Source organism: Rhodopirellula halodulae, assembly GCF_020966775.1.
In the GTDB taxonomy this organism is placed as follows: domain Bacteria; phylum Planctomycetota; class Planctomycetia; order Pirellulales; family Pirellulaceae; genus Rhodopirellula; species Rhodopirellula halodulae.
In genome coordinates, this window is record NZ_JAJKFV010000029.1 from 747,057 (window position 1) to 804,727 (window position 57,671).

Genomic DNA, 57,671 nt, shown 5'->3' on the forward strand with positions numbered 1-57,671 from the left:
CAGTAAAGCGGCGATCCAATCGAAGGCCAGTGCTCGGGAATCAAAAGCCCAAGAGTCGAAAGCACGCGAGCGGATCACTCGAGTGGTCGAAGGTTGGTACTTGGTCGACCCATTGCTGTTTGCCGCTTGGACGCTGCATGAGGTGATTGCGAAACCAGAAGTCGCAACCATTCGGGTTGCTCATGGGCGGGTGGAGTTCAATCCCGAGTTCGTTCGGTCGCTGAAGCAAGGCGAGTTGGCCGAAGTGCTTCGTTTTGAAGCGATGCGGATCCTACTGGGGCATCCCTACGCACGTCGGCAACCGAAGACGGAGCTGTCTTACGCCGCCAGCAATCTGACCGTGCAAGAATGCCTTCGCAGCAAGCTTCCAATGCCACGTCCGCGAGAAACGTTCGGCGATGAGTCGCACGACCACCAGTATTTTGAATACTACTACCGGCAACTGGTGCAGCGTGAATCGGATGAGGAGCCGGAACGTGACGACGAGAAGCCAAGCGATTCGGATTTAGACGAGTCCGGGGTGAGCGAAGCTCAGGCAGGTCCGTCCAACGATTCGTCGGACGCGGAGGAAGATGATTCCGCCGGATCGGACGTGATTGACGGGGGAGCGGAGGCTGGCGAGTCCGACCAGGGTGAGGATTCCAGCGGTGAAGGCTCTTCCGCGGCGACTGGCCCGGATGACTCGTCGGCAAAGGAAGACGATTCGGATGCCGCCGGTGATCAGCCCACTCGCAATGACTTGGAAGCGTATATCGATCCGGCACAAACCGGAACGCAAAACGCTGACCAATGGGATTCCGATGATCTGCTGCACGAGGAGATCAAAGCGACCGTCGCGGAGGCGGCGGAGAACGGCGGATGGGGAACGTTGCCGGGATATGCTCAAGAACAGTTGCGGGCGACGTTGCGGCCGCCATTGGATTATCGGGCTGTGCTTCGACAGTTCCGGCAAAGTGTTCTGTCGGTTGACCGGAAACTGACGCGGATGCGTCCCAGCCGACGCTATGGGTTCGCTCAGATGGGAAGTCGCTATGACTTCACAACCAGTCTGCTGTTTGCGGTGGATGTATCTGGTTCGATGAGTCGTCGCGACTTGGAAAATGGTTTCTCGATCGTCAATCGTTTCTTTCAGTACGGCATCCGTTCGGTGGATGTGATCTGGTTCGATACCGAGGTGCGCTGTCAGCCCATGACCTTTCGTGCCGCACGTCGCGACGTGCAGGTCACGGGACGCGGCGGAACGGATCTGAATTGCGTCACCGCGTTCTTGAACGAGCACCGAAGCTATGACGGAGTGGTGGTGTTCACCGATGGAGACTCTCCCGTGCTGCGAAAGTCGTCGAATACACGCACTCGAGTGCTGTGGTTGTTCAACACGCAAGCCGCATTTCGTCGCTCGGCGTCGGCTCTGCGTCCGATCGGCAAGACGGCGTTCCTCAAGCCGTCACGAATGATCGGTCCGTCGTCGCGTTGATTGATCGTCAGCTTTCGCAGAGCGGCAAGATCGGGCTGGCGGAATTGACCAGGTCGTCGATGGTCACACCGCGAAAGGCTTCTTCCGTGGCGGCGTAAACGCGATCCAATTCCGCGTGCAGCGGGCAGAGTTCCGTGTGGGATTTCAAACCCAGCGGACACGACTTGATTCGTTCCACGGGTGCGACGGTGTTGACCACATCCAAAATGGTCAGCGTGTCTGTCGCGACGCACAGTTCGTAACCACCGCCGGGGCCCGGGCGTGATTGAACCAATCCCGCCGCTGCGAGGTCCTGCAGAACTCGCGTCAGGTAGCGTCTGGGGACTTTGGTTTGTTCCGCCAAGTGGTCCGCCGACGCCGGTTTTCCTGGTTGGCTGCCCATGCAGGCGACGGCACGGAGAGCGTATTCGGCGGTTTTTGAAAGCATATTTATCGAGATTAGTTAAAATCTGCATATTGAAGTGCAGATATTGATTCTGTACAGTTAGGTATACAAAGAAAAGTTTAGGCAGGAACTCTCACCCGAGCAAACCGCTGATGATATCTCGCCACCACATCGATCCTGAGCCAATGCCGTTTTTGATTGCGCCGGCCTGGGTTTGCACCGTTTTCGCGGCAGCATTGTTCTTGTTGCCAGCGACCGTTTGGGCGCAGGCTGATTTTGAGCGACCACCGATCGATTATCTGAATGCGGAAGTCCACGACCCGGTGGCGAAATTGGCTCAGCGAATCGAAGAAGGGACGCTGGAGCTGGAATCCGATCCGGAGTTTGGCTATCTGCCGTCGGTTTTGAATGCGTTGGACATTCCACTGAGTTCACAGACGTTGGTGTTTTCGAAAACCAGTTTGCAACTGCATCGGATTTCGCCGCGGAGGCCCCGTGCGTTGTATTTCAACGACGATGTCTACGTTGGTTATTGCCAAAACGGAGACGTGTTGGAATTCGCGTCGACGGATCCGAAACAGGGAGCAATCTTCTACACCTTGTCGCAAGACGATGGGCAAGAGCCCAAGTTTGTTCGCGATCGTGGAGGATGTCTCTCCTGTCACGCTTCATCACGAACGCAAAACGTGCCTGGATTCTTGGTGCGAAGTGTTTTCGCCGATGCGGCGGGGCGTCCCAAGCTGGGCAGTGGAACCTTCACCACCGATCACACCAGCCAGTTCGAAGAGCGATGGGGAGGTTGGTATGTCACTGGCAATCATGGATCCATGCGGCACATGGGCAATGTAATTTGCTCTGGCGAGCCGCATGAGTTCGATCGTGAGAGCGGGGCGAACCAGACCGGGTTGGATTCTTACTTCCGCACGTCCTCCTATCTCACGCCGCACAGCGACATCGTGGCGTTGATGGTGTTGGAGCATCAGACGCAGATGCACAACGCTTTGACCGCTGCGAATTTCGAGACTCGGCAAGCACTGCATCAGTCGTTTCAGATGAATGAGTTGCTTGAGCGACCCAAGGATTTCATCAGCGAGAGCGCGAATCGGCGAATCGATTCGTCCGCTGATCGAGTGCTTCGCTATCTACTGATGTGCGACGAATTCCCGCTGACCGATGCGGTCGCGGGAACGTCCGGTTTCGCGGAAGGCTTCCAAGCGATGGGGCCGAAGGATGACCAGCAACGTTCGCTCCGGGAATTGGATCTGGAAACGAGACTGTTCCGTTATCCGTGCAGCTATCTGATCTATTCGGATAGCTTTCACGGATTGCCAGAGGAGGTTCGCAAACGCGTTCTAGAGAAGCTCCATTCGATTTTGAGTGGCGAGGATCAATCGGAGACTTACCAGCATCTGACCAGTGTCATGCGGCAGGACATTTTGCAGATCCTTCGAGCCACCCATCCGGACTTTCAGTCGTCCAGCGAGTGAAGTCCATCATCATCGAACGAAAAAAGCCCGTTGAGCAAATAGCTCAACGGGCTTTTGTTTTGGTGCCGTCACTGGCGAAGTGACCCCTACGGGACTCGAACCCGTGTTACCGCCGTGAAAGGGCGATGTCCTAGACCGCTAGACGAAGGGGCCGGTCGGTTTGCCAACAAAGCTGGCGTGCCAACGAGGCGAGTATCAAACCAAGATCGGGTTTGGGCGTCAAGGGTGCCCGACGTTTGTTTTATGTTGCAATCACAAAAAACTTACGAGAAGGTCTGTGCAACCTTTCGGGACGTCCAAGGTGGCGAAGTGACGCTTAAGAAACGTCATTCGAATCAGCCGGCGCGCTGGCGTCGGCGGCCTGATTGTTCCGCTGGATCGCGTCGTAAACTTCACGACGATGAACGGGCACCTCGCGAGGAGCTTCCACACCCAGGCGGACTTTGTCTCCACGGATTTCCACCACAACGATTTTGATATCGTTATTGATGACAATGCTTTCGTTTTTCTTACGCGAGAGTACCAACATGGCTCATTCCTTTTTGCGGCCGCCTGCCTTCTGGGTACATCTGCCTAATCAACAACGAGTAGTGGACAGATGTGGAAGGGAGTACGGACAGAGATCCTTGGTCCATCAACTCTAGGACAAAAACCTGCACGGTCAAGGAAATCCGGGTTGACAAACGCTGAAAAATCTTGCACCCGTCACTTTGCGGAGGGGTGCGAGACGGTGAAATTGTTTGATTTGCTAGCAAATACAGTGTGTCGCGTTCTCGATACGATTCCAACTCAATTCGCGAATTTCTCCACGATGACCTCTACTTTTTCTTTCCAGGCTTACGTCTATTCCCCAGAACGAGGGGCCTTTTCGGTCTCGATGGAATCCTTTGCCGAGCAATTGCAGCATTTACAAGGACTGTTTTTCGAGTGGGATGGTTCGTTTACCTGGGCGAATCAAAAACAGGGCTGGCAGATTGATGGGACGGTCTACGACAACGGGGACACCATCCAATACGTGGATCTGCACGGCCGCGGTTCATCTGACGAAGGGCGAATTCAACTGATTCAGCAATTGAAAGCCTTGTTCGCGGCGCTCGAGCCCAATGGCTCCGTTTCACTGATGCGGTTACCCGAACGCGAATGGCAAGATTTACAAACCTTTGAGAAAGAAGTTCACCCGAAGGCAGTTGGCTGATCGTTTCGACATCAGATCTTCGCGGTCCTCGCGATCATTGTTTGATTGGCATGTCTTGTTCTGCAAGGCAAAACGCTTGGTTTTGAACGTGATGCGGTGGTTCGACCTGAAACAATCGAAACGATTTTTCAGATTTTGAGAGTTTTGGCGCGGTGGTTGCATTAAGGCCCCATCAGACGCCAAGGCCTCCAACGGAGGCAGGAAGAATGGCACCGGCGTCATCGTGGTGCCAGCACAACCTCACCATCATGTTTCAGGAAGAAATGCCATGTTGACCGAAACCATGCCCGCCGTTGAAAACGTCTCGATGGTCTCAGCCGTATCGCAAAATGAGACTTTGCCGTCCGATGCGGAGATCACTCGTCGCGTGATGAAGATTCGCAGCAGCTGGAGTGTTGCTGAGCGTCTGCGTCGTCGCCGCGAAGCTAATACCCGGTTCGCCGATCTGTTGGATGCGTTGACCACCGAGCACACCGCAGCTTGATTCGAGAGTGCAAAAACACGCTTCGGAGTCGCCGCGATTTCCTGGTTTCGAACCGAATCAGGAACTCACTGGTGGGCTCGCCCAAGGTTTGCAAATTAGTCGATCGTCTTTTCGACAGGCCTGCATTGACCTTGGGGTGATCCATCGTTCATTGCGATGGAATCAAACAATGGTTTGATCGAGAGTGGTGCGACGAGGGCACCGGACCCACTCTCGACGATCGTCTGGGCAATGATCTAGCCATTCGTTTGCTTTTCTCTTTCTAAATCCAAATATCGACCGCTTGTACGCCGCGTCTCTTTGACCGAGGCGAATGCTTTTCGGTGGGCGAATTTTCAGCGGTCTCGTCGATGGTGCTTTGAACTGCATCGTTGACCGCTAGAATGTCATCTTCTCTTTCTCAAGGATGACATTGGATGATCCAATTCTCTGGTTTGTGTCGTTGTGCCGGTTTCCCAAGTGCGTTGCTGTGCAGCCTGACGCTCATTGCTTTGTTGCTTTTTCCCGGTTGCACGCGGCAACCCGAGCCGGGCTCTGAAACGGCCGCAGCGGATGATGCATCCTCCTCGACGTCTGAACCGACGGGCGATGGCTCATCGAGTCAGTCATCGGCCATGCAATCGCTCGACGGCGACACGTCAACGCTGATTGCCGATGGCGGAAACGCCCAGAGGTCGGGCGATGATGGATCTGGCAATGGAGAAACTGGTCGTTCTTCGATCGAAATGAATGCGAGTGGATCGCCAGCAGCCACTGACCCAGCGGAGCAGTCCGTCCAACCTCCGCTTCGCGTTGCCGATTCCGTCGGATCTCAACAAAAGCAGTTGGCTCGTGACATGTCTCCGACCCAGTTGAAGACGTTCCTTTCTGAGGCCGACGTTGAATTGCGAATGATCAATAACGGGCAATCCGGAATCGAGGACCCTGCGAAGGCGTTTCAGCAATTGAAGTGGATTGTGACGTTGAAAGAAGAGGCCTCTCGCAGGTTGATCGAGCATGCCGACTCCAGTGAGAAGGATCGCGCCATCGGTCGACGCGGTGAGTTGCAGTCCTTGTCGCACCTCGCATCCCTAGGTGATTTGAAGGCGGCGGAGCAGTTGCAGAAACTGGCGGAAGAATGGAAGGATGACGAGGACGCGGAGGTGCGATCGGACAGCCGCCTCGTGTTGATTGGTTTCGCGATTGAAGAAGTTCGCAACGGAAAGACTGACGCCGCCAACAAGGTCGTTTCGCAGATCGAAACCCTTGCACAATCCAGCGCGGATCCCGATGCTGCCGCGTTGATGGTGATGGGGCAAGCCAAAGACGCTCTGATGCAATTCGAACACCTCGATGAAGCGTCACGCGTTCGCGAATTGATCTTGGAGGTCTTCGTTGATACCGAAGATCAAACTTTCGCGGACATGGCCCGACAGGTTGCGGGACCGAGTATGCAAATGAGCCAAGCGATGCAGCGCGTGCAAAGCATGATGCAGCAAGTCATCGAAGAAGCCAACGAAGGCGTTGCTTCCGGACAATCGAAAGTCGCAGCGGCGGATTGGAAGCAAGCGATTGAAACGGTTGCGAAAGAGCAGCCTGATTTGTTGACCACTCAGTTCTTGGCGGGCACCAGCTTGGAAGCGGAAACGGTCGGACGCGAAGACTTGGCGACTGCCACTTACGAAGTTCTGGAAGAACAGTTTGCATCGCTTCAGGATGATCGAGGACGGGAAGCGAGAACGGCAATTCAAGCTCGCGAAAATCGTCGTTCTGTCATCGGTGAGGCGTTCGATCCTGAGCTTTCGAGCACCCAAGGCGACGATCTCTCGATGGCGGATTATCGAGGAAAGGTTGTCTTGGTGCCGTTTTGGTCCGCTGCCTATCCAGATTCATTGATGGTGGTGGACGGGCTGAAATCAATCGTGCGTCAGTATCCCGATCAAGTCGCGATTGTCGGAGTGAACCTAGACGAGCAGTCGACAGATGTTCCGGCGTTTGAAGCTCGGCAGAAAATTGACTTTCCAAGTTTTCGAAGTGTTTCCGACCGAAATGCGAAAATCGCGAATCCGACTGCCTACCGTTTTGGCGTTGTTTCACTGCTATTTGTGGCCGTGATTGACCAGGAAGGCAAAGTGGCGGCGATCGAATTTTCTGGCCGAGATTTGACGCTGATTGTCGAAAACTTGTTGCAGTGAATTAAGCTGGTTGGACCGGCAAGCTTCACGTGGCGGAAGAGCATTCAAAGCCATGTGCCGGTTTCTCCTCGTCACTGTCTGCTAGGTTGCGACCATGCAATTCATCGAACTCACCGGCAAATCGTTGTTGGATGTCATCAACGAAGGCGAAATCGACATGGGGCAATTGCACGAAGCTGGCGTCAACGGCGACTCCATTTTGCGGATCAACAAGTTCGGTGAAATTGAGCTTCGAACCCAACACGAGTGGGTGATGGTGGGCGGTTTGCTCGGCAACTTCGAAGACCGTCTTCGCAGGATCACCCGGCTCGATTGGCTTTGATCCAATCATCGCTGTTCAGCAGAGGCGATCATCCATCATTCACTGTCGCGGCCAAGTTGTCTGCGAATTTCTTTCAGGCGTGTGCTGAGTTCCGATTCGTACCCACGGTCGACGGGCTCGTAGTAGCGACGATCCACGCCCAAGTAGTCGAGCTCAGCCACGCCTTCTTCGGTGTTGTGTGCGGACTTGTATCCGTCACCGTGACCGAGGGCCTCGGCACCGGTGTAGTGGCCGCAGCGAAGCATTTTGGGTACCGGAATGACCTGGCGTTCTCGCACGTCGCGACGCGCTGCACTGATGGCTTTGGTGGCGGAGTTGCTCTTCGGTGCCAGGCTGAGGTAAGCGACGGTTTGGCTGAGCGTGAGTTGTGCTTCAGGCAATCCGATCATCTCACACGCCTGCATGGCACTGACCGCGATCACCAATGATTGAGGATCCGCGTTGCCGATGTCTTCGCTGGCCAGGATCACCAATCGCCGACAGAGAAAACGAATGTCTTCTCCACCTTCTAGCATTCGAGCCAGCCAATACAACGAGGCATCGACATCGCTTCCACGGATGCTTTTGATCAGCGCACTGGCGAGGTCGTAATGGTCATCTCCGGTTGCGTCGTAACCCGAGATGGTGCTTGTCATGCACTCGGCGATGTCATCGCGTGTGATCGTTGCATCGGCCGAAGCGTGGCTTTGAACAGCGACCTCCAATGCGGTCAATGCTTTGCGAGCGTCCCCGTCGGCCGCCGCGGCCAGGTATTCAATCGCATCTTCGTCCACCTGTACCCGACGATCGCCGAGACCTCGGTCGCGGTCCGTGAGTGCACGGCGGAGGAGTTGCTGCATGTCTTCCGACGAGACCGGTTCGAGCCCAAACAATTGGCTGCGACTGATCAGTGCCGCGTTGACTGCGAAATAGGGATTGCTGGTCGTGGCTCCGATCAGCGAGATGATACCCGACTCAACATCGGCCAGCAGAGCGTCTTGTTGTGATTTGTTGAATCGGTGAATCTCATCGATGAACAGCAGCGGACGTTTGCCTCCCGTGGAAACGGTATCGCGTGCCTTGCTCAGGACTTCGCGAACGTCTTTTACTCCGCTGCTGATCGCGTTGAGTGTGACCAGCTCGCTGCCCTGCTCCGATGCGATCAAGTGAGCAAGCGTTGTCTTGCCGGTGCCCGGAGGTCCATGCAGCAAGATCGATCCGACTCGGCCCGCGGCGATCAATCGACGAAGTAGTTTCCCTTCGCCTACGATGTGGTGCTGACCGACGAATTCAGCCAACGTTTGCGGCCGCATTCGAGCCGCCAGTGGTTGAGCGGCGAACAGGTGGTCGGCTTCTTGATCAGCAAACAAGTCCATGGTCGACATGACAGTTTCAGGGGATCAGCCAAGCACCAAGCGGCTGACAAAACGAGCGAGAAAAACAATGGTGGGAGCAGCCGTGGCAGGAGCCGTCACGTTGGCGATTGTCGCACGAGTGGCGACGCTCGTCGATGATTGGGGACGTGACTGGACCAACAATCATGCCGAGTGGGAGGAGTCCGCCAAGGACCCAGCCATGCGTCCGCTGGAGTTATCGCAACCGGTCTCGCAGGTGCGTCAGCGAATCGAAGAATGGTTGGATGAGGAGTCCGCCTGGCAGTTGGAATCTGTCGAGGAGGGGGCCGACTCGCAATTGATGCACCTGACTCGTCGCACGGCGATCATGCGGTTCGTGGATGACATTCACGTTCGATTGACGGAAGTGACGAACGCGGATGGTTCGGTCATCACGCGAGTGGACGCCGAGAGCCAATCACGCGTGGGAAAAGGGGACCTCGGTCAGAACCCACGCAACCTCAAACACTTTCGAGAAGCGTTTGAGGGAATGGATTGATCCGCCGGGAATATGTCGCTGATTCGCGTCGGCTCAGCGAGCCACAAATTCGCGGAAAGCGGCGTTGAGCTTTTGCGTCATCGGACCGGGCTTGCCGTCACCGATGACTCGGCCGTCGAGTTTGACCGCTGGGATCACTTCAGCGGCACTTCCGGTGAGGAAGCATTCGTCGGCCACAAAGATGTCATGGCGTGTCATGGCTTCTTCGGCGACTTCGATTCCGTTTTCGCGAGCCAGATCGATCACCGTGTTGCGGGTGATGCCTTCTAATATGCCGGCATCGATCGGTGGGGTGATCAGGCGACCGCCTCGCACGATGAAGATGTTGTCTCCGGTGCACTCGGCAACTTCGCCTTTGGTGTTCAACATCACGGCTTCGATGCATCCGGCCCGGATGGCTTCGATCTTGGCCATGATGTTGTTGAGGTAGTTCAGTGACTTCACCCGGGGGCTGAGTGCCGCGGGGTGATTGCGAATCGTCGATGCGGTGATCAGTTCCAAGCCTTCGGTGTAGAACTTCTCGGGGTACAGCGAGATCGTGTCCGCGATGATGATGACTTGTGGGTCTTCGCAAGCAAACGGATTGAGGCCCAGTTGGTTGCCGCCACGCGTGACGACCAATCGGATGTATCCTTCGGTCAGGCCGTTCTTGGCAACTGTTTCCACGACGTCTTTGGTCAGTTTGTCGATGTCGATCGGAATCTCAAGCATGATCGCGCGAGCACTCTCGTAGAGTCGCGTCATGTGATCTGCGAGAGCGAACACTTTGCCGGAGTAGATTCGCATGCCTTCGAACACACCGTCGCCATACAACAGTCCGTGGTCGTAGACGCTGATTTTGGCGTCTTCGCGAGAGAAGTATTCACCGTTGATGTAGATGGCTTGGGGCATGCCCGTGACTCAGTGTTGAAAAGGTTCGATGGATTGGGTTGGGCGACGACTCAGTCGACCGATGCGTTGGTGACCGCTCCGACCACGTCCGCATCAAAGTAATTGATGGACATCCCGGCATCGACCACGATCGATTGGGCCGTGATGCCGCTGCTGCGAGGCGACAGCAGGAATGTTGCGGTGGAGGCGACTTCGGTGGTGCTGACGGCCTTGCCGCGAGGGATGACTTGTTCGGCATACAGGTACGAATCGACGTAGCCCGGAATGCCGGCCGAAGCACTTGTCTTCAGCAGACCCGCAGCGACCGCGTTGAAACGGACTTGGCTGAAGCGGCTGAAGGATTTGGTCAGGAACGCCAGCGACGATTCCAACGCGGCTTTGATCGGTGCCATGAAACCGTAGCTTTCGCTGGCCATCCGAGTGGTGCTGATACCGATGGTGACCACGCTCGCGTCGCTCGCAAAGCGATCTTTCAATGCATTGCAAACCGCAACCAGGGAATAAGCCGAGATATCGATGGCCTGCAAAAATTGTCGACGTGTCGTTTCGTGAAACGGTCGCATGCCTTCGCTGTAGTCGGCGAACGCGATGGAGTGTACCAGTCCCGCCAGCTCGACATCGTCTTTGCCAAGTTCCGCGGCGAGCGCGTCGATGTCCTCTTGGCGTTCGACATCGCACACGATCAATCGTCGATTGGCCAGGAGCTTGCCCAGGCTTTCTCGGCGAGTTTCGCTGCGGACCGCGTAGATCACTTCGCCACCGGCTTGTTCGATCTGTTTGGCGATTGCGAAGGCGACGGATTTTTTGTTGGCCACGCCCATGACCAGGAACGTCTTGCCGGCGATTCCTAGAAAGTCAAGCGGAGCAGAAGAGTCGCTGCTCATGATGCCGCGTCCGAATTGGCGGGCGTGGGTTGAGTGATGCTGCAAGCGAACTCAAGCCGGGTGGTGACTTTGCCGTTGAGCAGCATTTTGCCAGTTAGGAAGAACGCATTGGCCAGTCGCTCTTTCAGCGTCACATGAATGTCCACCGTATCGCCGGGATGCACCATGTTTTTGAACTTCACGCTGTCCATACGAGTCGCCACCGGAACGAACTCACCCACTTCCGGTGTGTGCTCGGCAAGCAAGATCGCACCGGCCTGCAGACAACATTCGCACTGAATCACCCCGGGAACGATGGGGTGGTTCGGGAAATGCCCCTGCACGAAGAAGTCGTCGGACGAAAACGTTTTTCTCGCGTGCAACGTGTCGTTCGTCATCTCGACCACTTCGTCCAGCAACCGCATGGGCGAACGATGCGGAATCTTGGCTTCGATTTCAGCGGGACCGAAGGCGGACGATTCTGTCGACTCGGCGTCGGATTGGTTGGGTGTGTTCATCCCCGTATCAAACGCCATTTTTGGGGCGATCGTCAAGGCCGCGGAAAAGGGTTTCGTCACGAGAGAAACCGTGTTTTGCACCCTTCAAGTGCGGTTGTGACGCCGCCGGGTTCGCGCCGCGGGGTGCCGCTCACTCTGAATGTCGCGGAATTCGAATGTGTCAGGTCCAGGAAAGACGCTCACGGAGTCTCTCTGGTACGTTCTGCAGCCAGCGATTTCGTGTCGTTTCATCGTACAAGGCGACCGCGGCGATCAGGATTGCCAGGCAGAATGCGGCGGCGGGAGATGTCAGAAGCGTCAACGGCAGCAGCGACAAAACCAGCATCGTCAGGTCGGCTCGATAGCCACAGCCAATCATGGCCAACCAAACCCCGGTCATGACAACCCCGTGTGAGCACATCGTTGCGATCACCGCGCCTTGCAAACCGTAGATCGGCAGCAACCAAGCGTTCAGGAGTAAGTTGCTGGTCAACCCGGCCGCCATCGCGACGGGCACCCACTTGCCCTTTTCGACCGTCCACAAGTAGTTCTGTCCAACAGTCACCAATGCCGCCCAAGTGCAGAAGCACAACGCCATCGGCATCAAGGTCAGTCCGTCCGTGTATCGGCCTTGCAGCAAGACCCCAAAGATCCAAGGCCCCAGCAGAATTGCGACGGCGCTGCCGGCAGTGAAGATGATGGAAACGATCAGCAGTGCGTCTCGCAAGCGATCTTGGACAGCGCGAATGCGTTTGGCTTCCCAATCGGCTGAAAGGTACGGCAGCATCACGCCACCAATCATCGTTCCCAAACTGAGAAGCAGCATTGGGATGATTCGTCCGGAGTGATACTGTCCCACGGCGGCCTGACCGGCCAATTCAGCGGACACCGTTTCCGTCGCGGGAATGAAGTGCAAGATCATGTAGCGATCAGATAGCTCGAAGAGATTGCCGATCAGATTCATCAACCATAACGCTGTCGCATACGGAGCCAGACGCCGGATCATGTCCCACACGCCAAAAGATTGCGGGGTTTCTGGTTCAGTAGAGGTGATCTCTAGGTCCGTGATGTCTTGTGCCGACGACCAACTTCGGGCGAGCGACCAACCGCCCGGGATGCATGCCAGCAAGCAAGAAGCGGCGAACATCCACACAACGCCGGTGAAGTCACCACCCGAAAGCAACCAGGCGACGCTCAGTAGGGTGAAGCCGACGCCTTGCATGAATTGCATGCAGGAAACCATTCGCACTTGGCGAAGGGATCCGTTCAGATCGCTGACAAAGTTGTACAGGATCATTCCGACCACGGCTCCCGCGACTCCGTAGATCAGGCTGTTGTCTTGCGGTTGCAAGAAAACAATCCACCCAAACCACTGCGGGATCGCCAACATGGTCATGACGAAAATGCTGGTGCAGGCGAGTGTGCCGATCGCAATGCGGCGGACAAAGGTGGTCAGGGACCTTCGGCGTCGGAAGTGTTCGGTGAATCGCGGCAGGACGCCAGGGATGCCGAGCAGCATCACGGGGGTGATCAGCGTGATGAACCCGAATGCCATGGACCATCGGCCCACATCGGTGTCGTCCATCAAGCGACAAAAGGCCATCCCGCGAATGAATCCGATGCCGCGACCCAGAACGGTCATCGCCAGCATCACCACCATTCCGATTGCCAAAGAGTCGACTCGAAATGCTTTGCTCGGGGACGCGGATTCGGTGGTGGAGTTGGCGGTCGACATCGAAAACGCGTGAAAGTGTCGGAGGCGAAGATCCCGTGGTTGCTGGAGTTTGGCTCGCAGATAGGCACCATTCTGTTCACCTCGCTGTGCCCTAGCCAAACAGTGGCTTTCTGTCCGGTTCGAGTTCCGATTCTTCCGGTTCGATCGGTTTTTTGTCGAAAATGATTGACCGAATCGCTGTGTGTGCTATCGTGATAGCACACAGGTTCGGAGGGTGTCCGGTTCGCCGAACTTTGCCACGGGAGACGCGAATGTTCTTTTCCATTGATGCTGCCAGCGACGTTCCGATCTACGAGCAGATCGTGCGTCAGGTCAAACTCGCCGTCGCGGACGGCACGTTGGTGGGTGGCCAAATGCTGCCCAGCGTGCGTCAGCTTTCTCGCGACATCGCACTGAATCCCAACACGATTGCTCGTGCCTACCGCGAACTCCAGACGCAGGAAATCCTGAAACCTCTGCGCGGGCGTGGGATGGTGGTGCGTCGGGATGCCATCGAGGCCTGCACGTCGGCGCGTGATGACCTTGTGGGCGAAGGCGTGCGTCGTGCGCTCGCCGACGCAATTGCGGGCGGGATGTCGCCTGATCAATTGCGTGAACTCTTCGAAACCGAGCTTGCTCGTTTAAGCCGGTCGGCCGCTGAGGCCAACTCTTCATCGACGGATCACGAGATCGTCGCTTCGTCCTCCAACAACGAGTCGAGCCATGAGTGAAGTCAACGCCATGCGGCGAGAAACCATCGAATCCGATCAGTACCGGGACGAGGTCTCTCATTCGACAGACAGAGGAGGAGTCGAAGGAAACGCAAGCCACACGCACGACATCATTCGCGTGGACCGCGTGAGCAAACGCTTCGGGAACAAGGTTGCGTTGCACGGCGTCAGTTTGAACGTCCCTGCCGGAAAGGTGTTCGCCTTGTTGGGGGAAAACGGGGCGGGCAAGACCACTCTGATTCGTATCCTGACGGGCTTTCAAAAGCCTGATGATGGCTCCGCATCAATCCTTGGCCACGATTGCGGAAACAACTCAGAGGAAATCCGCAGGCGAATCGGATACGTCAGCGATGCCCCGGCTCTCTATGAATGGATGACTCCGCCGGAGATTGGATGGTTTGTCAGTGCTTTCTATGACGAAGGTTTCATTCCTCGGTATCGAGAATTGATCGAGGAATTTCAGGTTCCTGCGGGGACCAAGATCAAATCCATGAGCAAAGGACAGCGTGCCAAAGTCGCTCTCGCATTGGCAACCGCCCACGACCCGGAGTTATTGATTTTGGATGAGCCCACCAGCGGATTGGACCCGATGGTACGGCGACAGTTCTTGGAGTCCATGGTCGATCGCGCGGCGGAAGGACGAACGGTTTTGCTTTCCAGCCACCACATCAATGAAGTGGAGCGCGTGGCCGATATGGTCGCGATTGTCCATGGCGGTCAAGTGAAGCTGGTTCAGTCCATGGCTGACTTGAAAGAACACACGCGGATCGTGACCGCGACGATGGATGACGCGCATGTGGAATCGCCTGATCTTCCCGGGCGAGTGTTGAGCGAAACCAGCAACGGCCGCCAAAGACGATGGGTAATCACAGATTGGCAGCAGGTCGGTGATTTGCATTGGGATGAGAGCGACGGTGTGCGTCAATTCCATGTCAGTGTCCCAACGCTCGAAGAAGTCTTCATCGCCGTGTGCGGTCAGCCGATCAGCGATGAACGTTCCGCATCCAGTCTTCGTCCGGAGGTGAACCATGGCCACAGCATTGGATGATTACTCGCGAGTTGCTTTGCGTCCAACTGGATCGCGAATGTCGCATTTGATCTGGAAAGATTTTCAGATGTTGAAGCCGCTGGCGATCGCGGCGGCGATTGGAATTCTCGCGTTGTACGGTTTGGCAGTGCTGCGTTCGTCGGTCGATCCGGTTGCGGATCCCGATTTGATCACGCTGTCGGTGTTATGGGTGCTGGTTCCCAATTTGGTGGCTTTGGGTGTGCCGCCGATGTCGCTGGGGACAGAAAACGAAGAGCGAACCTTGGATTGGTTGAGGACGCTGCCGGTGAAGTGGTGGCAAGTTTTGCTGTCGAAGATGCTGGTGGGATTCGCTGCTTGGTTTTTCGCTTTGTTGTTGGCGACAGCGTGTTTTGTTCTGTCGTACGTGGTCTTGCGCGGCGGATGGAGTTGGCAACGTGTTTCCACGATAAACGGGATGGAATCGTTGATCGAATTGCTCGCTTACAGCGTCGGGTTATTGCTATGCGGTTGGGTCGCGGCGTTGTTGGTACGCAATCCCATCGGGTCGGTGTTGTTGGTGTTGCCCTTCATCCTGGGAGTGACACTGCTATGGAATGCGTTGGTCGCTGAGTTGATTGACACGCCATTTCGAAACGGCAGCACGTTTCTCGAAGCCGATGCGTCGCAGCGAGCTCTGTTGCTCGGTTTGGCCGTTGTTTTCACTGGAGTGCTGTCCGCCGCCGTTGTTGGTTTGGCCAGGCGACGATTGGCAGGCACCAGCGATGCGAAATGGCAAGCACCGATCATTGCGCAGGCGTATCAACCCACCGTGGTTCAGGTCGCTTGGCACGGGAAACCCAGCCGAATGAGGGCTCTTTTGTGGCAGCAACTTCGACAAACTCGCATGGTGCTCGGGGCCGCGTTAATCTTGCTTCTTGGAACCATTCTGTTGTCGATCGCCGATCCGCGGTCGAACTTTATGGAGCCACTCTTCGCGTTGGCTTGGCCAATGATGTTGCTCGTGCTGGGTGTCGCAACCTTTCATGGCGACCGCCGTGGATGCCGGCAAGGGTTTTTTGCGGATCGAGGATGGCCTGCGACTCTGATTTGGCTGACGCGTTTGATTCCCACCGGAAGCATGGCTCTTGTGTTGGCGTTGGCATTGCCATTTGTCAGTTCATCCCGATGGCATTTTGGACCGCCTCACTTTCAAGCGTATGGGACGCAGGCGTTTGTCTGGGCGATCCTTGTACAGTGCATGCTGTTTGTTCTAGGTGTGTTGACTGGGCAGTGGGGACGTCGTCCATCGTTGGCTTTCTTTGGGGCTCCAGTCGTTGCACTGCTGTGGATGCTGCCGGCCTTTGGGCTGTTTGGTCTCTACCAGGGGTACGTCAGCCTTTTGTGGATCGCGGCGGCAATACTGCTTTTCGCGACTTGGCGTTTGACACCCTTTGTGATGCAAGGTGCTTCGTCGGTCGCGGTTTGGGGGCGGGGGCTTGCCTATTGCCTTCTGGCGTTGGGAGTGATGTGCGGTTGCATCTTTTGGCATCGCTGGTGGACAACTCCCGCCGAGATGCCGCGTTGGCGAAACGAAATGTTGGGGTATCAAATCGAGCCCATTTCGTTTGACGATTATCAGTCGGCGTACATGACGTTGCCGGGCACGCGGAATGTTCGTCTGCAATGCGATGTTTACCCGCTCGAACAGATGGATGCTCCCCTCAAGAAGAACATGTTGAGTTCGGAGTTTCCGCGAGTTGGTCCAACGGAGGCGTCTGCGATCAAATACACGGTACGGTTGCAGCCAAATCAATATTGGGCAAACCGTGTGATCAACTATGGCTACGAGAGTTCGGCCGAGCGTTTTCGGAAACTGGACACGCAGTTGGATGCCGAGCTGAGTGCGGACAAGTCCATGGGGGAGCATGTCTCGCAGGCTGAGCTGTACGGTTTGTGCGTTGACACGCCGATCTCCGTCAAGCACGGTCGTCCTCAGGCCTATGTCAATGGCAGGTACTACGGTGTGGTGCCCTACGGTCTATTGAACTGGCGACCACTGAGAAGAAAAGCTTTGGAGGTCGCCGCCAAGTGGACGCGGATCACTCGTGAGCAGTCGATGGAGTTTGCCGTTTTGGAGGAACTGCTCGGCAACGCAGAGTCAAACGAATGGATTGTGATCGCTGGGCTCAGGCAAGTCGCATATGAACAAAACTTATTCAGTGATTCAGCATCGCCGTTTGGAGAAGAGGATTTTCTGGACCAGCAAGTCTTTGTGCATGTTGTCGATGAATTATGCGACGAACAGCTTCGGCGTGAAGGAAGAGAACGATCCTTGGTAAGTGCTTGGCAGCGTTTTCAAAACGCTGAATGGGCAGGCTGGTCGACACGCCAACTGGGCAATGAGAAGTACTTTTTATCTGCCGATTTGGACGATCCGCTTTATCGGATGGGGATCGAAAGAAAACGGTTCACGCGAAAACTCGATGTCGCCGTTCGGGAGACTTTGGATCAACTGCGAAGCGGGCTCCGTCGTTGGGACGATCGGGAGCTGGTGGCGCTTCGCGGGATCTGGGGAGAGCTATTGCGGAATCGAAAAGACGCGGCGTCGATTTTCGCCGGCAACGAGTATGCGTCCCCGCCGCGGGCACCGATTTTCTATCAAGAGCAAGAGCTTCTCATTGACGAACTGCGGCAGATGGCCGACGAGTTGCGTGAGTAGCTTGAGTTCGAATAAGAGCCAACGTGGCCTGGTCGCCTTCTGCCTTAATGCTCGGTGGAGACCACCGAGCGACAGTTTGGTGGTTTAGGCTGTAGCCTCAGCTGTGTGTCTCAGCGTTTGCTGTCTTTTTTGGTGGCGACCGAAGTGGGGCTGTCTTCCGGCAGCAGTTCTTCTGTCATTTTGGCTCGGTATTCCATCATGCTTCCTGGGCCTTGGAAGCCCACGACGGACTCATCCCAATTCAGCTCTTTGCTGAGCAGGTAACCATTGTCGACATCGAAACGCAGTGTGCCGTTGCTCAGTTGCTGGATGACTTGTGCGCGAAGTGATTCTTCTTCGATGGGCGTCAACGTTTCACTTTTGACGCTCAAGGTCGCAACGCCCGCTTTGACTTTCTTCAGCGTGTAGAGCTGGCGAATCTTAATTTGTTTGACGAATCCGTCTTCGGTTCGAGCTTGGATTTCGGACGGAACGGCCCATGATTCGCCGATTTTGATGGGCTTGTCGGGCAGTGCGAGCGCCAGCGATCCCATTCCCAACGACGACTTGGTTCCCGCATGATCTTCGCGTCGAACCTCTTGCCCTTGCGAGTTGATGGTGACGGTGGCCAAAGGCGTGCCGATTTGTGATGCAACGACGCTGAAGATTTTGGGTGGGTCTTCACCGGAGGTGCTATCCCAGCGGACTTCTTCGGCTTCACCGCTTTGCTGGGTCATCGCGACGGATTCGATCGAGTGATCGAAGGTCATTTCCTTTTCCGAGGCGTCGGCAACTTGCCAAGCTCGATTGCTGGTGGTGTGCACGTTGGCGATTTCTTCCGACCCATTAATACGCGTTTTTGTTTTCGCGATGTGCGTCACCTTGTAGCGAAGCGTCTGTTGGGGCTGCAGAGAATGCTTCAGCGTATAGGTTTGGTTGTTCTCGTTGCCCGAGGTTTCCAGAACGGAACGCTCTTCCGACCAGACGGCGCTGGGTGACGAAACGATGCCGGCTGATCCCAAGCATGTCAGGCCAATCAGTGCGAGACGACGGGACTTGGTGGGGATTCGAAACGACATGAGTGCAGGCTCCGTCCTGAAATCGGGTGAGGCAAATGGTTCGCGTGAGTCGCCGATATCAAAATCGGCAAAACAACGCCAGTGGAATCTTTCGCCACGGGATCATCACGCTGATGATCCGGAATGAAGAATTGGTGAAGCGTTGAAGTGGGTTTTGGTGAAGCTTGTTGGGCAGTGGCGCTTTTGCCGTTGAAGGTCTCGCGGTGGATGCGAAAAGTTGCGGTCGTGCGAGGAGTCTTTCCGCTCCCCCCGAATCCCCGAATGGTTTTCCGTTATGTCCACCCACTCAACTCAAGCCGTTTTCAACGCACCTTACAGCTCAAAGCAGCGATTCAGAACCGCATTCACGTTGATCGAAATGTTGGTGGTGATTTCGATCATTGGTGTGCTCGCGGCATTGCTGCTTCCCGCCGTTTCCAAGGCTCGCGAGGCGGCGCGGGCAGCCCAATGCCAAAACAATCTGAAGCAATTCGGCGTTGGTCTCACCGGACGCACGGTCAATTCACCCAATGGCGAGTTCTGCTCCGGGGCCTTTGATTTTCGTCGCGATGGGGTGCCAACGGAGGTTGGATGGGTCGCTGACTTGGTTCGACGAGGGATCTTAGTGAGCGAAATGCGTTGCCCGAGCACGTCCGCTCAAGCCAGCAGTGCGATTGAACATTTGCTCAGCGACAACGAGGCGGACTGGGCAGCCAATACTTGCGTGGATCAGATGGGAGCCGAGGAATACACCAATGAAATGGGCACGGTCATCAAGAATGTGGCTCGGTTGATCGAGGCATCACCAGCGGATCGCGTCGAGTTCATTGAACGCAAGATGCTGGAGGACGGTTACAACACCAACTACGCGGCCACTTGGTTTTTGGTCCGCAGCGAAGTGATTTTGGATGAGGAAGGCAACCCGCAACCGAAAGACAGTTCTTGTTCCACCGACCTGAAGTCGCTGAACGTCACTCGCGGACCACTCACCACTCGTTTGCTCGATACGGCGAAGGCTCCCAGCAGCACCGTGCCACTCCTGTGCGACGCGTCGCCCATTGGGCAGTTGTCAGCGAATGTTGGCGACTTGCCGTCGGGGACTCCGTTTGTCACACCAATCGTTGGCAAGCCGGTTCTGTACAAAAACACGGTTCCTGCGCATGTGACCAACGGCTATCTCGAAGAACCGGCGTTGGCATCAGGGACTGACCGAGAGGGCGTGGATGGCTGGCTTCGCGTGTGGAACTACGACACGCGTCAGGATTACCGCGGAATGTCAACACATCACAGTGGCGTCTGCCACGTGCTGATGGCCGACGGTAGCGTCCGTGGACTCTACGACGAGAACGGCGATGGCTTCATCAACAACGGCTTCCCAAAAGACCCCTCGTTCTGGACCAGCGACGAAGTCGAAGCCGGCGATCTCGAACTCGCCAGCTACTACTCGCTCAACAGCAAAGGCGAAGAGCTGTGAAAGAGCTTCTGTCAAACCGGAATCGGTTTGTGAAGTCGTAAACGCTGCTGGTGCCGCGAAACGATTGCTTTGGCACCATGCGTTCCGTTTGCCGAGAGTGATTGCTCGGTTTCAGTGCAAGCGATTGGTTAATCGATATTTCGCGTTTTGTGAAGAATGCACGCAGCGGTTCTAAATCGCTGCTGGTTGCAATGAAGAGCATGGAATCGTGTTTTGCCAAGGTCAGTTGATTTCCCCACAACAGGGAACAAGGGGCAATGCGAAGTTCATGCGTAGGGTTTGTGAAAGGTTGATGAATGCAAGTTGTGAAGCCTTTTGGCGGTCACAACTTCTTGTAGAACACCCACCAAAGAATTTGAAAAAACGACAGCGCGGGCGGATCCATGAAGGTTCACAACGACCGTTTGCGACCACTGGATGAACCGAAGGGGGGAATTGTTCAGCGTCCATGAAAGCGACGCTTCAAACGAAGAAGAATCGTGAGGTGCGTCCTCACGCTGAAAGCTTGAGTCGTTGCTGCGGCAATGATTGGGCTTTGAAAGAAGGAGTCGGTGACGCTCGACGGGCTCACGTTTGCTGGAACAAATGCGGGCCGAATGAAGCCGAACGCCACCAAACTCGTTACACCAAATCTTAACACAAGAACGAATTCCAAATCGGTTTCGTTCGCTAAAATCAGGAAAGATAATGAAGTCGAACTTTCGTAAATCAGGTTTCACCCTGATCGAATTGTTGGTCGTGATTGCGATCATCGCATTGTTGGCAGCTTTGTTGTTGCCCGCGATCACCAAGGCTCGTGAGGCCGCTCGTGCCGCACAATGCCAAGCCAACCTGAAGAACATCGGGATTGGTTTGTTCAAGTACAGCAACCGTGCTCCATCGGGAGCTTATTGCAGCGGAGCATCGGACTTCCGTCGCGATGGTTGCATGGATGAGTACGGTTGGGTTGCTGACCTCGTCAACGTTGGCGACGGCAACATGAACGAGTCGTTGGATCCATCGAACCCACTCAAGGGTTCGGAAAAATTGAATGACCTTTACGGGTCGGACACCACCGATAACAAAGACGCCGCTCCTTTGGCACGCTTGAGCGCAGGTATGTGCGGCAAAGCCGATTGGCAAGGCACTCCGGGTGGTGGTTCTTCCGGGGAATTTGCCGGAACCGATCCTTTGACCGACCCTCGTGCCGAGCTGATCGCTCGCTACTTCCTCACCAACGGTTACAACACCAACTACGCCGCATCGTGGCACTTGGTCCGCGGCATGGTGAAGACCGAAGCTGATCCATCCAGCGGCGAGTTGACCACTTGGTCGGGCGGCGGATTCAAAGGTCTCGGCGGATCGACCGGTCCTCTGAGCGTTGCCGACCTGGAGCGAAGCCGCATCAGCAGCAGCAACGTTGGCTTCATCGGTTGTGCAGCTCCTGGTGACGTTGACGAAGCCATTCTTCAAGCCACTTTGGGTTTTGATGGCAATGGCGTTTGGGGAACCGCACTGAACCAAACCGAAGCTGTCGAATACATCGCCAGCGGTTCGCTCTTGACCGAAGCCTTCAACGACGGACCTGCTTTTTGGAACGCCACCGACGGAAACTTGGACTTGATTGGCAGTAATCAAACCCTGCTCGCGCAAATCGGCTGCGAGCGTGGTGAGCCCACCACAGCGGGTTGTGCTGCACCAACCGGCCCTGGCGGCAACGGGATTTACCTACAAGACACTCGTGACTGGTACGCCGTTCACGCTGGTAGCTGCAACATTCTGATGGGTGACGGGCACGTCGAAGTCTTCGCCGATAGCAACGCCGACGGTTTCTTGAACCCAGGTTTCCCTGTTACCGGTTTGACCGAAGCTGACATCGCAGGTGTTGGTTATGCCGACGATGCCTTGGAAATGCCTCGTGACAAATTCTTCGCTGGTATTTTCATCAACGATGGCTACTTCAAGGGCAACTTTGAGTGATTGAACCCAGGTGAAAACCTTGGTTGACTGAAACGAAAGCCACGGCATCTCTCGAGATGCCGTGGCGATTTCCGTCTCTGCGGTTTGAAAATTGTGTTGTTGTCTCGCAAGCTGCGGATCGTTGTTCTTCTCGACATGAATGAATGCAGAATAACGATCCATGGGGTGCTTCTCCCGGTCGTGTGCGGCCTCGGATAGGAATTTGATTGAGTATGAGTGTGACTGCAAAGTTTCTCTTGGCTGGCGTATTGCTGGCTTCGGTTTTTGGAGCGATGTCGACCGGACTGGCCACCATTGTTTCCTATGCTCCCTTCGGAGTCGCACCGTCTCAGCGAGCGGACTATGAAGAGCAAGTCGCACTGATCAAACGTCGGGAATCCCTTCGCCGCAATTCGAAGGAAATGGGGCTGCCTCAAGCTGTGGTGCCGGCCTTGAGCTACGACTTTGGCTTGGTCGATCCGCATACAACCGCGACTCATTCCTTCGAGATTCGGAATCAAGGTGCCGGGCCGTTGACTCTTGACGTGGCGGAGACCACCTGCAAGTGCACGGTCGGGAACGCGGCAAGCAATGTGTTGCTACCTGGTGAGAGCACGACGATCGATCTCACCTGGAACACCGGGAAGAAAGCGGAAAACTACGAGCAAATCGCTCGAGTGGTCACCAATGACCCGACTCGGAAGGTCATCGACCTGTCAGTCACAGGCGTTGTGAAGTCGAAGCTGTTTGTTCCTGAAAACGGTCTTTTTCGTACCGTTGACGCTGGCGAGCAAGCAACCGCAACCTTGTTCCTGCACAGCCAACTGCATGATGAGTTCGCCGTGGTGGATGTGGAGTCTGATTTGCCTGGTTTGCAATGGGAGGCTAAGCAAGTTTCCGTGTCTTCGCAGCCATCGTTGAACGATCGATCACCGGCTTCGGTGACCGAATTGCAGTTGAACTGCTTGGCACAGCGAGCGGGGAAGTTTTCAGGCGAAGTGAAAGTACAGGTCTTGCTACCAGGCCAAGCCGAATTGAGCGAGCACGTCGTTCAATTGACTGGTCGTGTTCATGCACCCATTAGTTTTCACTCGCCAATGTTGCATTCCAAAGAGGGTTTGGATCTGGGGACGCTCGCCAATGATGCCGACCATGAGTTCCACTTGGTCGTTCGCAAACACTTCTCAGAAGATCGTGAGCTCGCGGTGCTGAATGTGGAGCCCAAAATCCTGGAGGTTTCCATCGAGCCGTCCCACCGAGAGTCGGACTATCGGCTGACCATTCGAATTCCACGCGGAGCCGAGTCAGAGATTTTTAACTTGGATCAAAAGCGAGGGTACATCCAAGTGGGCGATCCAAGCAACCAAGAGTTTTCGAATTGGTTCCCTGTCATCGGTGCGGTGGTTGCAAATGCAAACTGAGAATCAGTCGATCTTGAAGGTGAGCGGAATGCAACGAGTGATGTCCTGGCGTTCATGGTTGCTGTTTATGACAGCGATGCCGGTTGTGCTATGCATCGGTTGTGGTCCCAGCAAAGAAGAATTGATGATGCAGGCTGCTCGTCGTACGCGGCCCAAAAGCGCGGATGAGCGAGAGGAGCAACCGAAGTCTGCTGAAAAGCCTGAACAAAGGAGCGTTGCCGAATCCGCACCCGCTTCGCCCATCCCAAAGCGTGGCGATTCCCAGCGAGTGGAAGATCCTCCCAAAGCAGATTCGCCTTCCAGCGAGTCGACATCGGAGGTAGCAGTGGTCGCTTCCGTCGGTGCAATCAAGCCCATCGAAGAACGAAAGCCTGCCACACCATTGGATGAATCGCAGCGGAACCAGAAAGCCGTTGAGAACCTGAATCGGTTGGCCGAAGCATTTTTAGCTTTCAAGGAAGACAAAGGTTACTACCCACCATCCGCCCATGTGAAAGCCGGGATCAAAACCCTGTCTTGGCGAGTTCTGATTCTTCCTTACCTCGGTCACCAGGATCTATTCGAACGTTTTGATTTGAAGCTGCCTTGGAATCGTTCACCAAACAAAGAACTGTTGGCGTTCATCCCGGATGTATATGTCTCTCCAGAGCGGTTCGACGAGAAAACAAATTGGATGGTACCTGCCGATCGCAAATACATGTTTGGTGAGAATCGATATCCCAAAGACAGAAACATCGATGATGGCATCGATAACACACTGATGTTGGTGGAAGTCAACGATGAGCGTGCCGTCGAGTGGACTCGCCCGAATGATTTCAGCCCCGAGGACCCCAACCGCGTGAAGGAATGGGTTGGCGGACTTAGGTCAGGCGGCACACTGGCAGCGTGGGCAAATGGATGGCCAGCTTTCATTGCAAAGTCGGCTTCCGCGAAACAGTGGCAGAACGCTCTGACCCATGAATCGGGGGACGGCCAACGTGCGGGAGCAGTGCACAAAGAACCCGATGCACTGCTTGCATCCAGTTCAGCCTCGCCATCAGTTCAGCCCGATGTTGCGAAGGTTGCTGAGTCAGCTGAATCCAGTGCTAAAGTTGGAGCCTCGGTGTCAGCCGTCGAAGAAGTCACGATCGAAAACAGGCTGAAGCTTCCTCCGTCAATCGATATCGCGGCGGCGGAGGAAAAGGTCGAGCAGCTATTTCAGAAGCGGGTGCTTCAGGCCAAGCAGAATCAAACGCTTGCGCAGCTTAGCAAGGAGTTGTTGGATCAATCACTTTCGATGAGCGACGATGCTGCTGGCGCGTATGCCCTGCAAAGCCTCGCGATCGATTTGGCAATGGATAGCGAAGACTACACGCTTTTCCAAACGGTTCTGGATCAACACGCGTCGACTTTTGAGGTCGAGTTGTATCAGCTAAATCGAGATGCGTTGCTCGAGTTTGCGAGGCGTGTCGATTTGGAAAAGAAAGCTTCGGAGCAACTGGCATTCACACGAAGAGCCTTGCTTGCGATCCGCCATGGATTGAAATCGAACGACTTCGACGGCGTCACGAAGTTGGCCTCAGCGATTCCACCGATCAGTGAATCACGTCGTGGTTTTCGTCGAACTGGACCTGCGGGACAGGCCACGACGGCTTCGCCAGAAAAGCTGGTTCGCTTGCTTCAAAAACAGCTGCTCGCAGCGAACAAGCAATATCAGCAAGCAGCCGGGAAAGTGTCAGAGTTCCGAGACAACCCGTCGGATGCGACTCTCGCTTCTGCCTTCGGCCGTTTCTATTGCTTTTTGAAGGGTGATTGGGAAACGGGGTTGCCGCTGGTGGCGGCGGGCGCTAGTGAAAAACTGGCTCGGGTTGCGAAGAGAGACCTGTCCGGCGCATCGGATGCCGGCGACGCGATGATTTTAGGTGACCTGTGGTGGGAGTTGTCTGAAGGACTTCCGCCCGGGATCTACCGACAAGGAACCAGAGATCGTGCTGGCCATTGGTACGAACAAGCCTTGAATGAGATGCCGGAGTCCCTTGACCGGCTTCACGTTCAGGCACGAGTGAAGGAGTGGAATTCACAAGATCCGGGAAGTCCCCTGGCAACCATCAGAAGTCTGAATCGTCGCCTGGGTTTGAATGAGGCTGTCGGTCTTGAACAGGTTGTGGCAAAGAAACAAACACAAGCGAACGCACCAGGTGATGATTATGAAGACGGTTGATTGCAGCAATACAGGAGCATGCCGTTCGAAACTGAAGCAGATTGTTTGCTTACCATTGTTGTGCATTGCGTTTGCAAACACGGCTTCGGCAGCATTGGTCACTAGCATTGTGACCTTCGATGAATCTGACGGATTTTCTGTCTCAGATTCACCCACGACCAACCCCAGCGTGAACGGTGGCAATTTGTACGTCATCGACGGTATGCGGTTCTCAGTTACAGGCGGTGACTTTCTGTATCCGCGGAATGGAAGTGGGCTTTGGCCGACGCAGGCGAGCATGTCGACCTCGCTTGGTTCTGCAGCATCAAACAATATTACATTTTCTATGATGCTGGATAATCCTTATGCTGGGCAAACGTTCGATATGCATGAGATTACGCTTTATGGTTACGCTCAAGCTGCGTCGGCAGCCCCATCAACGGACGTTGAGTTCATCGGGACCAAGTTAAATGGTAATACAGTCAGTTTCAAAACCAATGAGTTTGATCCAGGGTCTCTAAGTCCATTTCTTTTTGACTTCGAAGACGATACGGTTAATCTCGAAGACGGCACGACTGTTGATTTCTCAGGCTTGGTTAGCTTGACTTGGAAACAGAGGAATACGAATCGCCAGTTTCAGTTTGACAATGTGACGTTCAGTACGGTCACTGCGGTTCCAGAGCCCGGTTCGTTGGCTGCGATGTTGTTGATTTCTTTGGTTGGTATGGGCACCCGGGCCCGATCAATCCGAAGCATGTTCAAGCGCCGATTGTTACCTTCGTAGATCAAAAACAGCGACTCGGTCTTCGTCTTTGAGAACGATCCCGTCTTCGATGATGGCCGGCGAGCAGTAGCAATCCGCTTGCATCAGCGGATCTTGAGTGAAAGAAAGGACTTTCGCTTCGTTGTGACTGCGTTGCAGCGAGGCGAGGTGCCCGCGTTCTCCGAGGAAGAACATCGCTTCACCGGCGATCAGCCCCTGTGCCCGGCGAAGCACACTGTGATACTTCCATTTCAATTCACCCGTGGCGAATTCGATGCAGCGCAGTTCGGCACCACCCTGCCCCGCGGATGTGAACCCAAAGACATGGCCATCGGATAACAGCAGATTGGTGTACTGGCTATCGAGCAGTCGCCGGTTCTTCCACTGGACTTCATAAGACCGGTCGGCATTGATTTTGACGCAAATGGCACCCGGCCCTGGTCCGGTGACCATCAAAACCAGATCGTTCCAAACCAATGGTGACACCGAGTTATAACTCATGGGAGCCTTGCTGCGGTGAGGGATCTCCCAATCGACGGTGCCGCTGCTGGGGTTGAGGCACACGAGTCCCTCGGCCGTCATCACGAAGCAGAACCCCTGATCAAATCGTTCCGCGACGATCGGTGTCGTGTATGCCGCTTTGTGTTCTGTGCAACTCCATCGAGTCGCTCCGTCGTCTGCCTGCAACGAGACCACTCCAGCCTCTTGTTTGGCCCCGCCCAATGAAAAAATCAGTTGGTCGTCGTCGAGGAGTGGTGTGGCACCGGGAGGGAAGAGTTCTGGTTCGACAGCATAGTCTTCACGCAAATCGCGTCGCCATTTGATGTGACCTGAATCGAGGTCCAACGAAAGGAGGGTTCCCGATCCGCTGAAGTGATAGACCGAGCGACGTTGCAGATCGATCACAGGTGTGCTGTACGGGCCATCGCTGTATTCGAAGTCACAAACTGCATCGGTTTCAAGTGGCGTTTTCCAGATGACCGAACCGTCGCGCCCGTCGTGGCATTGAACCCATTCCTTGTCATCGACTCGATGGGAGAAGATGACACGATTTTCGGCGGTCACCGGGGATCCGTAGCCCGTTCCCACCTCCACCTCCCATCGCAGTTCAGGGCCTTCGTCGGGCCAGATGGCCGGGACACTGACCTCCGTTGCCCCGGTACGATTCGGGCCGAACAAGGTCGGCCACTGAACCAGTTTTTGCTGGTAGGCGGGCGAGCCCTTTTGCATGAAATCGGCAACATCGATTCTGCTTGGTTTGTCAGCGCGAGTTGGTTCTTCGAGTGGCACGTCCAGCGTCGGTTCGATTGTTGGACTGCCACATCCGAAGCTTCCAAACCCGAGAAGAATGAGGCTAGCAAGAAGCTGCCGCTTGTGACGGCAAATGGTTGGTGTCTGAAAACTCAAAGCTTGCGACGTCCTGACTGGTTGGCGATACGAAGTGTGTTGTCCTGAAGGTCAATCGCCAATTCAATTCCCTCCGACGCGGTCAGCAGTGTGCCCACCAGTCCCACCATGGCGAAGAGGGCTGCGACGGCATGGAGGCTGAACTGGCCAAATGCATTGAGAAGTCCTTCTTCGGTGGACCATAGAATCCAAGCAAATCGAAACATCAGACCCGGAATGACGATCATCACGGTTGCATAGGCAAGCAGTCGGAAGATTCTTTGGGTCGCGCGAAGTGTTGGGTAGTCACGCTGGAGCGGATAGAGTCCCGCGGATTCGTTGTAAAGATTGCGAGCCTTCACGGTCGACTGTTGTTGCTCCAAACGATGAGAGGTCGCAGAATCGCTCGGACGAGACGTGACTGGTTTCAGGCTGACAGAATCAAAGTCGTTGTCCTGAAGAGGCATGGTGCTTGAAGAGATTGGAGCGGTGGTTGGAGCAAACGCGAATTTGTTTGCGTTGGGGGACCGACCGGTGATCGATTCCCTGGGAAAGAACGAAGATGCATGAGCTTCAGATTCTCATGGTCATCCCGAGAACCCGGCGTACTTCGGAGGGACTGGTGTAGCCGTGACGCACCAAGTCAGTGGCACGCTCCCAAAGCGAGGTCATTCCTCGCTCGACAGCCATTCGGTAAATCTGTCGGCTATCACGTGTGCTGAGAAGCTGGTCGACTGATGCCGATTCTTTGAGCGAAAGGAATTCGCTCGCAAGCAAGCGTCCTTGGTAACCGGTCTGGTGGCACGCCTGACATCCGACGGCAACCTTGCAGTGATCGATGGGAAGTCCGCAAAAAGCGTCTGGGTTTTCGGATGGAACTGCACACTCGCACAACGACCGTAAGAGTCGTTGGCTGACGATTCCTAGCAGTCCGCTGCGAAGTAGGTAAGGTTCGATTCCCATGTCCAGCAGCCGACTGATCGCGGTCGCCGCGCTGTCAGCATGAAACGTGGTGATCATCAACTGTCCCGTCAGGCAGGCTTGGATGGCAATCTCAGCAGTCAATCGATCTCGGATCTCGCCGATAACAATGACCTCTGGATCCTGCCGCAGCAATGAACGCAGTCCAGTGTGCAGGTCAAATCCGGCGGCGGCGTTGACCTGCGACTGCGCGACTCCGGGAATCGGGACCTCAATGGGATCTTCGATCGAAAGCAAGCTCCGGCTACCTCCGGATGCTTGAACCAAATGCCGTAGGCTCGCATAAAGCGTGGTGGATTTGCCGCTGCCTGCTGGCCCCGTCACAAGCACCGCGCCACTGGTTTCGGCCAGCGAATCGTGAAGGTGCCCCAGAACTTGTCCGGTGTGACCCAGGTCCTCCAGTTGTTGCAAGCGTGCACCTCGGCCGAAGAAGCGAAGCACTGCGCGTTCGCCGTAGAGTGTCGGGAACGTGCTGACACGAACTTCCGCAGCTTCACCGGGAACGGCGATGCGTCCTTCTTGCGGGATGTCATTCTGATAGGTGAGTAAGTTGGACAGCACCTTCAGTCGCGTCACGATCGAAACCTTGATTCCATCGACGATCGTTGCCAGTGGTCGCAGCACTCCATTGTCTCGAAAGCGGATGTCGATCCCTGCGGCCACAGGCTGCAGGTGCATGTCGCTGGTGCCGATCTCATCCGCGAAACTCAGAAGTTGCTCGACCACTTCGGTGGCGTAGGTGGTTGTTTCGGCGCGGAAACGACTCAAGCGTTCGGCGGTCGCCGTGACCTGTTCGTCCATCGATCGGACTTTCGAATCGGTGCCATTGGGGCTGGGGGAAAGCACTTTCTTAAGCGATTGAATCACGTGATTGGACTTGCGTTGAGGGTGGTCGATCGGGATCTGTTGGACGCGATGTGTCAGAAGCTCGATGGGCTTTGAATGACATCGGTGGCTCGTTCGCCCATTCCATCGACGTAGAGAGAAAACACGCGAAAAATGATGAGGATTAGGATCGCGGCGATTGCGACCCAGATGGCCGCGGATGCTGCGTAGGTCAGCTTGGCCATGGAGCTTTTGACCTGGGACTTCAAGTGGCGGAAGTGCTTGTCCAAGGTTTCCGCGAGCTTGCCACTGGCCTCCCCAAGCTCGACGACCTCAATCGTTTCTTCTTGGAAAAGATGGCTGTCCGCGAGCGTCGAATGAAGATCGTGCCCCTGAAGAATGGCTTGTTTCGATTGGCTTGCTTTGGATTGAAACTGTCGAGTCCCCGCACTTCGGAAAGCGAGATCGACCGCCGAAGCCGCGTCCACTCCGGCCTCGATTGTCAGTGCCAATGTTTGAACAAACCTTGCTTCTGCAAAGATCCGAAGGTTTTGTCCAATCCAAGGGAGATGACTGCCCCAGTCCGACAGGAATCCGAAGAAGCCGTTCTTTGTCAGAACATAAAACGCGGCGGTGATCCCCAATCCGGCCAGAACGAGGCCGACATAAATCAGCACCCCTCGCTCGCCGGTCAATCCGATCCCGAGCAAATCAGTGCGGCTGGTTTCGGCGTCTGGAAGAAGAACTGCCGGCAGGTAGATCAGCAAGCCAACGACAACGATTGCCAAGATCAGTTGGATGATTGGCCACAAAATTGAGTTGAAGAAGATGCTGCGAAAGTCAGCGAGTTGTTGGTAGTACTCCGCCAATCGCTCGAGAACGCGGTCGAGCTTGCCCGAGCGTTCACCTCCTTCCAGCATTTCGGCGAAGTGTGGCGGAAAGTAGTTTCCTTGTGACTTCACCGCATCAGAAAGTGCCGCACCTTCGCGTACTTGGTCCGCGACAGATCGCATTTTGCGGCCGTAGAGTGTGCTCGCATGTTTGGCTTCTCGTTCGAAGACTCGGTGGGGGTCGAGGCCGACTTCGAAAGCCACACCGACGCGCTCGCACAGGGTGCTGAGCGATTGGTTTTCGATGCGATTGGAGAACACTCGGTTGCTTCCTGAGGTGAATGAGAGAGGTTGAGACGAGCCGCCTCAGGATAGCGTTTGGATGATTTTCTCCGATCAATCCGGTGTGAGCGTGCGGTGAAGAATGCGTGAAGCCATCGTTGTCTCACGAGTGGTTTGAGTTTCGATGTTACGACGCATTCACTGTTGTTTCAGAGTGAGCTTTCCGTTGCGAATTTTCTTTGCTCGCGAACGAATGTCGGACCACTCAGAGGAATCTTTGCGGTCCAGGTTTTTGAGCTGCAACGTCATTCGCGAATTGTTTTGGAATTGTTGCTGGTGGCGATCCAGAAAGTCCCAATACAGCGTTGTGAACGGGCAGGCATCTTCGCCGGTCGCTTTCGCGGGATCATAGCGACAACCCTTGCAGTGGTTGCTCATTCGCTGGATGTATTTGCCAGTTGCGCAGTAGGGCTTTGTCGCCATCACGCCTCCGTCCCCGTACTGACTCATGCCCAACGCGTTTGGCAGGCTGACCCAGTCGATCGCATCGGCGTACATCGCCATGTGCCAGTGGTGAAAACGAAGTGGATGCGTTCCGTAGAGTTGTGCAAACAGTCCCAGCACCATCAAACGTTGAATGTGATGAGCGTATGCGGTGTCGATCAGTAAACGCATTGCATCGGCAACACAAGCCATGTCGGTGTTCCCGTCCCAGAAGAACGGTGGTACGTCTTGGTCCGGATCGCAGTGCAGCGAGTTGCGTTCCTCGTAATGTGGCATGCGGTTCCAGTAGATGCCCCGCACGTATTCTCGCCAGCCGAGGATCTGCCGGATGAATCCTTCGACGCAGTTCAGCGGCGCCTCTCCTTCGCGATAAGCTTGCTCTGCCGCGTCGACGACTTCTTTGGGCGATAGCAGGTGGAGGTTGATGGCGTGTGACAGCCGAGAGTGATAGAGAAATGTCTCGTCGTTCCACATGGCATCTTGGAAGGTTCCAAACTTCGGTAGTCGGTTCTTGATGAAGTCTTTCAAGTACTTCAACGCGTCCTTCCGGCAGACAGGCAAATCGAATTGTTCCACGGAACCCGGATGGTCCTCGAAGCGATCTTGGACCATGTCAATGACATCACGCGTGATCGAGTCCGGTTCAAACGAAGGCACCGGAGGAATTTCGGGCGGGCCTGATTTGCCAAAGGTTTCGCGGTTCTCTTTGTCGAAGTTCCATTGACCGCCCTCCGGTTCCTTTCTGTCGTCGAGCAAGATGCCATGCCGTTGTCGCATCTTTCGGTAGAACGTTTCCATCACCATCGACTTGCGTCCTGCGGCCCAGTCATCGAATTCATCAGGGGTGCAGTAGAAGTGGTGGTCGTTTCGAAACTCAATCGGCACGCCTTCTTGTTCCGAGGTCGCCCGCAATTGTTCACGGACTCGGTAGTCACCCGGTGAAACAACGAGCAACTTTTCTACATCGTGTTCATCGAGTGTTTTTCGAAGGACGCTCGCAAAGGAGCTTTCACGAGCCTTTCGACGGTCGCCGGTCAACTCGTGATAGAGAACCGTCTTGCCCGATTCTCGCAGTTCGTCGCGGAAGTGACGCATGGGACTGAAGAAGCCAACCAATCGGGTTTTGTGACACCAAACGTGGGTGGCTTCCTCGTCGTTTTCCGCCATCCACACGCGGTCCGTGTCCGGATCGAAATCAGAAAAAACGTCGGAATCGTGGTTGAGTTGGTCGCCCAGAACGAGCACCAAGTGACGAATTTTTGACATGACGGGTCCAGCAATCGACGGTCTCGAATTATCCTCTCGCGTACCACGGTAGCGCCGCCGCAACCCTGCCCTGCTCTACCCTGCCCCGATTCACGCATTTTTCGCACAGAGCAAAGCAAACCGCATGGAAATCTGGCCCGCCATCGATCTACGCCACGGAAAACCAGTCCGTCTTCGCCAGGGGGATTACGACCAGCAGACCACCTTTGGTGATGACCCCGTCGAATTTGCGGAACGATGGCAAGAAAGTGGGGCCAAACGTTTGCACTTGGTGGATTTGGATGCGGCTCGTGGCGACAGTCCCGACGCGAATCGAACGGCGGTGCAGCGAATCATTGAAGCAACCGGTTTGCCGTGTCAGATGGGCGGCGGGGTGCGGGATGAAACCACGATCGAGTCACTGTTGCAGGTTGGTGTGACTCGATTGGTAGTCGGGTCACGAGCGCTCAAGGATCCCGATTGGTTCGTCGAAATGTGTGATCGCTATCCAGGCAAGTTGGTTGCGGGAATCGATGCTCGGGATGGCAAAGTGGCAACGCAGGGTTGGTTGGAAACCAGTGATGTTTCCGCGATTGATTTCGCGAAGGAGTTGCGTTCACGCACGGAGAACATCGCCGCGATCGTTTACACCGATATCGCCAAGGACGGAATGATGCAGGGGCCCAACTTTGAAGGGCTCGCCGAGATGGCCGCCGCGAGTGACATCCCTTTGGTGGCCAGCGGCGGCGTCACGACCTATGACGATATCAAGCAGTTGGTCGAAATGAAGATGCCAGCCGCGATCGTCGGTCGTTCGTTGTACGACGGAGTCATGGAACTGGGCGAAGTCGTGAAGCTCGCCGGTGATGTCTGACTGCCATTAGTGCCCGATTGCCAGTGACGCCTGATCGCTGAATGTGAATGGCAGCACTCCGGTGGTTCCGGAGTGCTGAGTCTGAATCTGCGTCCGATGCCTCACGCTCGACGACCGGGCAACATGACTATTACCGAGATGGCTACCAAGTCAGACGTTCATCGTCGTCCGTCAGCTTTCCCGGGCCGCGGACTTCGTTTCCGGAAACCTTTTGCAGTTTGTCGCCGAGTTGTTGCCGATAGACTTCGGCAGCGGCTTTCAGTTGTTGAACAACATCGGGATGCTGGTCGATCACATTGGTGCTTTCTGAAACGTCGGCGTCCAAGTCATACAGTTCCAGTTGCGATTGCGTCATGGCATACCCGTTGGGCATCCCGTCTCGACCGGCCTCGCGATCACCCAGCGTTCGATAGGCATGCGGGAAAACCAATTTGAACCGTTCGTTTCGGATGGTTTGCAATTGCCCGCCACCGTAGTAGCCAACATAGGTTTCATGCGGTGATCGAGCGTCGGGAACATCGAGCATCAGATCCAGGATCGAATGGCCATCGATCTTTGCTTTCGGTGGCTCTCCGCCGGTGAGTTCAATCAGGGTCGGAAGGATATCGATCGTGGAGCAGAACTGGTCGCACGTCGTGTTGGCGGGGATCTTTCCTGGCCACCACATCACGGTGGGTTCTCGCACGCCGCCTTCCCATTGCGTTCCTTTGCCTTCACGAAGTGGGCCCGCACTACCAGCATGATTGCCGTAGGAGAGCCACGGTCCGTTGTCACTTGTGAAGATCACGAGCGTGTTGTCTTGTTGTCCGGCTATTTTGATCGCAGTAAGGATCTGGCCCACTGACCAGTCAACTTCCATGACGACATCGCCAAACAGCCCTGCCCCGCTCTTGCCACGAAAGCGATCGGAGACATAAAGCGGCACGTGCACCATTGGATGCGGCAGGTACAGCAAGAACGGTTTGTCGCTGCTTTCCTCGATGAAGTTGACACTGCGACGAGTCAGCTCCACCGTCATCTGTTCTTGGTCGAATGGTTGAACGTTGTCATTGACGATCCGAGGAGCTAGTCCGGCGGTGGCTTCGATGATCGGCAGCGGCGGCCAGTTGCCAGGATCATTCGGGTTCTTCTTTTGACGCCGGATCGTGTCCGGGTGCAACGGCCACATGTCGTTGCTGTAGGGAATGCCGTAGAACTGATCGAATCCTTGGTTGGTCGGCAGGAACTTTGGGTGGTGGCCCAGGTGCCATTTCCCAAAGCAAGCCGTTCGGTATCCGGCGGATTGGCAGACTTCCGCGAAGGTGGTTTCGGAGGGTGCCAAGCCGATGTTGCTTTTGGGACCGAGTGCTCCCGACAGCCCGAGTCGACGATGGTAGCAACCGGTCAGCAACGCCGATCGCGAGGCTGAACAGACCGCAGACGAAACGCTGAAGTCGGTGAACCGGCGGCCTTCGCTCGCCAGTCGGTCCAGGTTGGGCGTGGGATAGTCCTTCGCACCAAACGGACCGATGTCCGCGTAGGCCATGTCGTCCATGAAGATGACGACCACGTTGGGACGTGATCCAGCAACTTCGCTGGGTTGTTTGGCCTGGGTTGGGAGTGAAAGGAACAGAAACAGGAGGGCAGGAAGGCAGGAAGCCGGAAGGTGGGGATTTCGCATGGAAGATCAATCAGGGAGGGAGGTTCTTTGGGCCGCGCTGGCCCACCCTGTTTTACCATGAACAAAACCTCGGATGATCAATGGGCCTGATTCTCCCAGCGGCAGCGTGAGCGTTTGCAGCACTCTTTGGCCGGCGGAGACTTCGAGTTTCTGCTCGGTGATGGTTGTGCCATGCGCATCGTGGTCGGGTGTCGCGCCGGAGGGAGCCTCGGTAATCGCGGTCAATGGCCGATCCACCGCGACAATCAACGTGCCCGCGATGGGGCTGGTCACGGCAATGCTGATGGTGCGTGTTTTTTTAGACGGTGTTTGTCGATCGGGAGTCGGAGCTTCTTGGCTCGCTGTCTGTTGGGAGTTGGATGAGTCGACTTGCAATTCCAACGGCTGAGGCGGGTGCAAACGCAGCGTTGGGTCACCGAGTAGTTGATAGAGTGCGGCGTGCTCCAAGCGTTCTTGTTTCAAGTCGTTGCCATCGGGGGATAGCATCGAGGCCAACGAGTCGACCATGATTCGCATGCTGGATCGCTGGGCGGCTTGTTGGCTTTGCATCGTTTGCGCGGCGTGCAGCATGGCATCGCCGATTCGAGAGCAACCGGTGTTCTGGTCGCCACCGGCGTAAACCGATTGCAACAACCCCAGCCCCATGCATGCGTTTCCGTACGGCATCGAAAGACGAGACGATGCGATCACGGCGATGGGGCCACCGTTCGCCAAAAGCATTCGTTCGGCGAGGCAATCGCCCGGTGCGTCGTAAGCTCCTGCAAAGCAAGCCAACAACACCGCGATCGAAGCTCCGCTGGGTGACCGTTGAAGCAACGATGCGTTTTGATTGTCCAGGAATGCTTCCACCGACCATTGGGCTCGATCGGTGGGCGAGCCATCAGCGTCGGTCGTCTTCAGCAGTTCCAGTCGGTCGATCTGGCCGTGCCCCGCATAGACCCAAAAGCGTGCTCCGCTGCGATAACGCTGCATCACCGCATCGGTGAACGAGCCTCCGGATGGATAGAACGGATGGTTGGGGCTGGCGTAGGCGATTTGTGGTTTGGCATCCGCGGGGAGCACCGTGGTGATCACGCCTCGAGTGATGGATTCAATCGCGGTGTCCACCATCGCTCCGAACCCGCCGACTCCACCGGTCAACTGAAACGAGCGTCGCCACAAACCAAAATCGTTCGAGGTTTCGTACGCCTCGATTCGCGTGACCAAATTGATGAGTTGCTCAGACGTTCGAACTGGCAAACGTCCCACCGCTGCGTCATTGATTTTGTCGTTGTCGCGGTCACCGTAAGGCAAGTCGGACGGGAGCGTGGTGGTGGAACCGTAGCGTGAGGTCACCGGTGCCGGCAGCATCCACGTTGGGATCTCGTGTGGTTGATCGCGACGCGTGTCGAAGTCGGGTGTGTCGCCCACCAGAAAGATGTATCGGGTGTCTGCTTCACCCGCGTTCCAAATGGCCTGATGGGTTTCGGTGGGACTGTTGGCCGGGCGGGCAATCGCGATGCTCAGTCCTTCCGCGGAACGCATGGTGATCCACGGTTGCAGAGCGGGTTCCCAATCGGGATTCACTACCACCACAACGTCCGCAGCCGATACCGAGGCCGTATGCAACGGACTGCACAGGACGCCGGCGGAAAGAAAGAAAAGGCAGGAAATCGCGTGAAGACTCATGGCATTTCATCCGTTGAAATGGAGCGGACCGAGACCTCCATCATGCATCATCGAGCGATGCATCGGAAGCTGAATCTTCCAGTCCTACGCCCGCCAGTTCGCCTCGGTAGCGGCAGGATTCCAAAAATGACTCGAGCAGCACCTGTGCGGCGACCGCGTCGACCCGCTGTTTGGTCTTCTTTCGAGTGGTTTTGCTTTGGCGAATTTTCGCGTTGGCGGCGACGGTTGTGAAACGCTCGTCGAACAGACGAGTGGGCAGCCCGGTGGTTTCGTGCAGCCATTTTGCAAATTCGCGGCTCTGTTTGCTCTTGTCGCTTTCGCCCCCGTCGCAGTGGATCGGCAGCCCAACCACCCAGGCGGCGATCCGCTCGGAACGAGCTAGATCCGCGAAATACTGTGCGTCCTTGTCCGGTGTGCTGACAGGGCGGATCTCCAGCGGGCTTGCCAGGATCCAATCGGGATCACAAATCGCGATGCCAATTCGAACGGTCCCAAAATCCACGGCAGCCAGCCGTCCTTCTGTTGGGAATCCATCGTTGGGAGCGTCTTGGGTGGGCATGGGCAGAGTCAGCGACGGGTTGAGCAACGGGTGAGCGATCAAGAAACGAAAAAAGCTTCACCCGCCAAGTTTGACCTCGGCGAGTGAAGCTGTTGATTCTATCGCAATGCGACTGTTAAGCATTCCCGGGCATCAGTGGGGCCGTGGCCGTCGATGACTCCGCGAACGGGTTTCGCTGGATCGGAACGGATCAGAACGAGTCGGCTTCGATCGTTTCCCGCATGGCCGCGGTGCCGAGTGCACCCCATATGCCGTAGGGACTCTCGATACCGGGCTGGTCAATGAAGCCGTTCTGGTTGCCCGACTCGATCGAGTCGGTGATGAACCGAACCGCTCCGTCCCCCAGCAAAACATGAACACCGCCAGGGTGGCGGCTGCCGGCTGTGTGAGTTCCCTCACGGCCGTCCGAGTTGTGGGACTGGCAACTCTCTTTGTTTGGCGGACGAATGGTATTGATTCCGGTGTACATCCCGAGGGCACACATCCAACGATGGCCACGGTTCCATTGATCCGCTCGCCCGTAATTCAAGTTCGCAGAAGGAAGATAGAACTGAGGACGTTGAGGATCGATCGCGTTGGTGGTGCACTTTGCGTGAGTCGGGTTTGTGAAGACATCGCCGTTGTCGATGAAGACCGGCTGCGCGATGATTTCGCGATTACCGGCGTCGGTGCAGAGTTCGCCCATCATGATGGTGTTCGACAATCCATCGAGTACATCTCTAAAGGCGGTTGCTCGACGATTCTTGAACATTCCGCGAAGGTATTGATTGGCCGCGGTCGGATTGCCATCCGTGCCGTTGTCGTTGATGCCTCCGCGGTCAGTCCAGTTGATTCCGTCGCCCATGCATGCCCCGTAATTGTTCATGCCGAACTGACCCGCCGATGCAACGGTCGGATCGCTGGGGCAGCGGAAAGTCCCGACGGTCGTTCGCCACGGATCGTAGCCGGTGTTCCAAGGTGCTGGTCCCATGGCGGGATAGTTGGTCCCGTTGGACGACACATACGGATTGCTAATTTGTTCCCACAGAGCCTGCTGCTCAATGAACGGCGTCATGGGAACCAGGATGCTAAGCATCAACCAGTTGTCAGGACCATTGGCAACGTGTGCAGTCCCGCCGGCGTGCTGAGGCAAGCGGTTGTAGGCCGAATGGTAATTGTGAAGGGCGAGGCCCATCTGTTTCATGTTGTTGCTGCACTGCATTCGCCGTGCGGCTTCTCGTGCAGCTTGGACTGCCGGCAACAGCAATCCAACCAGCACGCCAATGATGGCGATGACCACGAGCAACTCGACCAGAGTGAACCCGCGATGCGAAAGTCTAGGTCTCATCGTGAACTCTTTGAAAAGGGAATGAAAAGGGAGACGGAGAAAGAAGTCAGGATCAGGTGCATCCTGCTTTGGAGACATTTTGCGTGGTAAAAAATCGTATTTGAATTTGGCTTATTGCCGATCTTTCATAGACGGTTGGCTGTAGTGTTCTTGCTGAGCCTGTTGTTCTTCCTCAGTCATTGGGGGAGGTGGGGCGGTTGTGGTGACCGATGTGTCAGCGCCGCATCCCGCGAGGACTGCCGTGAATAACAGCGTGGAGAGCAATGTTTTTGTTGGTTTCATGGATTTTTGCGTCTTGAATGGAGAACCGTGGACGGCGAAAAGTGAGTGCTGGTGGCAGCGTTGAATGGGGATGACGCTAATTTAATCTAGGTTTCCCTTAACTTGCGTCAGCGGATAAATATCTTAGTCTATGTCGTTCTCTGAAATGATCAATAACAGGATGGTTGTGTTTTTTTACGGTGTGGTTGACGGCGAAGCGAAGAAGGTGATGCGGTGAACCGAAATCAGGGCCGAGCAAATCAGCAAGGCAAACAGCCCAATCAGCAGGAGCGTGAAACGAACTCGGGCGGTCGCAAACGAGTTGTTTGGTGGTTGTCGGCGCTTTTGTTGCTCGTTGCTGGAGTCTCCGTCACGCGGGTTTGGTGGCGGCAATCCCGCGAGGATCAATTTCGTGAGTCAATCAAGATCGCCAGCGAGAACCAACGCTGGGGACGAGTTGCCGCGGTCGCCAGCATGTGGCGTGAGTATCTGCCCGATGACCCCGAGGCTAACTATGCCGCGGGGCTGGCCGCATGGATGCGAGGTGACGAAGCGACGGCTGTTCAGATGATGGAAGCCATTGATGAAGATCACCCCGTGTTTGCGCAGCGATGCGTTCTTTTGGCAAAGATCCGTTCCAGCGAAAAGCATCTACCAGCGGAGCCCATCGAGTTGCTGCAGAAAGCCATTCAGCTTGATCCGACCGTTGTTGAACCGCGTCGCTTATTGCTCCGCCAGTACGGATTGACGTTGCAGCACGACAAGGTTGCATCGATCGTCGATAACGCAATCAAAGCGGAAGCGGATGCTCCGGCCATGTACGTGTATTTGATGGCACCATCCATCGTGACCTACAGCGATGGCGAATCGTTGGCAAGCAGTTGGGCGGCCATTGCGAGGCACGCTGGGAACGCGGACGAAGCACGCGACTACGAAGTGATCGCCTACTGTCACGCGGCGCAGGCCAATCGATTGAATGAAACCGAATTGGAAACAACTCGCGAACAGTTCGACTCTGGCGGAAAGGCTTTGGATGACCGTTTGGATCAATTGTCAGAAAAGTATCCAACGCATGTGGAATTGATTCTCGAGCAAATTCGCCGGGCTTGGGTCAATGGTGACTCGCAGGCAATGCGACGCTGGTTGTCTCAGGTGCCCGCTTCCGAATTCGATGACCCGCGACCATGGAGATGGAAAGGGGCGATGCATGTGATGCAGGAGGAGTGGCACGAGGCGGAAGTGGCGTTGCGAGCAACGGTTGAACGAAACCCCTACGACTGGATCGCACTGCACCAATTGGGCAACGTCATGGCAAGACAAGGAAAGACGGAAGAGTCACAGCGATTCCTGACGCGTGGAGCATTAGGAAATCAGGTTCGGCGGGAAATTGTGGATCTGTCGCACATCAATCAGCTCACACCTTCGCTGCTTGCAAAGATGCAACGATACGCTGATTTAGCGGGGCAACCTCATGTTGCCGAACGATTGGCTAAGTTGCTCGAAAGGGTGTCCCCATGAATGCGAGGTGGTTTGTTGGTTTGACAGCAATCGTCATGTTCGTCGGTTGTTCCAAGCAAGGATCGGAGTCCACTGTTGAAGAACAGCCAGAAACCTCGAAGTCAACGCAGACGGAACCGATGGACCGACTGTTCGGTGACCTCCAAATGGCCGACGAAGATGCACCCGTCAAGGTCGGAAGCGATGAAGACAAGGTGCAGACGCTGAGCCGTTCAGTTCAGCTACGTGACGTGGCGAAAGAACTCGGGGTGAACTTCACTTACCGCACGGGGCAACAAGCCGATCTGTGGATGCCGGAGTCAATGGGAGGCGGTGTCGGTGTGGCGGACTTTGATCTGAACGGTCTGCCTGACATGGTTTTTTCGCAAGGCGGAGCTGGAAGGCCCGGCAACTTGCCAGAGGAACCCGGTGTGATTTTGTTTCGAAATCGGTCGGGAGCGAACTTTGTCCGAAGCGATGAAGCTTTTGTTGATCCACGTTCGGAATACGGACAGGGGGTGGCAATCGGAGACTTCAATGCGGATGGTATTGAGGATGTCTATCTCACGACCACCGGAAAGGATCGTCTGTTTCAAAATGAAGGCGACGGTACCTTCCGAGATGTCACCCACCAGGTCTTCCCGAGTCCGAATGACCGGTGGAGCACTTCGGCCCAGTGGGCGGACCTGAATCGTGACGGTCTGCTCGATTTGTATGTTTGCAACTATCTGCAATACGACATGATCGGTGCACCGGTCTGTCGTGATGGTGATGGGGAGGCTCGACTGTGCCGGCCTCAGGAGTTTGCCGCTTGGGACAACCGAGCATTCATCCAGCAAGGCGACGGAAGGCTGCTGGATGAGGCGTCCCAACGAGGGCTCGTTGGCGAGGATGGAAAGAGTTTGGGGGTGGCGATTGCGGACCTGAATCAAGATGGCCATTTGGACGTCTATGTCGCGAATGACACGACGGCGAATTTTTATTTTCGTGGTAGCGAATCCGGCGTCTCGGTGGAAGAAGCGGTTCTCCGCGGGTGTGGAACGAACCTGCAAGGCCAGTTCGAAGCTGGGATGGGCGTCGCGATGGTGGACGTGGACCGAGACGGTTGGTTAGACGTGTTTTGCACCAACTATTTCAACGAGTCCAACACGCTGTATCGCAATCTCGGGTTGGCTGGGTTCCAAGATGCGACATCGAAGTTTGGTTTGCGGACGCCTTCGTTGTCGGTGCTGGGTTTCGGAGCGGTTTTTGCCGATCTGAACCATGATGGCATGGATGAGTTGGTGGTGACCAATGGTCATGTCGACAATCACCCTCGCAACCAGTTGCAGAAGATGCCGCCGCAGTGTTTCGCGATGGTGGGAAGCCAGTTTCGCGAAATGAGCGAGACGTCCGGCGCATTCTTTGAGACAGCAAAGATCGGGCGTGGAATGGCGAAATGTGATTTCGACCAAGATGGTGATCTCGATTTGGTGGTGGTTCACCAAAACAGTCCGGTCGCTTTGCTGGAGAATCAATCGGGCCTCGTCGCAGAAAGGCCCAATGACAGCGGATGGCTGCAGTTAAACTTAGTTGGTGTGCAATCGCCACGGCAGGGCCAAGGCGCGAAGGTAAGCGTCACGCAGGGCGATCAAGTTTGGTATCAGGAGCTGTCAGGGGGCGGCACGTATCTGTCCACCGACGAAAAGCGTTTGCACTTCGGCTTTCCAGAGAACTTCCCCGTCCAAATGGAGGTGCAGTGGCCGAGTGGCTCCCTTCAACGCTTGAGCAACGTTGAGTTGGGACAGGTGCTCTTCGTGGTTGAAGGCACCTGATCGAAAGGATTTAATCGGTCGGCTCGTGGCCACGGTGGTCGGTGCCCGCGGTGCCCCGTGCTTGGGGGAAGCTACTTGCTGGGGCGGCGAATGGCCTGGTCCCGTGGGATGGGGCTTCCCAGGTTCGGAGTGCCGTCATCATCCACCGACATCGGCTGCAAGTGGATCACCCGTTTCCATCCAGGCGTTCGATCAACCTTGGAGTGAAAGACATGCCACCACTCCTGCTGATCGATTGTTGGTGCGAAGCAAGAGTGCCCTACCCCGAAGACTTCTTCCGTGCTTTGGAATGCCGGTTGGGGATGCTTTTTCCAGGACGCCGGGTCGAGTGGATCATCCCCAATCAGCTCCAGGCGCCCCAGTTTGTAGGTGGGCAGCCATGAAGCCGCGCAGGAATAGAAAACAAAGGTTCGGTCGTTGGCTTGAAAGACTTCAGGACCTTCGTTGAGGCCACGTTGTGACGGATCCGGTTCGACTCGCTCCCAAAGGTAATCGTCGTTGTCACAAACTCGCACGCGAGGACCGGACATTTCCGTCGGCGACTTCATGGGGGCAATGTAGAGGTACTGATTGTCGCTGCCCGGTTTGTCCCATCCCGACCAGAGTGCGTACAGCTTTTCATTGTGTTCGAGCACGGTCATGTCGATCGCCCACACGTTCGGTGATCGGCCGTCTTCGCCATCGCCCGTGGCGAATGGGCCGTGTAAATCGTAGGAGCCAAATGGATCCTTGGTTTGGGAGACGAGGACGTATGCCAAGTGATTCGCATTGTCGCCGTCGGATGCGGCGAAGTAGACGTGCCAGCGTTCGTTGATCAGGTGAAGTTCCGGTGCCCAGACCTCTTTGGAGTAAGGACCTTGGTCAGGAGCCGTCCAGATCAGATGCTCCGTTCCCATGGAAGTCAGGTCGGGGCTCTCGCTCAGGATGATTCCTCGGTCATTGGCCGATCGGCACCAAAGATAGCGAGAGTTCGCTTCGTCCAGGACCACCCAAGGATCCGCCGCTTTCGCGATTGGATTGGTGAAATGGGATGTGGGATCCAATGCGGTGGAATCCTCGGTTCGGCCAATCGACATCCAGGCCAACAGGGTCAGGAAGGTCGCCGCGACGATGCGTGGCGTAATCAAGGTGGAAATGCCGTGGGATTTCATGATTGGTCGCTGCGATTGCACGGATGACAGGTTTTTTTGTGGCAAAGAAACTTTGTCATCGTAGTCTGGGCGAACTTTACGAAACAGTCGCCGACCCACGGCTCGCGAAAAATCGCAACACGGCTGTCATTTGCCGCATTCGACCGAAGGGTGCTACTTCATCAGCACGCGGCGGATAAATCCATGTTGCTGGTGGGCAGATCCGACGCACCAGACTTCCTGGATATCCAGGTGTCGGAACGTCTTGTCGGCTTCCTCAAACAGTTTGCGAAGACGTGCCCGAATGACTTCATGCTTTTCGCGAATCTCTTCGTCGACCTCGTGCGGTTTCGCAATCGCGGCCAGGTTCCGTTTGGATTGCTCCGCTTCCTCTGCGGTGATTTTGCAACGACGAGCGGCAATCGCGGTGGCATCTTCGCCTCCGCTCTCATACGACCAGAACCAAACGGAAACGGGCGAGATCAGGAGCAGCGTCGTTTTCGAGGCCCCGATATCGACCAAGGCCAATGTCGGTTGTTTACCAAGTGAAGTGATTGATTGGTTGGCGTTCGTCGCGACGGTCTCTTCCTCTTCGTCACCCTTTTTTTTCTTCTTCTTTGCAGGCTTCTCTTCCGGCAGGTCGAGCGTTTCTGAAAACTCAAACGCAGCGAAGTTGGCCAGAGCAATTGATTCGGGAACCATCCCGTCTAACTTCAGCCCCGCCAATCCAAGGAGATCTGTTCGGCGACTGACGGCGAGATTCGTTGCGGCAGACATCACAACGGGGCGTCCGATCACACTTTCCTTTTGAAGAGGCGCGCACCAAGTCAGCAAAGCCAAGTCATCGCTCGCGATCGGGATTCGAGTCTTCACTTCTGTTTCGATCAGCTTGTCCGCATCCTTGTCCTTGACGGGCGGAAGTTCGCAGAAACGCGCGACACCGTCGCAGGCCGGCAGGTTGGCGAACACGAGCGTGTCGTCGACGTTGATTTCCTCCAACAACCGGGTGACCGCTTCCGGGATCAATTCAGTCGCCGTCTTGGATCCACCGCGGCAAGTGGGCTGTTTGAACTCAAGTTGGTGGACGGCTTCGACGATTGGTTCGTCGACGCCTTTTTCGAGTCGGATTTTGACCGCATGAATGGCGGAAGAACCAATGTCGATTCCCCAGGCTGGTTTTGCTTTCGAAAAGCCCAGTTTGGACATCACTCCTTTCTTGGGAAGCAGATTTCCCGTGATGCGTGTTCGTCCCAAGGCGTGCAACGCCAAACCGATGGCGGCCGCATAAGGTGCGAAGCTGGACGGACGTTCGCTCAATTCGTCTAGCTTGAGAGATTGTGGGTTGGCAAACACGCCGACGCGTCCGCCCAGCCAGCTTTGGTTCTTGCCCCGCCAATTGGCGAGGCCATCGCGGGCGGTGGTGCGTTTGGATTTGACCGCTTGGGAAAGTTGCTTCACGCACTCGGCGGCTTTCCCATCAGATGGAAATTCTTTCGCGTATCGCATCGCAAGCCGGCCCAGTGCGTTGCTGGCGAACGGTTCGACATCGAACTGTTTTGACAGCCAGCATGCCATGTCACTGCGGCGGTACAGTTGGTCGTACTGATCGTTGTGGCAAATGGTGGGCAGCGAAGTCAGCAAGTTTCGAGCGGCTTCGTATTCCTGTCGAGAACAAAGCTTGTTTGCTCGGCGGAGCAGTTTGTCGCCGACTTGCTGCGAAAGTTGTTGGTACTTGGCATTCTCCGGCTCCAGTTCGAGCAACTGCTGAAGCAAGCCAGCGACTTGGGAGTAGTTCTTTTCTTCCAAGCATTGTTGCAGTTCGCTTTGGAGTGCCCGCAACTGATCGAGGTGAACTTGGCTGCTTTGCCGGATTCGCTTGGACTCATCGTCCAGCAGGTTTTCGGGGACTTGTGCCAAGAGCTTCACCGCGGCGGAAAGATTGTTCTGCGCGTGAGCTTCTTTGGCCGCAGCGATTCGCTGGTTGGCTTTGCTGTGGACTTTCTCCTGCAGAACTTCCACTTTCTCTTTCGCTGCTGCGGCTTGATCACGAAGAGATTGAAAACGGTAGTCGTTGTTTTGTGCCAAGCGATTCAGGATCGCCAATGCTCGTTCGTACTCGTGCTCTTTGGCGGCGGTGACGGCGTCGGTGAGCTTCGTTTCTTGTTCGGTCAGTCGCTGTTTCAACCAGACCGAGAGGTCTTGCCCGCATCCCACGCAGAATTTTTGCGAAAGGCTGACGGGGTCTCCGCATTGCACACATTTCTCGTACAGCGAGTGACCACACCCGCCACAGAATTGGGCTTCCGCCGCATTGAGATGGTTGCACGCACCGCAGGCTAGCGAGGCGGAGGTTGAAGACGAAACGGACATCGAGGGGAACCCAGGGAGTACGTCTGAGGAACGAATCCACTGAGCTTAGTGATGTCGCGAAAGCCGGGAAGGCTTCGTTTTATTGGTTCACAGACGTCACACCGAATGTTCACGTCTTCTTCATTTTTGCCCGCGGGACGGGGCCGACATCGTGGCAGGGCAAGTCTGGTAACGAGCTGAGAAACAGTCGTCCGTAGGGTTTGGACCGGATGCGAGGATCCAAGACAACCACCATGCCCGAGTCATCGCGTGTGCGAATCAAACGGCCGAAGCCCTGGCGAAATTTAATGACCGCTTCGGGCAGTTGATAATCGGGAAACGGATGTCCGCCACGAGCTCGGATCGTTTCCAGCCGAGCTTCCAGCAATGGGTGGTCCGGGACCGAAAATGGAAGCTTGGTGATGATCACATTGGTCAACGCATCGCCGGGAACGTCGACGCCCTGCCAAAAGCTGTCTGTTCCCAGCAAGATGCCTCGCGGGTCTTTTCGGAACGATTCGAGCAACTGCGTGCGGTTCTGTTCTCCGGCTTGACTGTACAACCGCAGGTCACGTTCGATGCACCACGACGTCAACGCATCCGCGCATTTGCGGAGCAATGAGTAGCTGGTGAACAACACAAACGCGTGGCCGTCGGTGTGGCCTGCGAAACGTTTGATCTGTTCGGGCAACGCTGATTCAAACTCGTCTCGTTTGGCCGATGGATCGGGTAATCCACGGACGATGATCAGCTTGGCTTGTTTCTCGTAGTCGAAGGGACTGCCGACCTGGAGTGATCGCCCGGTGGTCAGTCCAATTCGACTTCGGAAGAATTTGAACTTGTCCTCCTCACCCGTGGCGAGCGTTGCGCTGGTCATGATCACCGATCCGATGTCTTCGTTTTGAAAGACTTCTTCTCGAAGCGTTTGTCCGATGTCGATGGGGGAAGCCGATAGCGAAACACGATCCAAACCGCGCTTGCTGCCTGAGGATTCGACCCAATACACGGATTCTTGTTTCAACGATTGATCGAGCCATTCCCGCAGTCCGCCCGCCAGTGCCAGCAGTCGATCATGAGCCGATTGGAAGTCTTGGCGATCGGAATCGTTTTCCTGTCCATCCGCGTGTGCACGCAATCGACGCGCGAGGATTTCCATTGGTTCGCTGAGTGGATTTGGTACCAACTCCGGATGATGCACTCGCCCATTGCGTGAACGCGATTGCTGCATCCAATCCAAAATGCTCGCGAACATTTCACTGGCGGCAAAGCGGCAGCGATCGACTTGCTTTTGCAGCGCCTCCAACTTGTGAGCGACGAGCAAGCCTTTTTGTTGACGATCGTTATAAAGACGATCAAACAGGTAGTCGAATTGGCCGCTGGTCAAACGGATGCCCAGATGGTCGCCGGCGACCGATTCGATCGTATGGCATTCATCGAGAATGATGGCATCGTAGTCCGGCAGCAACGAAACGCCTTGACGTCGCATGGCGATGTCGGTGAACAACATCGCGTGGTTCACGATCAGCAACTGAGCATGCTGGGCACGTCGGCGTGCTTTGAAATAGAAGCAGTCCTTGAAGTGATCGCACTTGTTGCGAAGGCAATTGCCCGTGTCACTGCGGACTTCATCCCAAACTTGGTTGTCGGGTTTCAACGGCAGCGTGGACAGAGATCCGTCGGCCGTGTCTTTGGACCATTTTCGGATGTCCCGCAGTTGTTGCATTTGAAAGTCGTTGGCCATCAGAGAGACCGACTTTTCAACCGCACGTCCCATCCGACGCAGTGAAAGATAGTTGCTTCGACCTTTGACCAAGACCGCCGAGAATTCGCGAGGGATCACGCTGTTGAGAAGCGGGATGTCTTTGCCGATCAGTTGTTCTTGCAAGCTGATCGTGTGCGTGGACACCAGTACTCGGCGAGGTCGGTCCGCGTCGTCGTTTTGTTCGACGGCGGGGCGGATGCGATCGTCCACCGGTTCAGATGACTTCTTGGGTTTGCCGGATTCTTGTTGGTCGTTGGTGGCGTGCAGAATGGCCGCGGCCAAGTAGGCAAAGCTCTTGCCCGTACCCGTTCCGGCTTCCACGACGAGGTGCTCGCGATCGGTGAGGGCCGACGCGACCTCGCGGGCCATCTGCAATTGTTGCTCGCGAGGTTCGTACCTTGGCAAGCGACGGCTGATGCTGCCGCCCGGTCCGAGGATGGAATCGATCGAAAGTGGTTCGCTCACGAAGAAGCCTGGTCCGCATCGTTGGTCAGGGATCGATCATACAGACGATGAGTTTTGGAGCGGGTGGCTCCTCCACGTTCGATCGTTCCGCGAGAAAGCTGGTTGCTTTCGAGAACCCATGAGAACTCGCCCATTTGGATGCCAAAGTCGATCGCTTCAGGAAGGATCTTGTAGAGCGTGACCAAACCGAGGCCCCACTTTTGGTATTCCGGCAAGACGTTGGCGCTGACCAATCGCAAACGTGTCAGTTTCTTTCGACCCAGCAAGAGCTTCAGCCAACCGAAGGGGAAGAGCTTGCCACCGATTTGTTTGATCAGTGGGTTGTAGTCCAACAGGCCGAAGCCGGCCCCGACGGGTTTGCCTTCGATTTCGGCGATGCTGGTCAGGCGAGGCAGCAGCAAGTTTTTCAGGCCTTTGCTCTGTTCCACCACTTCCTGTTCGCTCATCGGGACGTAGCCCCAAGTTTGTTGGAGCGATTGATTGTAGATGTCCAGGAAGACTCGCACGTCGGCATTGAAGTTGTTCGAAGCGATGGGGCGACACTTGACATTGAAACGCCGTGTCGATTCTTCGATCACGAACATCAGTTTTGGATCAAGTGTTTCCAGGATGTCGATCGAGGCTTCGTAGCTGTATAGGTCTTGGGTTTTCTCAAAGCCCGCCGCCGTGATCAGCCGTTCGTAGTATTCATGGTTGTAAGGAATCAGGAACGTGGGCGGCGTGTCGAAGCCGTCGACCAGCAGCCCAACCTCGTAGTTCAGGCTCGGATGAGCTGGGCCGCGGACTGCCGTCATGCCTCGTTCTTTGAGCCACTCGGCCGCGGTGTTAAGCAACACAATCGCGGCTTCTTCGTCGTCTTCGCATTCAAAGAAACCGAAGAACCCACGCTTCTCGTCGTGGTAATGATTGTGAGCGTGATTGACGACCGCCAAGACCCGGCCGACCACACGATCGCCCCGTCGCACCAAGAACGTTTGGCCTTCGGCGTCGTCATAAAACGGGTGGTGTTTGAATCCGACCAGTTTGACTCGTTCGCTCCAAAGTGGCGGCACCCAATTGGGGTCGTCTTGGTAAAGCCGTTTTTCGAGGTCGAGAAACGCTTTTTGGTCTTTGCGTCCGGAAACGGGTTGGCACAACACCTTTGCGGACATGCGAGCGGTCTTGGGGGTTGGAGAACGAGGCTGAGCGGGTAATCGCTAGAAGATAGCAGAATCGGGATGTTTCTCCCATTCAAACGAAGGTGTAAAAGGGGGCTCCCATGGAAACAATACGAAGTCTGCAAAATGCATCGATCCGACGAATTGCCTCGCTGCGAAAGTCTCGCCGGCGGAGAGCCGCGGGGGTGGTGTTGGTCGACGGTCCGCGTGAAACATTGCGCGCGATCGAAGCTGGATTGAAGATGATCGGGTTTTACGAGATCGAACCCAAATCCGACCCGGAAGCGGAGCGGCAAACCGAGCGAGAGATGCCTGAGCAAGCTCCGGCACGCGAGCATGCGATTGCAAACCGGGTGCATCGCTACGTGACCGCCGACGTCTTTCGAAAGATCGCCTACACGTCGTCGACGGATCGATGTGTCGCTGAGTTTGAGTCTCCTGACAATGCATGGAAACGTGTGCGAGATGGTGTTGAGGCGAGGAGCGGATTGATACTGGTGCTCGATCAAGTCGAGAAGCCGGGAAACTTGGGGGCGGTCTTTCGAACGGCCGATGCGGCGGGAGTCTCTGCGGTTTTGCTAGCAGATTGCCCGTCGGATCAATTCAACCCCAATGCCATCCGAGGATCGCTCGGTGCCGTGTTCACCGTGCCGTCGGCGGCGGGAACCGAAACCGAGGTGTCAGCGTTTCTGCGGGAACACGGATACCGCGTCGCCGCGATGCGCGTGGAGGGTTCAAAGCCTCTATTTGAAAGCGATTTGACGGGAAAGGTCGCCGTGGTTTTGGGCAGCGAGGCCGACGGACTGGGCGATCGTTGGGGCGGCGATGAGATTCATCCCGTGGCGTTGCCGATGGCGGGTCACGTGGACAGTTTGAACGTTTCCGTGTCGGCGGCGATCGTTGCCTACGAAGCTGTTCGGCAAAACGCAGCTTCGTAAGCCCCCGTGAGCGGGCTGGGTTCCGCGATTCTTTTTAAGTGAGTGAACAAACGGCTGGTATGGCCGGTGATCCTCAAACGTGTGGGTTTGGCGGGTTCAATTGGCACCAATGTCAATACTGTTCCAACAGATCCAAGTGTTCGATCTGTCAAAATCGTTAATGCCGGCACCACCCGACGACGATACAGAAGGTGTTCGATGGTCCAGCGATTCATTTCGGCTGGGATCGAACGCGGAAAATGTGCCGGGGGGGTGCATGATCCCAAAAAGATCGTGAGCGTAAGGATCCGCCATGCTGATTGGCAAAACCGTGAAACCAATGGGCTCGACTCGAAGTGTTTGCATCTGCAAACGTGAGCGATTGGCTCGTTGGCTGACCCAAACCATCGTTGCCGGCGGTTGCCTCGCTGCGAGTCAACTGATCACTCAGCCGCTGATGGCCAACGAAGCCAGCCAAGCCCTGCCGCCAATTCGTTTGGTCTCGGGCACGATCCACAGCAACCCATTTGTTGCCCCTTCTCAAAGCAGCAAGGAAGTGGCGGCTGGCAGTCGCGTCAACTTAATTCAAAGCAACGGCAACGTGACCGCGGACGGACACGCGGTCTTGCACCCGATTCGACAAACCTCTGACCAATCGATGTCAGAGATCAAGCTGAAGTCGATTGGAACGGCGGTTGGCTTGCTGCCAATCGGTGCTCCTGCCACGGAGCATCAGCCGTTGGTGGTCGAACCGGCTCCTGTGCCTCAGCCGAAAATCAATCCACATGCACAACCGGATTATGACCGCGTGCAGTCGAATGAAATGGTGATGGTCGCTCCTTCGATGGCCGCCGTCCCACAACAGCATGCCTCGGTGCAGACGCCACCGACCAACATCCCTGCAGAGCCCGTGTGGCAGCCCGCCATGCAACCTGTAGCGGAGCCGGTTGAAGCTCCCGCCAAGACAGTTCTTGCAACTCCTGTCGATCCTGCTCCTTCAGCGGTAGCGGCGACCGACTCCGATTCATCCGAGCCCATCGAGTTTTCTCTCAACGATGCGTCCGGCTTCGAAAATGAATCCGCGGAGGACGTGTCACTGAGTTTCTCCGACTTCGATGAGCCGTCGCTCGATAGGAGCTTGGCCAGCGAGGTGGAGGAAGGCGCGGTCGCCGACGAGGTGCGTTTGCCGGAGGCCGTGAAGTTGCCCGAGCCTTTCAATATCACCTCGGCAAAGAAAGTGGAGTTGCCCGCAACGCCGGTGGTGTCGAAAGAAACGCTACCTCGGTTGCCGCTGCCTGTTCATATCAATTCACCAACGAGTTTGATGGCCGAGCAAGCTCCTGCGGCTCCGCGGATGCCTGTCAAGATTGAGACGCCTTCGTCGCTGGAATCCGTGAAGATGGATCCGGTTCCGACTGCACCACGTCATCGTGCAGCGGTTGCTGTGGAAGCACCACCGATGGTTGCCGTTGCGAAACGCAAGGCGTCCAAAGCATCAACGGCTTCGCGAGTCAGTGCCGCCCCGATTGTTCCCGCTGCGTTGGCTGGGCACCGTGATTCGGTGAACACGGTCGTGGCGAGCCAGCAGCTTCCAGTTGATGAATCCATCACCGCCACTGTTCAGTGCGAAGCGGAAGATGTGACCTCGCTCAGTGTTGATGGGATCATCCGAGGCGTCACGGTCGACGACGAATCCATCGCTCAGGTGATCAGCACCAACAGTCGGCACCTGCGGCTGATTGGGATCCGTCCCGGAACCACACGTGTGATGGTCGAGCGACTCGAAGAAGGTTCACAGGAACCCGTTCGCGAAATTTATCTGCTCAACATCGCCTCGGCCGCGAAACAGAACGCTCGATCCAGTCAACAGGAGCAATCCTTGATGTCGGTGATCGAAGACAAGTACCGCACCGCATCGGTGCAACTGACGCGTCAAGACGATCGCATTCTCGTTGAAGGAGCTTGCGACAGTGTCGAGGACGCGAAACAGATCGTTCGATTGATTCGAAAGACCTATCTGGTTCCGGTGGAAGATCAGCTGATCATTCGCTAGTTCCCGTTTTCACTGTCCAACCTACCACTACCCAACCACCGTCGGTCACCGTGCCGCTTTGTTCGTCCTGAGGTTCAATTATGAACAACAACTGGTTCCCTCGATTCGCCGCACGAATGTTCGGCACGCTTGCCGCGGTTGGTATGGCATGGTCGGGTTTGGGCGTTGAAACCACCCAAGCTCAGCAAGTCAACTCAATGCAGTCGGCCAACACGCTGATGCACGAAGGACAAGCATTCCGAGTGGTGCAGGCGTCCGATCCCGCCGCGGCCGGATGGAACTTGGACGCGTTCCAGACCGCGACCGATTCGAGCTCTTCCGCGTTTGGAAGTCAGATCGCTCAAGTCGGGCATCGCCACCATGTTCAGTCCTGCGGCAGTTGCGGCACCCAGTGCGGCGGAAGCTGCGGTTCGGTGGGCTACGGTGGCGTCATGGCATGTCCGACCTGCGATCCTTATCGCTACGCCACGGTCGAAGCCTTGTACATGCGACGTGAAGGAATCGACAACTTCACCTTGGCTCGCGACTTCGCGCTTGATGATCCTGACTTTGAGTGGGCTCCCCGGATCACTGTGGGGGTAGTGCCTGACTGCGTAAACGGGTTTGAAGTCGGCTTCACGGGGGTCTTGAACTGGGAGTCCGACGTGTCTGACACCACGGGAAACCTCGTTACTTTATTGCAACCAGGTGCTGGTGTTTCACTCGATCGATTCGGTGCAATCGGAGACGAAGCTGAGTCGCAACGACAAATCTATGATTCCCGCTTCTGGTCGGTTGAAATGAACCGAACCATGATGGCTTGGGACGTTGCAAAGCTCTCGATTGGCGGCCGATACGTCGATTTTGTAGAAGAACTGAATTACACCAGCTACAACGGTATTGCTCCATTCGACGAAACCGAAACTGGCATCTTGCGTAATTCAGCTGAGAATCGGCTGATTGGTTTGCAGGTCGGGGCCGATATTTTTAACCCAATCGGAAGATTCTCATCAAGCTACGTTAGGGCTAGGGCCGGTGGCTATCTGAACCTCGCAGAGTCCGACATCTTTATTAGCGATGCAAACACACGTCAAGTTTCAGGATCAAATAGTTCATCTGAGTTCAGCGGTCTGTTCGAATTCGGAACGGGCGTCCGCTACCAAGCCGGTGAGATCTTCGCCGTGCGTGGTGGTTTCGAAGCTTGGTACCTCACCGGCGTCGCGACGTCGGAAGAACAAATCAGCTCGGCGACCGTGACTCCAACCTTCGGACGCTCGTTGATCGCCGATGACGATGTCTTCTTCATCGGTTTGACCTTCGGTGCTGAACTGAAGTATTGAGCTGAAGCACTCAGCTGAAACGCTGAGCAAAGCGGCATCCGCCGCGAACATGACAGACGAAACGCGACTCACCGGTCAGATCCTTCGGGAACTGATCGGTGTTTGTCATTTCTTATCGCGTCGAATCTTCTTCTGCAGCCACCGTTTCGCGGAATTGCTGGGGCCACTGCTCTGCGAATCGGAGGGACGTTTGGTTTGTGCGATGCTGTTCTCGATGATGCGAGTCTTGGTTCGCTCGAGGTCTTTGCCGCACTCGGGGCAATGGGTGGGCGGTTGGTTGACGCGAACGTTGCAGTTGGGGCAGTAGTGTTCAATCGTTGGGCGGCGAGCCGCTTCAAACAATCCACCCACCTCGGATGCGGTGAACCAATTGGAGTCGTCCTTGCGGATCTTGGTTTCCGCAACCACGGAACCGTCGCGCACCAAAGCCAGCAATTCAGCGGGCTTCAGGGGGCCGAGTTGTTCATCGCCTCTCTGAACAAACCAAACGGACATGGTCAAATGGACTCAATGTGGAGACTGCGTCGTCGTCGCTCGGAACGCCGAATGTCATCGATCAATCCAGCCACTTCGCCGACCTTGTTGATTCCGATCAGTTCCAATTCTGGGTCGCTGCGATCCGAGCTGGTGATCGAAATCGTACCGACTTGAAAGATCCGTTGGATGGGGCCTTGCTGATAGCTGACGTCGTCAATGTCGATGACTTCGATCCGGTCGGTGCGGCGTGTCAGGATGCCGGTTTTGTGAATGAAACGTTGGCTGGTCAGTTCATAGTGCACGCCCAAGCGTTTGGCTGCGTAGCTGAGTCCGACCAGGATCCAAAGAACTGCGATCACGATCAGTGCGATTCCAAACGTGAGCTGTTCAATGAAACCCGCGGCAACCAACAAACCGATGCTGATCAATGTCAAACCTATCCATGAACCGACCATCGCTTTGGGGCTGTAGCCGCCTTCCCAAAGCGTTTCTTCCGGTTCGTGGTCATCCAGAGAACGCTTGCTGGCCGCGGCCTCTTCGAAACGTTGCCGCGGTGTTCGGTCATCAGCGGGTGATGTCGGTGGAGTCGACGACGCGGCCGGTGCCAATGGATCCGCAGCCGTTGGTTCCGTTGCCGAATCGGGAGTGGTTGGATCGTCCGTTGGTTTGCCCGTGTCAGTCATCGTTGAGTCGTTCCTGTTGATTCAATTCGAAGGTGGTGGTCCAAACGGAGGCGATTCGACGCGGTTGCAAAAGAGAAAATGCCGTGCCGCTGAAGAACCTCACGCGTATCCCTGGCCGAAGCTGTTGCTGTTGGGGGCGCGACGCGAAGGTCGCAAGGCCCCAGAAGGTCACAAGGTCGAGGATTGCTGAACCAGACACCTCGCATCCGAAGACGTTCTGGACGATCATAGCACACCTGCGAAAGACTCGTGAATGATGCTGGACCGCTTCGACCACGCGATAAAATTCTCGAAGAACTTTCCGAGCAGGACGTCCGCGTTGCTGACCTCCGCCGATTGAATGCCCGATTGCACATTGAAAACACCACTTTCGACCGCCAATGCGTTGCCCGTTTTGCCATTCCGATAACGACAAAGTCCTGGATTCACGGACGGCGGAGGCTGGGTACGTGGTTCGGCGGAAGCGGCTCTGCCAAACCTGCCAGCGGCGTTTCACAACGCTGGAACAAATTGATGCCTTGAACGTGCGAGTGGTCAAGAGCGACGAAACTCGCGAACCGTTTGACCGCGAAAAAATCAAGCGTGGGATCGAGCGAGCGTGTTCGAAACGGGAAGTGACCAGCGACGAAATCGAACGCACGGTCCAAAAAATTGAAGAAGCCATTTACGCCGAATTTGACATGGAAATTCCAACGGCAAAGATCGGCGAAGTGGTGTTGCGAAAACTGGCCGCCTTGGATGAAGTCGCCTACATCCGTTTTGCCAGCGTGTATCGAGAATTTGATGACGCGAAAGACTTTTTGCAAATCGTTTCGAATCTTCAACGTGACGCTCAATCGGAAGGTTCTTGATGAGTCGTCGTACACCGCTGGCGTGGAAGAACTTGATTGGCAACCCGGCGCGGCTGTGCATCGCAGCGGCGGGAGTCGGATTCGCGGCGGTGTTGATGTTCACTCAAAACGGATTTCGAAACGCTTTGTTGGACAGTCCGGTTCAGCTCATCGAAGTGATCGATTGCGAGTTGGTTGCGATCAGTCCCGCACGTTACATGTTGCCGGTGGATGAGCGGTTCCCGCGGTCTTTGTTGCGTCGCGTGAAAGCGGACGATGCCGTCGCCGATGTGCAAGCGTTGTTGGTCGAACGCACGATGGCTCGTGTGCGAGTCGCGGGAAGTCCCGCGCGGCCCATTCGTGTGATTTCGGTACCCGACGAAACGCTGCCTGCGGCATCCGAGAGGGCCGCCGAGGATTCTTCGACAAAGACCAAACGCACTTGGTTGAACATTCCGGGACTGGACGAGAATCGGGTTCAACTTCGACGACCCGGGACGGCGCTGGTCGATCGCAAGACACGCTCGGAGTACGGTTTCGATTTCGAGTCTTTCGGCTTCCAGCCATCCGGCGCTCCCGCCGAGCAAAGCATTGAGTTGTCGCAACAGTCGATCGAGTTGGTGGGAGCGTTCACACTGGGAACGGATTTTGCCAACGAAGGATCGCTCTTGATCGCCGAGTCATCGTTCCCTACGTACTTCCCTCGACGTGGCATGGGGAAACCGTTGCAGGTCGTCGACCTGGGGCTGATTCGTCTGCACGAAGGGCATTCGCCAGGAGAGGTTGCCAAACGCTTGACGCAAATGGCCGAAGGGCAATGGCAAGTGATGACCCGAGAACAAATTCGCGATCGTGAGCAAACATTCTGGAGCGAACAAACGCCCGTTGGGATGATCTTCCTGATCGGGACACTGATGGGGTTCGCGGTGGGAATCATCATTTGCTACCAAATTCTCTTCACCAATTTGCAAGACGCGATGTCGGAGTATGCGACGTTGAAGGCGATGGGGTATCCCAACCGGTACTTCGTTGGGTTGGTGATTCGGCAATCGGTGTATTTGTCGGTTCTCGGTTTCATTCCCGCGGTTTTGATCGTGCTGGGACTGTTCCGGGTTTTGGAGTCGCTGACGGGATTGCCGATGGCACTCACGCTGCCCCGAGCCGCTTCGGTGTTGGCCCTGACAACGTTGATGTGTCTGATCAGCGGTTTGTTGGCTCTGAGGAAATTGGTCCGAGCGGATCCCGCCAGCCTGTTCTGAGCACGTTGCTGCTCTGGGCTTCCCCAGAACCGACCATTTTCCCGCTCTGGGGCGAGCCAAACATTCTCCTCTGCACTTTTCACGGGAATCGTCGTCGCACTGGTCGCTGGTGAACCGCGGGCGATACAATGAGACTCGACGCATCGGTTCCGCACGGACGGGAATCGAGAACGTTGCTCCGCGGCGAATGCGTGTTTGATTTTGTTCTCTTTCGCTTGAACACGATGCTTTTTTCAGTGACGCTTTTTCCATTGACCCGTTCACCCTTCTACTCATTCGCGAATCGCGGGTCTTGGGGGACGCACAAAAACTCTCGAGTTGGCCTCCGCGTCGGGGCTGGCTTCCTGGCATTGGTCGGTGGGCTGTCGCTGTTGCTTGCAAGCCAATCGTCCGCGACGGCTCAAGGACTGTTTGATTCGCGACGTCGGGTCGGCGAGGCGGAGTTTCTGCCGCCACCTCGAAGCATGCGGCAAGTCGTTCGTGATGCGGAAGAAGCCATTGAAGAAGAACGCTACAGCGATGCGGTTGTGCGGCTCGGAGAGTTGTTGATTCGCGCGGGCGATGATCCCGCTTCCGAATTGCGACAGGACTACTACTACCCAATCAACTTCGCGGACACTGAGGACGAGGATGCAAGCGATCGGCAATCCAATCGACTACGCAATCTCTCTCAGCCGGGCGGGCTGCCGATCGAACAGTTTGATGGCAACGCACCCGGTCAAGATCCCGAGGCACTTGCAGAGCTTCAACGTCGGTTGCCTCGAAGCATGCTGGAATACGTTCGCGATTTGATTGGGCAGCTTCCTGAAAAAGGTCTGGAAGTTTACGAACTGCGTTACGGTCCTTTGGCGGGAAAGTTGCTTCGTGAGGCGGGACCCACTCGCGATTGGAAAGCGGTTGAGCGTGTTCGTCGTGAGTACTTTCACAC

The 57,671-nt window shown here is 55.8% G+C and carries 47 protein-coding genes and 1 tRNA gene (2 of these 48 cut by a window edge); 24 read left to right on the forward strand and 24 right to left on the reverse strand.

What is annotated here, in order from left to right; all coding sequences use genetic code 11:
- Positions 1-1,474: the 3' portion of a DUF2201 family putative metallopeptidase gene (locus tag LOC70_RS15690; RefSeq protein WP_230254954.1), read on the forward strand. The gene continues 5 nt to the left of window position 1, outside the view; only the last 1,474 of its 1,479 coding nucleotides appear in the window; the start codon falls outside the window, past its left edge; the stop codon is at positions 1,472-1,474.
- A gap of 7 nt (positions 1,475-1,481) precedes the next feature.
- On the opposite strand, the gene LOC70_RS15695 is transcribed toward LOC70_RS15690, so the two are convergent.
- The gene (locus tag LOC70_RS15695) at positions 1,482-1,901 is read right to left on the reverse strand and encodes an RrF2 family transcriptional regulator (protein ID WP_230254955.1); all 420 of its coding nucleotides are present in this window, start codon (positions 1,899-1,901) and stop codon (positions 1,482-1,484) included.
- Positions 1,902-2,011: 110 nt separating this feature from the next.
- On the opposite strand from LOC70_RS15695, the gene LOC70_RS15700 reads away from it, so the two are divergent.
- Positions 2,012-3,346, forward strand: a complete 1,335-nt coding sequence (locus LOC70_RS15700; RefSeq protein WP_230254956.1) for a hypothetical protein — start codon at positions 2,012-2,014, stop codon at positions 3,344-3,346.
- An 80-nt stretch (positions 3,347-3,426) separates the two neighbouring features.
- Here LOC70_RS15700 and LOC70_RS15705 read toward each other — a convergent pair.
- Both LOC70_RS15705 and csrA read right to left on the reverse strand, forming a co-directional pair.
- A tRNA-Glu gene (locus LOC70_RS15705) sits at positions 3,427-3,499 on the reverse strand.
- A gap of 163 nt (positions 3,500-3,662) precedes the next feature.
- Positions 3,663-3,875: a carbon storage regulator CsrA gene (csrA, locus tag LOC70_RS15710; protein ID WP_230254957.1), complete on the reverse strand. Its 213-nt coding sequence runs from the start codon at positions 3,873-3,875 to the stop codon at positions 3,663-3,665.
- A gap of 282 nt (positions 3,876-4,157) precedes the next feature.
- Between csrA and LOC70_RS15715 the strand changes: the two genes are divergently transcribed.
- The 4 genes from LOC70_RS15715 (at position 4,158) to LOC70_RS15730 (ending at position 7,521) form a co-directional block, all read left to right on the forward strand.
- Complete coding sequence (locus LOC70_RS15715) at positions 4,158-4,541, forward strand: hypothetical protein (RefSeq protein WP_230254958.1); 384 nt, start codon at positions 4,158-4,160, stop codon at positions 4,539-4,541.
- Positions 4,542-4,809: 268 nt separating this feature from the next.
- Complete coding sequence (locus LOC70_RS15720) at positions 4,810-5,025, forward strand: hypothetical protein (RefSeq protein WP_230254959.1); 216 nt, start codon at positions 4,810-4,812, stop codon at positions 5,023-5,025.
- A gap of 416 nt (positions 5,026-5,441) precedes the next feature.
- Positions 5,442-7,199, forward strand: a complete 1,758-nt coding sequence (locus LOC70_RS15725) for a TlpA family protein disulfide reductase (protein WP_230254960.1) — start codon at positions 5,442-5,444, stop codon at positions 7,197-7,199.
- Between the two features lie 94 nt (positions 7,200-7,293).
- Positions 7,294-7,521, forward strand: coding sequence for a hypothetical protein (locus LOC70_RS15730; RefSeq protein WP_230254961.1), 228 nt, complete (start codon positions 7,294-7,296; stop codon positions 7,519-7,521).
- Positions 7,522-7,556: 35 nt separating this feature from the next.
- Here the strand turns inward: LOC70_RS15730 and LOC70_RS15735 are convergent, their stop codons facing one another.
- The gene (locus LOC70_RS15735; RefSeq protein WP_230256165.1) at positions 7,557-8,876 is read right to left on the reverse strand and encodes a replication-associated recombination protein A; all 1,320 of its coding nucleotides are present in this window, start codon (positions 8,874-8,876) and stop codon (positions 7,557-7,559) included.
- An 82-nt stretch (positions 8,877-8,958) separates the two neighbouring features.
- Between LOC70_RS15735 and LOC70_RS15740 the strand changes: the two genes are divergently transcribed.
- A complete protein-coding gene (locus LOC70_RS15740; protein WP_230254962.1) occupies positions 8,959-9,393 on the forward strand; it encodes a DUF1499 domain-containing protein in 435 nt (144 codons plus the stop codon).
- A 33-nt stretch (positions 9,394-9,426) separates the two neighbouring features.
- Here the strand turns inward: LOC70_RS15740 and ilvE are convergent, their stop codons facing one another.
- The 4 genes from ilvE to LOC70_RS15760 all read right to left on the reverse strand — a co-directional run bounded on the left by ilvE (position 9,427) and on the right by LOC70_RS15760 (position 13,379).
- Positions 9,427-10,284, reverse strand: coding sequence for a branched-chain-amino-acid transaminase (gene ilvE, locus LOC70_RS15745; RefSeq protein WP_230254963.1), 858 nt, complete (start codon positions 10,282-10,284; stop codon positions 9,427-9,429).
- 50 nt (positions 10,285-10,334) lie between these two features.
- The gene (locus LOC70_RS15750) at positions 10,335-11,168 is read right to left on the reverse strand and encodes an SDR family oxidoreductase (RefSeq protein ID WP_230254964.1); all 834 of its coding nucleotides are present in this window, start codon (positions 11,166-11,168) and stop codon (positions 10,335-10,337) included.
- Complete coding sequence (locus LOC70_RS15755) at positions 11,165-11,683, reverse strand: 3-hydroxyacyl-ACP dehydratase FabZ family protein (RefSeq protein ID WP_230254965.1); 519 nt, start codon at positions 11,681-11,683, stop codon at positions 11,165-11,167. Before LOC70_RS15755 ends, LOC70_RS15750 begins: the two co-directional genes overlap by 4 nt.
- Before the next feature lie 142 nt (positions 11,684-11,825).
- Positions 11,826-13,379, reverse strand: a complete 1,554-nt coding sequence (locus tag LOC70_RS15760; RefSeq protein WP_390889049.1) for a lipopolysaccharide biosynthesis protein — start codon at positions 13,377-13,379, stop codon at positions 11,826-11,828.
- A 251-nt stretch (positions 13,380-13,630) separates the two neighbouring features.
- Between LOC70_RS15760 and LOC70_RS15765 the strand changes: the two genes are divergently transcribed.
- From LOC70_RS15765 to LOC70_RS15775, 3 genes are read left to right on the forward strand one after another with little or no spacing between them, the layout of a single operon-like run.
- The gene (locus LOC70_RS15765) at positions 13,631-14,089 is read left to right on the forward strand and encodes a GntR family transcriptional regulator (protein ID WP_230254967.1); all 459 of its coding nucleotides are present in this window, start codon (positions 13,631-13,633) and stop codon (positions 14,087-14,089) included.
- A complete protein-coding gene (locus LOC70_RS15770; protein ID WP_230254968.1) occupies positions 14,082-15,137 on the forward strand; it encodes an ABC transporter ATP-binding protein in 1,056 nt (351 codons plus the stop codon). Before LOC70_RS15765 ends, LOC70_RS15770 begins: the two co-directional genes overlap by 8 nt.
- Entirely contained in the window at positions 15,118-17,817 is a 2,700-nt protein-coding gene (locus tag LOC70_RS15775) for an ABC transporter permease (RefSeq protein ID WP_230254969.1), read from the forward strand. The genes LOC70_RS15770 and LOC70_RS15775 overlap by 20 nt, the downstream gene beginning before the upstream one ends.
- 110 nt (positions 17,818-17,927) lie before the next feature.
- On the opposite strand, the gene LOC70_RS15780 is transcribed toward LOC70_RS15775, so the two are convergent.
- A complete protein-coding gene (locus LOC70_RS15780) occupies positions 17,928-18,875 on the reverse strand; it encodes a DUF6263 family protein (protein WP_230254970.1) in 948 nt (315 codons plus the stop codon).
- 274 nt (positions 18,876-19,149) lie between these two features.
- Here LOC70_RS15780 and LOC70_RS15785 point away from each other — a divergent pair, with 274 nt between their 5' ends.
- The 5 genes from LOC70_RS15785 to LOC70_RS15810 all read left to right on the forward strand — a co-directional run bounded on the left by LOC70_RS15785 (position 19,150) and on the right by LOC70_RS15810 (position 26,650).
- Positions 19,150-20,328, forward strand: coding sequence for a DUF1559 family PulG-like putative transporter (locus tag LOC70_RS15785; RefSeq protein WP_255716173.1), 1,179 nt, complete (start codon positions 19,150-19,152; stop codon positions 20,326-20,328).
- A gap of 687 nt (positions 20,329-21,015) precedes the next feature.
- Positions 21,016-22,287 (forward strand): DUF1559 domain-containing protein, encoded by a 1,272-nt coding sequence (locus LOC70_RS15795; protein ID WP_261368042.1) that lies wholly within the window; start codon positions 21,016-21,018, stop codon positions 22,285-22,287.
- Between the two features lie 212 nt (positions 22,288-22,499).
- On the forward strand, positions 22,500-23,687 hold the full coding sequence (locus tag LOC70_RS15800; RefSeq protein WP_230254971.1) for a DUF1573 domain-containing protein: 1,188 nt from the start codon (positions 22,500-22,502) through the stop codon (positions 23,685-23,687).
- Between the two features lie 40 nt (positions 23,688-23,727).
- Positions 23,728-25,887, forward strand: a complete 2,160-nt coding sequence (locus LOC70_RS15805) for a DUF1559 family PulG-like putative transporter (RefSeq protein ID WP_230254972.1) — start codon at positions 23,728-23,730, stop codon at positions 25,885-25,887.
- Positions 25,868-26,650, forward strand: coding sequence for a PEP-CTERM sorting domain-containing protein (locus LOC70_RS15810; protein ID WP_230254973.1), 783 nt, complete (start codon positions 25,868-25,870; stop codon positions 26,648-26,650). The genes LOC70_RS15805 and LOC70_RS15810 overlap by 20 nt, the downstream gene beginning before the upstream one ends.
- Here the strand turns inward: LOC70_RS15810 and LOC70_RS15815 are convergent.
- The 5 genes from LOC70_RS15815 to LOC70_RS15835 form a co-directional block, all read right to left on the reverse strand.
- On the reverse strand, positions 26,639-27,859 hold the full coding sequence (locus LOC70_RS15815; protein ID WP_230254974.1) for an outer membrane protein assembly factor BamB family protein: 1,221 nt from the start codon (positions 27,857-27,859) through the stop codon (positions 26,639-26,641). The two genes, LOC70_RS15810 and LOC70_RS15815, sit on opposite strands and share 12 nt — an antisense overlap.
- A gap of 173 nt (positions 27,860-28,032) precedes the next feature.
- Complete coding sequence (locus LOC70_RS15820) at positions 28,033-28,482, reverse strand: hypothetical protein (RefSeq protein ID WP_230254975.1); 450 nt, start codon at positions 28,480-28,482, stop codon at positions 28,033-28,035.
- 106 nt (positions 28,483-28,588) lie between these two features.
- Entirely contained in the window at positions 28,589-29,863 is a 1,275-nt protein-coding gene (locus LOC70_RS15825; RefSeq protein ID WP_230254976.1) for a GspE/PulE family protein, read from the reverse strand.
- 53 nt (positions 29,864-29,916) lie between these two features.
- Positions 29,917-30,972, reverse strand: coding sequence for a type II secretion system F family protein (locus tag LOC70_RS15830; RefSeq protein ID WP_230254977.1), 1,056 nt, complete (start codon positions 30,970-30,972; stop codon positions 29,917-29,919).
- Between the two features lie 159 nt (positions 30,973-31,131).
- Entirely contained in the window at positions 31,132-32,703 is a 1,572-nt protein-coding gene (locus LOC70_RS15835; RefSeq protein ID WP_230254978.1) for a cryptochrome/photolyase family protein, read from the reverse strand.
- A 124-nt stretch (positions 32,704-32,827) separates the two neighbouring features.
- Here LOC70_RS15835 and hisA point away from each other — a divergent pair, with 124 nt between their 5' ends.
- Positions 32,828-33,556 (forward strand): 1-(5-phosphoribosyl)-5-[(5-phosphoribosylamino)methylideneamino]imidazole-4-carboxamide isomerase, encoded by a 729-nt coding sequence (hisA, locus tag LOC70_RS15840; protein WP_230254979.1) that lies wholly within the window; start codon positions 32,828-32,830, stop codon positions 33,554-33,556.
- A 142-nt stretch (positions 33,557-33,698) separates the two neighbouring features.
- On the opposite strand, the gene LOC70_RS15845 is transcribed toward hisA, so the two are convergent.
- The 4 genes from LOC70_RS15845 to LOC70_RS15860 all read right to left on the reverse strand — a co-directional run bounded on the left by LOC70_RS15845 (position 33,699) and on the right by LOC70_RS15860 (position 38,770).
- Positions 33,699-35,216, reverse strand: a complete 1,518-nt coding sequence (locus LOC70_RS15845; RefSeq protein WP_230254980.1) for a sulfatase family protein — start codon at positions 35,214-35,216, stop codon at positions 33,699-33,701.
- A gap of 6 nt (positions 35,217-35,222) precedes the next feature.
- Positions 35,223-36,884, reverse strand: a complete 1,662-nt coding sequence (locus LOC70_RS15850; RefSeq protein ID WP_230254981.1) for a C25 family cysteine peptidase — start codon at positions 36,882-36,884, stop codon at positions 35,223-35,225.
- A 40-nt stretch (positions 36,885-36,924) separates the two neighbouring features.
- A complete protein-coding gene (ruvX, locus tag LOC70_RS15855) occupies positions 36,925-37,443 on the reverse strand; it encodes a Holliday junction resolvase RuvX (protein ID WP_230254982.1) in 519 nt (172 codons plus the stop codon).
- Between the two features lie 190 nt (positions 37,444-37,633).
- Positions 37,634-38,770 (reverse strand): DUF1559 domain-containing protein, encoded by a 1,137-nt coding sequence (locus LOC70_RS15860; protein WP_230254983.1) that lies wholly within the window; start codon positions 38,768-38,770, stop codon positions 37,634-37,636.
- A gap of 495 nt (positions 38,771-39,265) precedes the next feature.
- Here LOC70_RS15860 and LOC70_RS15865 point away from each other — a divergent pair, with 495 nt between their 5' ends.
- Together LOC70_RS15865 and LOC70_RS15870 are read left to right on the forward strand one after the other, a co-directional pair.
- The gene (locus LOC70_RS15865) at positions 39,266-40,549 is read left to right on the forward strand and encodes a tetratricopeptide repeat protein (RefSeq protein WP_230254984.1); all 1,284 of its coding nucleotides are present in this window, start codon (positions 39,266-39,268) and stop codon (positions 40,547-40,549) included.
- A 119-nt stretch (positions 40,550-40,668) separates the two neighbouring features.
- Entirely contained in the window at positions 40,669-42,342 is a 1,674-nt protein-coding gene (locus LOC70_RS15870) for a CRTAC1 family protein (RefSeq protein ID WP_230254985.1), read from the forward strand.
- A 71-nt stretch (positions 42,343-42,413) separates the two neighbouring features.
- Here the strand turns inward: LOC70_RS15870 and LOC70_RS15875 are convergent, their stop codons facing one another.
- The 4 genes from LOC70_RS15875 to LOC70_RS15890 all read right to left on the reverse strand — a co-directional run bounded on the left by LOC70_RS15875 (position 42,414) and on the right by LOC70_RS15890 (position 49,199).
- Positions 42,414-43,493: a glycoside hydrolase family 43 protein gene (locus LOC70_RS15875; protein ID WP_315857268.1), complete on the reverse strand. Its 1,080-nt coding sequence runs from the start codon at positions 43,491-43,493 to the stop codon at positions 42,414-42,416.
- Positions 43,494-43,646: 153 nt separating this feature from the next.
- A complete protein-coding gene (pilM, locus tag LOC70_RS15880) occupies positions 43,647-45,842 on the reverse strand; it encodes a pilus assembly protein PilM (protein ID WP_230254986.1) in 2,196 nt (731 codons plus the stop codon).
- A gap of 109 nt (positions 45,843-45,951) precedes the next feature.
- Entirely contained in the window at positions 45,952-48,048 is a 2,097-nt protein-coding gene (locus LOC70_RS15885; RefSeq protein ID WP_230254987.1) for an ATP-dependent DNA helicase, read from the reverse strand.
- The gene (locus tag LOC70_RS15890; protein ID WP_230254988.1) at positions 48,045-49,199 is read right to left on the reverse strand and encodes an N-acetyltransferase; all 1,155 of its coding nucleotides are present in this window, start codon (positions 49,197-49,199) and stop codon (positions 48,045-48,047) included. The genes LOC70_RS15885 and LOC70_RS15890 overlap by 4 nt, the downstream gene beginning before the upstream one ends.
- Positions 49,200-49,306: 107 nt before the next feature.
- On the opposite strand from LOC70_RS15890, the gene LOC70_RS15895 reads away from it, so the two are divergent.
- The 3 genes from LOC70_RS15895 to LOC70_RS15905 all read left to right on the forward strand — a co-directional run bounded on the left by LOC70_RS15895 (position 49,307) and on the right by LOC70_RS15905 (position 53,494).
- Positions 49,307-50,143 (forward strand): RNA methyltransferase, encoded by an 837-nt coding sequence (locus LOC70_RS15895; protein ID WP_230254989.1) that lies wholly within the window; start codon positions 49,307-49,309, stop codon positions 50,141-50,143.
- A gap of 292 nt (positions 50,144-50,435) precedes the next feature.
- Complete coding sequence (locus LOC70_RS15900; RefSeq protein ID WP_230254990.1) at positions 50,436-52,175, forward strand: pilus assembly protein N-terminal domain-containing protein; 1,740 nt, start codon at positions 50,436-50,438, stop codon at positions 52,173-52,175.
- Positions 52,176-52,291: 116 nt separating this feature from the next.
- Positions 52,292-53,494, forward strand: coding sequence for a hypothetical protein (locus LOC70_RS15905; RefSeq protein ID WP_230254991.1), 1,203 nt, complete (start codon positions 52,292-52,294; stop codon positions 53,492-53,494).
- Positions 53,495-53,599: 105 nt separating this feature from the next.
- Here the strand turns inward: LOC70_RS15905 and LOC70_RS15910 are convergent, their stop codons facing one another.
- Entirely contained in the window at positions 53,600-53,989 is a 390-nt protein-coding gene (locus LOC70_RS15910; RefSeq protein ID WP_230254992.1) for a GYF domain-containing protein, read from the reverse strand.
- 2 nt (positions 53,990-53,991) lie between these two features.
- Positions 53,992-54,654, reverse strand: a complete 663-nt coding sequence (locus LOC70_RS15915; RefSeq protein WP_230254993.1) for a PH domain-containing protein — start codon at positions 54,652-54,654, stop codon at positions 53,992-53,994.
- Positions 54,655-55,034: 380 nt separating this feature from the next.
- On the opposite strand from LOC70_RS15915, the gene nrdR reads away from it, so the two are divergent.
- The 3 genes from nrdR to LOC70_RS15930 all read left to right on the forward strand — a co-directional run.
- Complete coding sequence (gene nrdR / locus LOC70_RS15920; protein WP_230254994.1) at positions 55,035-55,505, forward strand: transcriptional regulator NrdR; 471 nt, start codon at positions 55,035-55,037, stop codon at positions 55,503-55,505.
- Entirely contained in the window at positions 55,505-56,743 is a 1,239-nt protein-coding gene (locus tag LOC70_RS15925; protein ID WP_230254995.1) for an FtsX-like permease family protein, read from the forward strand. The genes nrdR and LOC70_RS15925 overlap by 1 nt, the downstream gene beginning before the upstream one ends.
- Positions 56,744-56,979: 236 nt before the next feature.
- A protein-coding gene (locus LOC70_RS15930) for an outer membrane protein assembly factor BamB family protein (RefSeq protein ID WP_230254996.1) crosses the window boundary here: on the forward strand, positions 56,980-57,671 show its 5' end (the start). Its footprint extends 4,228 nt past the window's final position; the window shows 692 of its 4,920 coding nt (coding positions 1-692); it begins with the start codon at positions 56,980-56,982; the stop codon falls past the right edge of the window.

What these genes read in the sequence shown, in the direction of transcription:
- LOC70_RS15725 (WP_230254960.1), top strand. Translation starts at nt 5,442, where the DNA reads ATGATCCAATTCTCTGGTTTGTGTCGTTGTGCCGGTTTCCCAAGTGCG.
- LOC70_RS15910 (WP_230254992.1), bottom strand. Translation starts at nt 53,989, where the DNA reads ATGTCCGTTTGGTTTGTTCAGAGAGGCGATGAACAACTCGGCCCCCTG.
- LOC70_RS15810 (WP_230254973.1), top strand. Translation starts at nt 25,868, where the DNA reads ATGATTATGAAGACGGTTGATTGCAGCAATACAGGAGCATGCCGTTCG.
- LOC70_RS15895 (WP_230254989.1), top strand. Translation starts at nt 49,307, where the DNA reads ATGGAAACAATACGAAGTCTGCAAAATGCATCGATCCGACGAATTGCC.
- LOC70_RS15870 (WP_230254985.1), top strand. Translation starts at nt 40,669, where the DNA reads ATGGACCGACTGTTCGGTGACCTCCAAATGGCCGACGAAGATGCACCC.
- LOC70_RS15820 (WP_230254975.1), bottom strand. Translation starts at nt 28,482, where the DNA reads ATGCCTCTTCAGGACAACGACTTTGATTCTGTCAGCCTGAAACCAGTC.
- LOC70_RS15905 (WP_230254991.1), top strand. Translation starts at nt 52,292, where the DNA reads ATGTTCGGCACGCTTGCCGCGGTTGGTATGGCATGGTCGGGTTTGGGC.
- LOC70_RS15795 (WP_261368042.1), top strand. Translation starts at nt 21,016, where the DNA reads ATGAAGTCGAACTTTCGTAAATCAGGTTTCACCCTGATCGAATTGTTG.
- LOC70_RS15925 (WP_230254995.1), top strand. Translation starts at nt 55,505, where the DNA reads ATGAGTCGTCGTACACCGCTGGCGTGGAAGAACTTGATTGGCAACCCG.
- LOC70_RS15775 (WP_230254969.1), top strand. Translation starts at nt 15,118, where the DNA reads ATGGCCACAGCATTGGATGATTACTCGCGAGTTGCTTTGCGTCCAACT.
- hisA (WP_230254979.1), top strand. Translation starts at nt 32,828, where the DNA reads ATGGAAATCTGGCCCGCCATCGATCTACGCCACGGAAAACCAGTCCGT.
- LOC70_RS15890 (WP_230254988.1), bottom strand. Translation starts at nt 49,199, where the DNA reads ATGTCCGCAAAGGTGTTGTGCCAACCCGTTTCCGGACGCAAAGACCAA.
- LOC70_RS15815 (WP_230254974.1), bottom strand. Translation starts at nt 27,859, where the DNA reads ATGCAAAAGGGCTCGCCCGCCTACCAGCAAAAACTGGTTCAGTGGCCG.
- LOC70_RS15750 (WP_230254964.1), bottom strand. Translation starts at nt 11,168, where the DNA reads ATGAGCAGCGACTCTTCTGCTCCGCTTGACTTTCTAGGAATCGCCGGC.
- LOC70_RS15765 (WP_230254967.1), top strand. Translation starts at nt 13,631, where the DNA reads ATGTTCTTTTCCATTGATGCTGCCAGCGACGTTCCGATCTACGAGCAG.
- LOC70_RS15780 (WP_230254970.1), bottom strand. Translation starts at nt 18,875, where the DNA reads ATGTCGTTTCGAATCCCCACCAAGTCCCGTCGTCTCGCACTGATTGGC.
- LOC70_RS15800 (WP_230254971.1), top strand. Translation starts at nt 22,500, where the DNA reads ATGAGTGTGACTGCAAAGTTTCTCTTGGCTGGCGTATTGCTGGCTTCG.
- LOC70_RS15785 (WP_255716173.1), top strand. Translation starts at nt 19,150, where the DNA reads ATGTCCACCCACTCAACTCAAGCCGTTTTCAACGCACCTTACAGCTCA.
- LOC70_RS15770 (WP_230254968.1), top strand. Translation starts at nt 14,082, where the DNA reads ATGAGTGAAGTCAACGCCATGCGGCGAGAAACCATCGAATCCGATCAG.
- LOC70_RS15845 (WP_230254980.1), bottom strand. Translation starts at nt 35,216, where the DNA reads ATGCGAAATCCCCACCTTCCGGCTTCCTGCCTTCCTGCCCTCCTGTTT.
- LOC70_RS15860 (WP_230254983.1), bottom strand. Translation starts at nt 38,770, where the DNA reads ATGAGACCTAGACTTTCGCATCGCGGGTTCACTCTGGTCGAGTTGCTC.
- nrdR (WP_230254994.1), top strand. Translation starts at nt 55,035, where the DNA reads ATGCGTTGCCCGTTTTGCCATTCCGATAACGACAAAGTCCTGGATTCA.
- LOC70_RS15915 (WP_230254993.1), bottom strand. Translation starts at nt 54,654, where the DNA reads ATGACTGACACGGGCAAACCAACGGACGATCCAACCACTCCCGATTCG.
- ruvX (WP_230254982.1), bottom strand. Translation starts at nt 37,443, where the DNA reads ATGCCCACCCAAGACGCTCCCAACGATGGATTCCCAACAGAAGGACGG.
- LOC70_RS15695 (WP_230254955.1), bottom strand. Translation starts at nt 1,901, where the DNA reads ATGCTTTCAAAAACCGCCGAATACGCTCTCCGTGCCGTCGCCTGCATG.
- LOC70_RS15900 (WP_230254990.1), top strand. Translation starts at nt 50,436, where the DNA reads ATGCTGATTGGCAAAACCGTGAAACCAATGGGCTCGACTCGAAGTGTT.
- LOC70_RS15755 (WP_230254965.1), bottom strand. Translation starts at nt 11,683, where the DNA reads ATGGCGTTTGATACGGGGATGAACACACCCAACCAATCCGACGCCGAG.
- LOC70_RS15850 (WP_230254981.1), bottom strand. Translation starts at nt 36,884, where the DNA reads ATGAGTCTTCACGCGATTTCCTGCCTTTTCTTTCTTTCCGCCGGCGTC.
- LOC70_RS15720 (WP_230254959.1), top strand. Translation starts at nt 4,810, where the DNA reads ATGTTGACCGAAACCATGCCCGCCGTTGAAAACGTCTCGATGGTCTCA.
- LOC70_RS15735 (WP_230256165.1), bottom strand. Translation starts at nt 8,876, where the DNA reads ATGGACTTGTTTGCTGATCAAGAAGCCGACCACCTGTTCGCCGCTCAA.
- LOC70_RS15760 (WP_390889049.1), bottom strand. Translation starts at nt 13,379, where the DNA reads ATGTCGACCGCCAACTCCACCACCGAATCCGCGTCCCCGAGCAAAGCA.
- LOC70_RS15730 (WP_230254961.1), top strand. Translation starts at nt 7,294, where the DNA reads ATGCAATTCATCGAACTCACCGGCAAATCGTTGTTGGATGTCATCAAC.
- LOC70_RS15700 (WP_230254956.1), top strand. Translation starts at nt 2,012, where the DNA reads ATGATATCTCGCCACCACATCGATCCTGAGCCAATGCCGTTTTTGATT.
- ilvE (WP_230254963.1), bottom strand. Translation starts at nt 10,284, where the DNA reads ATGCCCCAAGCCATCTACATCAACGGTGAATACTTCTCTCGCGAAGAC.
- csrA (WP_230254957.1), bottom strand. Translation starts at nt 3,875, where the DNA reads ATGTTGGTACTCTCGCGTAAGAAAAACGAAAGCATTGTCATCAATAAC.
- LOC70_RS15875 (WP_315857268.1), bottom strand. Translation starts at nt 43,493, where the DNA reads ATGAAATCCCACGGCATTTCCACCTTGATTACGCCACGCATCGTCGCG.
- LOC70_RS15805 (WP_230254972.1), top strand. Translation starts at nt 23,728, where the DNA reads ATGTCCTGGCGTTCATGGTTGCTGTTTATGACAGCGATGCCGGTTGTG.
- LOC70_RS15835 (WP_230254978.1), bottom strand. Translation starts at nt 32,703, where the DNA reads ATGTCAAAAATTCGTCACTTGGTGCTCGTTCTGGGCGACCAACTCAAC.
- pilM (WP_230254986.1), bottom strand. Translation starts at nt 45,842, where the DNA reads ATGTCCGTTTCGTCTTCAACCTCCGCCTCGCTAGCCTGCGGTGCGTGC.
- LOC70_RS15715 (WP_230254958.1), top strand. Translation starts at nt 4,158, where the DNA reads ATGACCTCTACTTTTTCTTTCCAGGCTTACGTCTATTCCCCAGAACGA.